The sequence below is a fragment of the Streptomyces sp. NPDC005784 genome (genome assembly GCF_042871525.1).
Lineage (GTDB): Bacteria > Actinomycetota > Actinomycetes > Streptomycetales > Streptomycetaceae > Streptomyces.
On the sequence record NZ_JBIAIQ010000008.1, the window covers coordinates 1 to 57088 of the forward strand.

Below are 57088 nucleotides of genomic sequence, written 5' to 3' on the forward strand. Positions count from 1 at the left end.
CCGGTCCGGCAGCAGCGGCTGGATGCGTGCCCACTGGGCGTCAGTCAACGACACACATCAACCAACGATCCGATGATCCGAAGGAAACGGCCTAGTCATGAAAGCTGATTCTCCCGGCGATGACGTCGCGAGCTGCTTCGGTCACACTCTGGCTGCGGGTGAACGCGTGGGCGCGCAGCCGGGCCAGGGCGTGCGGCGCGTCGAGATCGAGGAAGATCATGATCATGCCGGTTGCCTGGTGGACTTCGTCGTGGTCGGTTTCGGCCGCGTCGAGCCAGGCGGAATCCTCGCCCGCGGTCGAGGACGAGGCCTGCAGGGTGAGCAGCGCGATGGTGATGGCGTCCGCCGCCGGGAAGGCGAACGACTGGTCCCATTCGGACAGGCCACCCGGCGTCCGGCGGTAGAGGTCCAGTGTGCCGATCGCGACGGCGCTGCTGCCCAGCGGCAGAGAGAAGACAGCCCGGACACCGAGCTCGACCGCCTGCTGCGCGAAGACCGGCCAGCGCCGAGCGTCCTGTCCACCGGCGAGATCGGCCGCCAGTACCGGGGCCACGGCGTTCAGCGCGCTGCGGCACGGACCGTCTCCCAGGCTGTACTGGGCCTCGGCCAATCGCGCCGCGACCGTGTCACTCGACCACCAGGTGGCACGCGTGTCCGCGTCACCACTGAGTGAAATCGACGCCCCCGTGATGTCGAGAAGGTCCACGCAGGCCTGGCACAGCCGGGCCGGCGCATCACTCTTCCGCTCCCCCTCCACCGCGGAAAGCAACACTTCCGTCAGACGTGCCAGGGCCACGGCGTCCATCGCCATCCCGGCGCCCGCCCCGCCTTCGTCCGGCCGATCGGGGGGATCCGACTCCACCACTGTCACCTCCGAGAGCCGCTTCCTCCCATTCTCCCCCACGGACACCGCGCGCCCGGCGCCGTTCGCACACCGCGTCCATGAAACGCCCTCGGCACTCAGCAAGGGTCATGCTGTCCAGCCGCCATCGCCATACCGCGAGCACGGTGTTCGAGCTGACGGACGTGGAGGAGACGACGCATCTCCCTGAGCTTCCGCTCCCGGCCGCCGGCCGCGTCGGTCCTGGGTTGAGCGAAGACCAGCAGCCGGCCGCCCGGTCCGCTACGGCCCAGTACGACGAGCAGTGCGGTGTTGGCGCCGGCACGGGAACGCACCATGCCGAGGAACTGGTCGGCGTCGCCCCGCCGTTTGAAGATCCTTCCCAGATCCAGGACGATCACTTCGGTCTGCCGGGACAGGGCCGCGGCCAGCGCCACACTCAGCTGGGCGACATGGGTACGATCGGAATTCGTGCAGATCGTGAGCAGCACGGTGCTGCCGAGAACACGCAGGTCGAACGGCTTGTTCATGGGCTCCCCCAAGACTTTGGGGTGGCAGCCCGGGACACCGGAGGGTTGTCTCCTGATGCCAGGCGCACAGCGGGTGCCGTGCGAAGTCCGGAGTTCAAAGCGACGGGCACACTGTGTGCCGCGAGTCGGCCCGTATGGGTGGCGGGTCACCGACGTCTCAAGCAGAGGGACCAGGCTGGTCGATCCCTTCCAGCCTCCCACACCTCGACCCACCCGATGGCGGGTCTCCGTGCGAACGGTGCCTCGGGCCGCGCAGCGCAGACCGGCTGCGGCCGGGGCCCTGGCGGTCCTCGGCCGGCACAGGAGCCGGGCGGCCCCCGGTCAGAGTCGGGGCGCGGGAAAGGGTCCCTCGGTCGGGTCGTGGACGACGGCGCGGGCGACGTCGGTGAGCTTGGCCTGGCGGCTTCGGGCGTGGTGGCGCAGCAGGTCGAAGGCGTCGTCCACGGTGCAGTTGAGGCGTTCGGCGAGCAGGCCCTTGGCCTGCTCGATGATGACGCGGCTGTTGAGTGCGGCGCTCAACTCCCTTTCTCGGGACCGGAGTTCATCGAGCATGGCCCGGTGGGCCAGGCCGATCGCTGCGGCGTCCGCGAGCAGTTGGCCCGTGTCCACGTCCACCGGCGGCTGTGCGCCGCGCCCGTGGTACAGGTTGAGTGCGCCGAGGGTGCTGTCGCCATACCGCAGAGGCAGCACGGTGACAGCGGTGACACCCACGCCCACCGCTTGCGCGGCGAAGCGGGGCCAGCGCGTGCGGGTGTGCGGGTGCCCCACGGGCACATTGGCCAGCGGCTTGGCGATGCGGCAACTGTCCAGGGCGGGACCCTCGCCCAACTCGACCTGGATGGCGGTCAGTCGCTTCCCCATGCCGTCGCTGGCCGCACTGTGCACGACGGCCCCGTCGGCGGCTGTGAGGATGCATCCGGCCGATTCCACGCCGGGCAGCCGGGCGGCGGCGTCGGCGAGCCGCTGAAGGACGGTCTCGCTGTTCTCCTCGCGGACGGGAACATCGGCCAGGTGCAGCAGCATCGGGACTGTCGGGTGCCCGCGGAAGGAGGGGGTCATATCCGTCGCCATATGATCGAGTTGTATGTATGCGGCGCGGCTCGAATGGCCCGCAAGGCACCTGCTCTCTGCCCCTGCGGAGGCGAAGTACACCTTGAAATCGCCAGAGCACCGCATTTTTAATCCACTTGGCGGATTCGTCCACAATCTCCGCGCCGGACTCCCAGGCACGCGCCTCATGGGACAGCGCGGCGCCGGTACGGCCGACGACGACACCGCGGTCCTGCCGGACCGGCTCGTCGCACGCTGCCCGGACCTCGCCGGAGCGGACACGACCGGGGTGATGACAGGCCACCGCCCAGCACCTCGTCAGCCGCACCCTCGACCCCGGCACCGTACTCGCCGACCGCCCCCGACCTTCACACCGGTCGGGCGCCCTGCCAGCCGTCGTGGTGAAGGACCTGCTCCAGCGGCAGTCGCGGCCCCGGCCGGAATGTGCCGCGCAGCGGGTGGGCCGTCGGCAGCAGCGCGCCCTGACGGACGGTGGGCGGCAGACCCAGCAGGTCGGCCACCTCCCGCTCACGGTCCAGGTGGACCGCCGTCCAGGCGGTGACCAGACCGCGGCTGCGGGCGGCCAGCGCGTAGCTCCAGGCGGCGGGCAGCAACGACGCCCACAGACCTGCCTGGTTGCCCGCCGGCAGCCGTCCGTCGGCCACTTCGAGACAGGGGATGACCAGGACCGGCACCCGGTGCAGCCGGTCGGCCAGCGCACGGGCGTCGGTGAGCACGGAGCGGGATGCCTCGGGCAGCTCCGAGAGCCGTTCCAGTTCGGCGGAGTTGCGGTCGTAGAACGCGGTCCGGTACACCTCGGCGACGTCCGAGCGGATCCGCGGGTCGGTGAGCAGGATCCAGCGCCAGTTCTGCCGGTTGTTGCCGTTGGGTGCCTGTAGGGCGATGCGCAGACAGTCCTTGACCAGGTCCGGGTCCACCGCCCGGTCCAGGTCCAGGCCGTGCCGCACACATCGCGTGGTCGTCAGCAACTCCTCGCAGGACAAGGGAAGTTCGTCGCTCACTGCAGCAGCACCGCCCGGACGACGAGCGCGAGGTACGTGGCCACGACGAAACCCGTCGCGGCGGGCAGCGGCCACCCGCCGCGCCCGGCGGCCAGGAACCGACGGGTGGCCAGGGCGGGCAGGACGGCCGCCAGGCAGGGCAGCAGCCCGAGCGGGCCCCGCGGCGCGAACAGCAGGAGCTGGCAGCCGACCGCCCCCGCCGCGAAGCCCGCGGTGATCACGGCGGCGCGGCGCGGGCCGAGGCCGGCCGAGTACAGGCGGGCACCGGGTGATGCCTCCCAGGCCGTCTTGCGGGCGAACTCGAAGTGCAGGAAGACACAGGCGCACAGAGCGAGCAGCACGGCACAGCGCCAGTCCGCGGCGACGGTCCCCGCCGCGACGAGCGAGCCGTAGACGTAGCCGCCGAGGAGCAGCTGCACCGGGTAGGTCACCGCCAGGTTGAGCAACTGCCGGTCGCGTACCGCTGGTGACAGGCTCTCCAGTACGGCGAGGAAGAGCCCGTACGCGAAGGCAGCGAGGATCAGCAGTGCGTCGGTGACCGACCGGGCGGCGTTCAGGCCCGTCACCACCACGACGATCACCGCCATCGCGCCGCGCAGTTCGGTCGCGGTGATCGCGCCGGTGACGAGCGGCCGGTCCGGGTGGTGGACACGGTCGTGGGCGAGATCCTTCTGCTCGTCCAGCATCCGCAGGAACAGCAGCGCCAGTACGACGCTGACGACCCGCACCCAGGTGGCGCCGGACGGACGCCAGGCCGTATCGGTCACGGCCACCGCCGAACCCTCCAGCGCGAGGACCCACAGCAGTCCGTAGGTGACGTAGATCCGCGGCCGGAACATGCGCAGCACGAACCGGCCGAGTCTGACGGGCACTTGTGGGGCGGCGACGGTGGTCACTGCAGGACCCTCCGGTCGGGTGAGTGTCGCGTGCGGGTCGGCCGGCAGTCGGGTGGGTGCGGCCGGGCTCATGCGGCCGCGTGGGCCGTCGGTGCCGCGAGGGCACGCGCCGGTCCGGCGGTGTCCGGATCGGCGAGCCTGATCCGGGCCTCGGCGGTCAGGGCGCCGGGCTGGCGCAGGGTGCACTCGACGGCGGCGCCGGGCAGGACCGGAGCTGTCCGGCACTCCAGCGGCAGGTCCATCTCGGCGAAGCGGCGGAACCGGGCGGCCAGGGCGACCGGCAGCGCTCCGGACGCGCGGACGGTTCCGGCGGCCACGGCCGCGCGCAGGGCGAGTTGGCGGAAGGCCTCCAGTTCCAGCATGCCGGGCACGTGGTCCACCCAGTGGTCGTACAGGGTCGGGTGCGTGGTCTCGGCGAACACGTGCGCCGTGTGGGTGCCGTCGTTCCCGGTGCGCGGCGGGGAGATGACCGTGTTGGCCCGGGCACGCCGGCCGACGAGGGCGGGGTCGACGTGTGGTCCGCGCAGCGCGACGGGCACGGCGGGCAGGCCGAGCGCGCCGCGCTGTCCGGCGCGCAGGCCGGCCCAGTCCTCCGGCGGCATCCAGGAGTAGCCGATGCGGGCCAGCAGGGCCTCGCGTGCGCCCACGGACAGGGTGAAGTGCAGGCGCAGTCCCCGCACTCCGGCCCTGGTGCGGTACCGCTGCTCGACCCGCGTGGTGATGACCGCCTCGGTGGGGCGGTCGCCGCGGGCGAGGGCAGCCGGGTCCCGCACCTCGAACTCGACCGCTCGCAGCAGGAACTTGTGCCCCAGCGGGACGCCGAGGTGGCGGTGGGCCACCACGAAGATGCCCTGCCTGCACGCCTCGAGGAGCAGGAAGGGATCGTGGTGGGTGCGGGGGCCGAGGGTGTCGTCGTAGAACGCGTGCCGGCTGGGAAATCGCGCGGCCAGCAGCATCTCGTCCTGGCCGTGGCGCTCGGCGTCGGTCAGGAAGACCTCCGCGACCGCGGAGCGGTGCACCAGTTCCTTGGGAAGTGTCCGGGTGAACTGCATGGGCCGCTCCTCACTTCGCGGTGGCGCGGACGGTGTCCAGGTGGCGGCGCCAGGTGTCCGCGTCGGCGCCGTCCAGCACGGGTGCCCGGCCGGGCTGCCGCATGGGGAGCACCTTTGAGCCGACGATGACGGTGTCCCACGGGTCGAGGTCGATCCCTCGTTCCCACGCGGTCTGGAGCAGCCGGCGCGGATCGGCAGCCGGGTCGGCGCCCCCGTGCCGGGCCACGGTGTCGCGCAGCCGCGCGACGGCGGGGTCGAAGTCGAGGTCCCGGGGCTCGGTGGCGGCGTACAGGCGGTCGGTCAACTCCCGGGCGCACGCGGTGCGGTCCTCGTAGGCGAGGGCGGAGCGGAACAGGCGGTCGCGCGCGGTGTCGTCGAAGTGGACGGCCAACTCGCGCAGGACGTCCGCGGGTTCGTCAGCGGTGTGCGCGAGGTTCAGCAAGTAGCTGTAGCGGCCGAGGACATGGCGCAGCTGGCCGGGTCTGCGGGCGTCCGGGTCCGTGGGTCCCTTGAGCCGGGTGAGTTCGACCGAGGCGGGCACGTCCAGGTCGTCATCGGGGCGGACGAGGAGGACGAGGGCGTCGGCGTCCTCCAGGAAGAGCGCGGCCAGCCGCCTGCGGTGGGGGGTGGCGAGGTTCCACTGGAAGTACCACAGGGAGCGGATCATGGTGCGGGTCAGCCGGGTGACCGCCGCGCCGACGATCCTGAATCTCTGCGCGGTCAGCCAGTCCACGGCCGCGTCCAGCCTGCGGGCCACGACGGCGTCCGGCTTGAGCAGCAGCACGGCGTGCCGGTGGGCGAAGCCGATGATGTCGCCGGTGAGGGCCGCGAGTTGTTCGTGACTCTCCTGGAAGTAGGTGTCGGCGCCGTACAGCCGTTGCTTTTCGGGGTGGCAGGTCAGCAGGGGGGATACGGGTATGCCGTGCGGGGGCGCGGCAAGGTGGGCGGGGGTCATCGGTGGGTGCTCCCGTCGGGTCGGGCGGCGGCCGGCTCCTTGCGCGGGGGCGGGCCGAGGTAGCCGGTCGCGAGGCAGTGGTCGAGGAGGCGCCGCAGGTAGGCCCGTCCGCCGGACGGCGCCCGACGGTGGCCGAAGGCCTCGGTGTGGGTGGCGTCGAAGCGGACTCGGCGCCGGAAGTAGGGGGCGTACAGGGAGACGACGCGGTCGTAGTAGGGGCGTTCGCGGTCGGGCAGGGCCGTTGCGGAGAACGCGGACGGGGGGACGAACCGCGGCACGTGGAAGGACGGGTACTCGGCGAGGACGTCGGACATGTCCCGCAGGGTCAGCTCGTGGCCGACGGCGTGCAGGGTGCGGCCCTCGGCGTCCTGGAAACGGGTGGCGGCGGCGGTCACCAGGTCGGCGACGCGGTCGACGGGGACCAGGTCGAGGACGGCGTCATGGTGGCCGGGCACGGTGCGTACCAGGCCCCTGGTGAGGACCCGGAGGACGGGATAGATCGTCTTGAGGTCGCGGACACGGCCGGTGCGGGTGGCGCCGGTGACGATGCTCGGGCGCACCACGGTCACGGGCAGGCCGTCCGTCGCGGCCTTGCGGACCAGCGTCTCGGCGGCCAGTTTGCTCTTCTCGTAGTCGTTGCCGGGGCGTTGGCCGAGGTCGAGTTCGTCCTCGCGGGCGGTGCCGTCGCGTTCCCCGCACACGTAGGCGGTGCTGACGTGCACCAGCGGGGTGCGGCCTGCCGACGCGAGGGCCAGGACGTGCCGGGTGCCCTCGACGTTGAGGTGCTCGTACCGGTCCTGCGGCAGCCCGAAGTCGGTGACGGCGGCACAGTGCACGATCCGGTCGGCGCTGCCGGCGAGCCGCCGGTCGTCGTGGCTCAGCCCGAGGCCGGGGCGGGTGATGTCGCCGGTGATCCGGGTGAGGGTGCCAGGACCGGCGGTGAGCTTTCTGCCGTTGTTGCGGACAAGGTCGCCGTTGCGGTGCAGCAGTGCCAGCACGGTGTGGCCCGCGGCGGTGAGCCGGGCGGTCACCTCGGCGCCCACGAAGCCGCTGGCACCGGTCACCAGCACCGTCATCGGATCGGAGACCATCGGATCGGACATCGGTGCATCCTCCGTGCGGAACGTGGGGTGCGGCACTGTTCGGGAGCCCGGTGCCGTCACGGGGCTTGGTGGGGCTGGGTCCCGTTGCCGGACAGCAGGTCGCGGGCCTCTTCGATGGGCAGCTCCGCGCCGAGATGGGCGCCGATGCGCAGCCAGTCGTGGCCAAGTTGCAGGGTCGCCCGCCAGGTGTCCGCGGAGTCGAAGGAGAGCGGGAAGGAGTCGGCGCCCACGGCCCCGCGTACCAGGGCGATGAAGAAGCGCAGCTCCCCGAGGAGAGCGTCGCCGTCCTTCGCCCAGTCCACGCCGAGCTGCAGCAGTTCCCCTGCGCGTACCCCGATCGGCCGGGTGTTGGGCGGCAGCAGATCCATACGGCGTACGAGGTCGGCGTCGGCGGGCAGTGGGTTGACCCCGTGGGCGCTGGCCAGTCCGCGCAGCGCGGCGTGCACGGCGCGCCGCGCGGTGAGTTCGGCGACCCGCCACTGGCCGCGTTGCAGGGCCCCGGTCAGATCCTCGACGGCGTTCTCGACGACCACGTTGGACCACACCAGGGCCATGGCCGCGGCGGCGAACCGGTCGGCCGGCACGGGCATCAGGTCGACGGCGCGCGGTCCGCCGACGGCCGCGCCGCGCACCGACAGCAGCGGCTGCGCGGTGGAGGGCGGCGGGGTTACGGGTCCGGGCGGGGCGGCGAGCGGCAGCGAGGGCGTGACGGTGCCGCCGCCCTTCCAGGCGAGGCGGATCAGTCCGTAGCGCAGGAAGACGGCGAGCAGTGGGCCGGGGTCCGTGACGCCGGTGCCGGCGGCCCGGGCCAGGACGCGGGGCAGCGGCTTGCCCAGGACGAGGGAGCGCCAGACGGCTCCGGCGTCGGCGCCGAGGGCGAACACATCGCGCCGGCCGCGGACGACGTGGACCCGTTCGCCGGTCTGCCAGGTGGTCACCCCGGCCACACGTCGGACGGTGAGCCGCTCGGGCTGCCGGGGAACGTCGGTGAGTCCGAGTTCCTCGGCGAAGTCGAGGCAGGCGGTCAGGTGGGCTCGGGCGGCGTCGGTGTCTGCCTCGCCAAGCCGGGGAGGGGCCGCTTCGAGCTCCCAGTAACGGTCGCGTATGTCCGCCCGGCCGGCCCGGTCCAGTTGCATGGACAGCCACTTGGGTTCGAGATAGGTCTCGCCCAGGCTGGCCGCCCATGACTTGACGCTCTGCACGAGTGCGGCGCGGTTCCAGTCGACGGCCTCGTCGCCCTCGCCGAGGCACAGCAGCGCCATCGCGTGCCGCAGGGACTGACGGGCCCGGTGCGCCCACCAGTCGGCGGCGATTCGGCGGAACCGCTCCACGGGGATGGTCGCCTTCACCTCCTCGACCAGGGCGTGGCCGCGCAACGGGTGGCTGTGCAGCACCCGCTGGCAGCGGTTGAGGAGATCCTCGGAGAGCCGGCCTGGCCGCTTGGCACCCTCCTCCACCGCCCGTAGCTGGTCGGCGAGTTGGCGCACCGACCGGGTGCGGATCTCCACCCGTCGGCCGTCCACGAACAGCAGCGACGGCATGGTCGGCGGGTCGTCGTCGCAGCGGCCGATGAGCAGGAAGTCGATGTCGGAGGAGGGGTTGCCGAATCCCTCCGCGATGGATCCCTCCAGGGTCACGGCCCAGTCGCCGGGGGGCAGTTCGGCGAGGGACTTGTCGAGCAGGTCCTGCAGCCGTTCCTCGCTGAGGATCACTGATGGGTCTCCGTTCGGGGGCTGTCCGGGGCGGCGGTCGTGCTGTCGCGGGGCGGGTCGGCCAGGACGGTGACCGTCCCGGCGGCGCCGTCGACCCGCAGCCGGGTGCCGGTGCTGATCTCGGTGGTGGCGCCCTTCACCTGGACCACGGTCGGAATGCCCAACTCCCTCGCCACGACCGCGACATGAGTGAGCGGGCTGCCGCGTTCGATGACGAGGGCGGCGGCCGAGGACAGCGCGGTCACCCACCCCGGGTCGGTGCGGTAGGTGAGCAGGATGCCGCCGCCGATGTCGCGCGGGGTGTCGGTGACCACGGCGGGCCCTTCGGCGACGCCGGGGCAGCAGGGGACGCCGCTCAGCTCGCGGGCACCGCTGCGGGCGGCCGGGCCGCCCGTCCAGCCGGCCCGTTCCAGGTTGCCGGACCAGTACGGGGCGCCGCGGGTGGTGAAGCGGGAAGGGGCGTGCAGCGCGGTGTCGGCGGCGAGTTGCCTGCGGCGCAGCACGACCAGATCCCGCAGTTCGGTGTGGGCGATCATGCCCTCGTAGGCGCCCCGGACCTCCTCCAGGCGCAGCAGGAACACGTCGTCCCAGGTGTCGATCGCTCCGGCGCGTGCAAGGTCGCGGCCCAGTGCGCGCAGCATGCGCTTGGCCGCTCCGAAGGCGCGGGTACGGCAGAACCTGAGCCGTTCCCGGTCGGTGAGCGCCGTGCGGGCCTTGCTCCGCACTAGTTCGTACACCATGCGGCGCGGGCCGCGCAGATGCTGGTCGAGGTAGGCGTCGGCCTCGCCGCCGCGGTCCGGCCCGTGACTGTCGCCGGTCTCCGACAGCGCGTCGCGCAGCAGTGGGAAGAGTCCGGCCGGGTTCTCGTGCAGGTCGGGGACCTCCAACTTGAGTTCGTCGGGGCTGCGGTAGCCGTAGTCGGCGATGTACGCGTCGACGGCGGCCAGGAACCGGGTGTGGCCGCCGCCGCGCAGCGCCCTGCGGACGTCGGAGTCGGGGACGTGTTCCAGGAGGTGCAGGATCCTGGTGTCGGCGCGCGCTTGGGCGGCCAACTCGCGCAGTGCCCAGACCGGTTCGGCGGACTCGACGGCGCCGCCGGGGGCTGCCGCGGCCCAGGTGAACCATTCGGGCGCCGCGGGGAGCCATCTGCGGGTGAGCAGGGCGAGCAGTCCCACGGAGAGCAGGATCGTCGCGTCCAGGATCTGCATCGGGCCCCATTTCTCGATGAGTTCCCGCTGCAGTCGCCGGAAACGGCGGTAGGTCTCGTGTCCGGGCAGCGCGTCGTAGTCGACATTGTTGAATACCGTGTACGCGCGATAGAAATCCCGGTGAAACGTCTCCACGGATTTCCGGATGGTGAGGAATCTCGCGGCGAAGATCGTCGTACGTGTCAGGCGTGCGATCCGGCCGCGCAGTCCGGTCCGGGGCGTGAACGGATGGAGCGTGTCGGCGACTTCGTCGGAAATGCTCTCGGCGACGCCGAGGGATTTCTCCAGGACGCGCCGGTTGAGCGGGTACAGCGGGGCGAGGCGCACCATGCGGTACCAGTGGAAGAGGTTGTAGTAGACCCGGCCGTGGACATAGCCGAGCAGGTGCGGGGTCCACTCCTGCACCGCGCGCAGTTCCTCGCCGCGGACACCCAGGGCGCGGGCGTAACTGTCGTATACCTTCGCGTAGGTGTCGGCGGCGAAGCTGTAGGTGAGCGGGGACACGACGCCGCTGAAGCTCTCGATGATGTTGGAGTTGTCCCAGATCCGCAGGTCTCCCCCGGGCTCCGGCGCGGAGCCGCTCGCCGGGCCGAGGGTGGTGACCGGTCGGCTCTGCAGGATCCACAGCGTGTCGTCGGCGATGGCCCATTCGATGTCCTGGGGGGCGCCGTAGTGAGCGGTGACGCGGACCCCGGTCTCGTGCAGCCGGGCGAGGTCGGCGGCGGTCAGGACCGGAGTGGCGCGATCCTCGCCGACGACGGGTGACACCCGGCAGCCGGCTCCGGATCCGGCGTCGTAGCGCTCCCGTTTGTCGCCGATCACCGTGGTCAGCGGCTCGCCGGTGGTTGCGTCGAGGACGACGGTGTCGGCGTCGACCGCGCCCGAGACCAGCCCCTCCCCCAGCCCGTGGACGGCGCTGACGACATACCGGTCGGAGCGTCCGGTCGCCGGGTCGGCGGTGAACAGCACGCCGCTGCGCTCGGCGGCGACCATGCGCTGCACGATGACGGCGACGCCACCGGCGCCGGGCGGCAGCCGGTGCTGCGCACGGTAGCGCAGGGAGCGTTCGCAGAACGCGGAGGCCCAGCAGCGGCGGACGTGGGCGACGACCTCGCCGAGGCCGCGGACGTTGAGGAAGCTGTCGAACTGTCCGGCGAAGGAGTGACGTGCGCCGTCCTCCTGCGCGCCGGACGAGCGGACGGCCACCGCGCCGCCGCCGGCCAGTCCGTAGGCCAGTCCGATGGCGTCGGTGATGCGGTCCTCGATCGGTGCGGCCTCGATGAGACGCGCGATCTCCGCGGCGACTCGGCCGGGGTTCGACTCCCAGCCGTCGGTGAGCAGCCGTGCCAGGTGCTCGTCCAGTCCGCTGTCGCGGCAGAATTCCGCGAATACGTCCAGGCCGATGATCGACCAGCGCGGTACTTGAAATCCGGACGCGGTCAGGGTGTGCAGGTTCTTCCCTTTTCCACCGGCCCATTCGGTGGTAAGGGATTCGTCACTGGATGGCGTGAGGACGTGCAGGGACCGGTGTTCGGATCCCGTGGTGGGCGACAACGCGTTTCCCCTCCAAGGGTGTTACTCGACCTCGCCCGAATGTTGCACAGCAGAGCCGGTCAAAAAAACTCCGGCGGGCCGCAGTAGGCGCTTTTCGGTCGTCGTAGGCTTTTCAATTTCCGGGTCGCACACCGCTGTTCAGGGCGTCCCCTGGGGACTCGACGACTTACGGGACGATCCAGCCGAATCAGGTCGGTCCCGCTCCGGAGGCGGCCCGGGTCACGGCGGGCGGTACGCGGCGGCAGCACCCCATACGTCCGGGTCGGCACCGGCATTCCCGTACGACGAGAAGGCCGCGGCGGAGCAGCCCGCCACACCGCCCTTGATTGCCACAAAGCCACACGTTCGGACATAGGGAAGGGTCGACCAGAAAGGAAAGCAACAAATATTGACGCAATCAACCAACGCGCGTAACTTCCGACTCAGTCGTCAGGCAGCCTGAACTCGGCTGTTCCGAGGGCGAGTTGTAGCTCCACCCTCCACCTTGGGAGCACACATGCGCAGAAGAAGATCTGCCTCCTCGCGTCTCTTCCCGTCACCGGCGGCCGGGCCGGTGCACCGACTGGCTCGACTGCGTCGCGCCCTGCTGTCCGTCGCCGCCACCCTCGGCCTCCTGGTGACCGTCCTGGTCGCGATGCCCGGTGTCGCGCAGGCGGCGGGATCACAGCCGTGCGACATCTACGCGGGCGCGGGGACCCCCTGCGTAGCCGCCCACAGCACGACCCGCGCACTGTTCTCCGCGTACAACGGCCCGCTCTATCAGGTCACCCGCGCCTCCGACGGCGCGACCTCCGACATCGGGCTGCTGTCGGCCGGCGGCTACGCGAACGCCGCCCAGCAGGACAGCTTCTGCGCGAACACGACGTGCAACATCTCCAAGGTGTACGACCAGACGTCCCGCCACAACGACCTTTTCCCCGGCCCCGCGGGCACGGCCGGAATGGGTGCCGACCGGGGTGCGGACGCGAGTGAACTGGCCGTCACCGCCGGCGGCCACAAGGTGTACGGGATCTGGATCTCCCCCGGCGTCGGCTACCGCTCGCACGGCGCCGCCTCGGGCGTCGCCGTGAACGGCCAGCCTGAAGGCGCCTACATGGTCGCCAGCGGCACCCACGTCGGCTCCGCCTGCTGCTTCGACTACGGCAACGCGGAGTCCACCCCCGCCGACACCGGCAACGGCCACATGGACGCGGTGTCCATCGCCACCACCTGCTACTTCGCGCCCTGCAGTGGCTCCGGCCCCTGGATCGAAGCCGACCTGGAGAACGGCATGTTCCAGGGCGACAACGGCTCCAACACCGCGAACAAGGGCAACAACAGCACGTACGTCACGGCCGTCCTGAAGAACAACGGGCAGACCACCTACGCGCTGAAGGGCGGCAACGCGCAAGCGGGCGGCCTGTCGACCTGGTGGGACGGTGCCCTGCCCACACGGGGCGGCTACCGGCCGATGCAGCAGGAGGGTGGCATCATCCTGGGCACCGGTGGCGACAACAGCAACTGGAACATGGGGACGTTCTTCGAGGGCGTGATGGTGTCGGGCTATCCGACCGACGCGGCCGAGAACTCCGTACAGGCGAACATCGTCTCCGTCGGCTACTCGGGCCAGACCAACATCCCGAACGGCCCGCAAGGCACCATCACCGGCCCCGGAAACCAGTGCGTCGACGTCGCCGCGGACGACACCGGGGTGAACGGCACCGCCGTACAGCTGTGGAACTGCCAGTCCTACGCCGAGGACCAGTACTGGACGCACAACGCGAACGGATCCCTCGCCACCATCGGCCGGTGCCTGGACATCATCGGCAACGGCACCGCCAACGGCACCCAGGTCGAACTCTGGGACTGCAACGGGGTCGGAGGACAGAAGTGGGTGCAGCGCGCCGACGGCTCGCTGTTCAACCCGCAGTCGGGCCGCTGCCTGGACTCCCCCAACGGCGCCACCGCCAACGGCACGCGCCTGCGGATCTGGGACTGCAACGGCTCCGCCGCCCAGAGGTTCGCCGTCAACGCGGGCGCACCCGTCGCAGGACCGGGCGGCTCCTGTGCCGACGTGGCCGGGGACGACAACGGGTCCAACGCCACGGCCGTACAGCTGTGGGGCTGCCAGTCGTACGCGGTCGACCAGCACTGGTTCCACAGCTCGGACGGCCGGCTGCACACGCTGGGCCGCTGCCTCGACATCATCGGCAACGGCACGGCCAACGGCACCCAGGTCGAACTGTGGGACTGCGGCACGGCCGGAGGCCAGATCTGGCAGCAACAGGCCGACGGCTCCCTGCTCAACCCGCAGTCGGGCCGCTGCCTGGACTCCCCCGACGGCGCCACCGCCAACGGCACCCGCCTCCAGATCTGGGACTGCAACGGCGCGCCCGCCCAGAAGTTCGCACTGGGCTGACCCCACCGCGGTACTCCTCGGCCCGGCCGGACCGCTCGACGTCCGGCCGGGCCCGCCCCATGCCGCGAGGCATGGACGGCCCACCGGCGACCGCCCCGCACGGGGATCCGGCAGAGGCGGAACCAATACGGGCTTCTCCCAAAGCTGTTGGCACTGTCCCCATCTGTGGTAATCGACCTGCATGCCGAAGAAGGCTCAAGCAGCCGCCGACCACCACGACGGACCGACCCTGCGGGTACGGCTGTGCCGGGTGCTGCGTGATTCCCCGGCCGGCCGGGGATGGCGGCGGAGCAGAGAGATCGAACTGGGACAGAGGTCGCTGGGCTTCGCGGCGCTCGGATTCCTGACCCTGGTGCCGCTCCTGATCGTCGTCTCCGCCGCCGACCCGGCGCACGGACGGGGGTTCGCGCAGTGGCTGGGGGACGGACTCGGCGTATCGAGCGCCGCCCGGGACCAGGTCGCGCGGTTGTTCGCGGGGCCCGCCCAGGTACTGCAGACCACGACCGCGTTCGGACTTGCCGCCCTCGCCGTCTTCGGTCTGAGTTTCGGAGCGGCGGTACAGACCGGCTACGAGAAGGTCTGGGACCTGCCCCCGGCCCGCTGGTACGCGAGATGGCGCCAAGTGCTGTGGCTCGCCGTGCTCATCGGATCCCTCTACGTGTCCGCGACCACCACGCTGTGGCGCCACTCGGCCGTCGGCACGCTGACCGCGACCCTGACCGCGGTCCTGTTCTTCTGGTGGTCGCAGTGGATGCTGCTCGGCGGACGGATCGCCCCGAGGGCCCTGCTTCCCGGCGCGGCCCTGACCTCCCTGGGCCTGCTCGGTCTCCGGGTCTTCTCACGTCTGGTCTTCTCACCGCTGATCGCCTCCAGCGCCGTCACTTACGGTCCCTTCGGTACCGTCCTGGTCGTCCAGTCCTGGCTGGTCGGGGTGGGCGTCGTCGTCTTCGACGGAGCGCTGCTGGGGCGACTGGCGCATGAGGAACTGTCCACCCTGGCACAGGTGTTGAGGCAGCAGGCCCGACGCCGAGAGCGTTGACGCGGGGCGGCCGCGGTTGGCTACGGTGCGCTGGCCAATCCCCGCGGGTCGCACCAGTCCTCGTATACGAACGATTCGGGAGCACCGACCAGGGTTCGCGTCCGCGCCGCCCACGTGCTGACCCGGACTTCTCCGATCAAGATCGCTTCGCCGGTCAGCTCGATCAGACTCTCCTCGGGCATGATCCGGAAGCGGGTACGCACGGCATCGCCGGCCAGGAGGTACAGGCAGCCGAGAAAGAAGCGGCGCTGAGGGCACTGCCTGTCGGCGGCAAGAGTCAAGAAGAGCGAGCCGAAGGCTGGGCGCGTTGCGACGAGGTCCCAGTCCTGGGAGACCGGGTCCTGCGCGTCAGGCGCGTAAGCCCACGCGGTCATCTCTTCAAGCGTGGGGTTGTATACGTCGTCGAACGACGGTTCTGGGCTCACGTCGCCTACCCAAGCGCAGCGGACTGATCGTCACAAGTTACGCACGGATCGGCGGGACGGCGGAAGCCGGCTTTGTCCGCGAGTCGCTCGAGACGGCGGACGGCAGAATGGTGGGCGGTGTCGCCGGTGGAGTGGTCGGCAGCGGCAAGGGCACAATGCGGACGGGATCGAGGATCTGTTGCAGATGGGGACTTGGCTGGAGGGGCTGTTCGGAAGGGGGCGGCCCCGCACCGCGGATGAGACCCGGCTGGAGAGACGGGTTGAGTTCTCGCCCGAGGAGCGGGCGGTCCTGCTCGTCGGAATCCTCGACGACCCCGCCGCGCGCGAGGACGAAAAGTACGACGCGGCGATGTACCTGGAGGACTTCCCCGGCCCGCTCGTCGAGTCCGGCCTGATCCGGACCATCCGCGCCGAGGACTTCACCAGCGTGCTGGCCCAGCTCTGCGCGGCGTCACTCGCCTGCATCTGGGCCCGCCAGGACAGGATCGACCGCGACTTCTTCCAGGAGCTCCACAGGACGGCTTTGGACGAGGTCCTCGGCGTCCTCGGAGCCCGTGCCCCACACTTGATCCCGACAATGGACGGGGGAAACTGACGGTCCTTCCCGCAACAGCCTGCCGGTCCAGGCTTGCGCACTCGACTTGGGCAGCTCAGGTGCTCCCTGCGGCTCGCCGTCGCGGAGCGGAGTGGTCCGGCGGGTGTTCAGCCGATGAGTTCCGGGGTCAGCAGGCGGTACCGCGCCAGAAGCATGTTGAGTGCGGCGATGATCAGGACCGCGGCCGCGATGGTGAGCAGCGCATGGCCGGTACCCCATGGTGTGATGAGCGTGCCGAGGGCACCGCCCGCGAAGATGCCGACGACGGTCGCGACGAGCCGTACCCGGCTCGTACGGCGTTGCGGGGTCGCGGAAGTGGCGCCGGTGAGGCCGTGGATGAGGCGGACCAGCGACACCTGGACCAGCAGTGTCGGCATGCCGGGAACAGCCGCGCGCAGGGCGGTGTCCGCGCGCAGGCCCATGGCGAAGCCGACCAGGGCGATGACCAGGTTGTCCGGGTGGTCGGTGAGTGAGCCGGATCCGTTCCGCCACATTGCAGTGGCACCGGCGAGCGCGAGGAGTGCCCCTTCGACGGCCAGGGCGGCCGCGAACCAGTGCCGGTGTCGTGTGACGAGACCGCGGGTGGCGAGGGCCCCGGCCGCGGCCCCCAGGACGAAGGCGATCAGGGCGATGGCGGGGCGGGCCACCGGCACCTGTCCCTCACCGGCGACGGCGAAGGAAAGGAAGAGCAGATTGCCCGTGGCCAGCGCGGTGAAGACGTGCCCCATGGTCAAAAGGCTGACCGCGTCGACCGCGCCCGCCAGGACGGTGATGGTCGCCATGACAACCGTCTGCTGACGTTCGCGTCGTGCGGCGGACGCCGGTGGTCCGGCTTCTTCACTCATGAGGTCAGTCTCGGGAACCAGGACTCCACAGCCGTGGTGGCCGGGCCGACACGCGATGTGCGTGCCGCCAATGGACGGTGCGGCGAGGCTCGTCGTGGGATCCGCCGGCCTGCCCCACCGTTTTCCGGAGGGTGTTTCGGGTGCGGGTACGAGCCGTCGCCGCGTCCGTCCGTGGCGATGTGTCAGGCGGGCCTGGCGGCGGCCGCGTCAAGGGCTTCCCGGGCGGCGGGCACAGCCGCGGCCCGGTCCTGCGGCACGAGGCCGATGCGGGTACGCCGGTCCAGGAGGTCGGCCTCGTCGAGGGCGCCCTCGTGCAGCACGGCCCACAGCAGCGCGGCCCGCGTGACGGGATGTCCGGGCACCACGGGCTCGTTCAGCTCGGGGTCGCGGGCGCCGAGCGCGTGGACGGCGGGGGCCTCGGCTCCGTAGCGACGGATCAGATGGCCGGGGGCGGCCAGCGAGCCGAGCCGGTGCGGGGCGGCGGCTCCGACCAGCGGCAGGGAGGCGGTCGTCGAGGGACCGGCGCGGAGGCTCCGGGCCTCGACCGCCGCGTCGACCGCGTCCTGCGCCATGCGGCGATAGGTCGTGAGCTTGCCGCCGACCACGGTGATCACTCCTTCGCCGGAGGTGAGGACGGCGTGCTGGCGCGAGATGTCGGAGGTGCGGGCCGTCTCCCCCGACCGTGTCGGCGCGGTGTCCAACAGGGGGCGCAGCCCCGCGAAGGCGCCGACGACGTCACGTCGCCTCACCGGTGTGTCCAGGGCGGAACCCAGAACGTCCAGCAGGAAGCCGATGTCCGACTCGGGCACCTGAGGCACGTCCGGTATGTCACCGTCGACGGGTTCGTCGGTCAGGCCGACGTACACCCGGCCGTCGTCCTGCGGCAGGACGAGGACGAACCGATTGGTCTCGCCCGGGATCGGGATGTGCAGTCCGGTGGGCAGCGGTCCGAACAGGTCGGCGCGCAGCACCAGATGGGTTCCGCGCGAGGGACGGATACGGATGCCGTCGACCAGGTCGCCCGCCCACACACCGGACGCGTTGATGACCGCGCGGGCCCCGATCTCGCCCTGTTCTCCGGTGAGTTCGTCGCGGACGCGGGCGCCGGTCCCGCCGATCTCCAGGGCCCTGACCCGGGTGAGGATCTTCGCGCCGTGGGCGGCGGCGCTGCGGGCGAGCGCGGTGACGAGGCGGGCGTCGTCGGTCACCTTGCCGTCCCAGGACAGCAGGCCGCCGCGCAGGCCGCCGGGGCGGACCGTCGGTGCCAGGTGGCGGGCCTCCACCGCGGAAAGGCGGCGCGGCGCGGGCAGGGTGGCGCGGGAGGTGCGGGCCGCCAGCCGCAGCGTGTCCCCGGCCCGGAAGCCGGCCCAGGCCAGGGAGGCCTGACCGCGCGACACCAACGGGGTCAGGGGCAGGACGAAGGGCTGGGCCCGCACCAGGTGAGGGGCGGTGCGCTCCATGAGGACACCGCGTTCGACCGCGCTCTCGTGGGCGACGTCGAGCTGCCCGGAGGCCAGGTAGCGCAGTCCGCCGTGGATGAGCTTGGAGCTCCAGCGCGACGTGCCGAAGGCGAGGTCGTGGGCGTCGACGGCGACGACGCTGAGACCGCGCGCGGCGGCGTCGAGGGCGACCCCGGCGCCCGTGGCGCCGAGTCCGACGACCAGGACGTCCACCACGTCGCCGTCCACGGCCTCGGCCAGTTCACGGCGGCGGCGGGCGGCGGAGAGCGACGATCCGGGGGCCGGGGCCGCCGGGCCGGACGGACTGCTGGTGGGGCTGCTGGTGGGGCTCATGGCGTGAGGGTCCTCTCCAGAAGGATGCGCAGTTCGTCGAGAAAGGCGGTGCTGGTCAGTTCGGGGTCGTCCTCGTCGGTCATCGTCCGCAGCGACAGGGTGAAGGACTGGACCACGAGCAGCACGGCACGGGCCTGCCGTCTCGTGGGGGCGAGCCGCACCGACCCGTCGGCGTGGCCCTCCGTCAGGGTGTCGGCGAGGAGCCCCAGGAGAGCTTCCTGACTGGCTCCGCGGCGGTCCAGTACGTAGGGCAGCAGCAGTTCGGGATCGACGTCGATGATCTTGCGGAAGAGCGGGTGGGCCCGGAAGGCCTCGACCCCGGTCACCAGACCGTCCACGATCAGGGAGCGCGTGTCCTGGCCCGGCCGCCGCTCCGGCATGGCGCGGGTCGCCACGTCGACCCACTCACGGGTCATCAGATCGCCGACCAGCGACCGCACATCGGGCCAGCGCCGGTAGAGCGTCATGCGCGAGACGCCGGCGCGGCGGGCCACGTCCGTCAGGGTGGTGCGCCGGACGCCGACCGCCAGGACGCAGTCGCGTACGGCGTCGAGGACGGGATCACTGTCCGAGTGGTTGTGACGAATAGGCGTCATGTGTAACAGTGTAACGCCCTGTGCGGCCGTGCGGGAGACGGCGCGTCGCGAACCGACCGATGAGGACTACGTTCATGGACATGCTGTGGAGTGGCTGGGGCGACCCCGCCAAGGCGGCGCCGCTGCCCGACTCGGTGACCGGCCTGCTGCGGGATCTGCTCGGCGTCAAACCGCGGGACACCGACGTACGCGCACTGGAGGAGATCTCCCTCCCCGAGCCCCCGTCGGCTCCCGCCCTGAGTGCGCTGGCGGACGCCGTCGGCGGTGCGGACCACGTGCTCACCGACCCGGAGAGCCGGATCAGGCACACCCGCGGAAAGTCCACGCCCGATCTGCTGAAGATCCGCGCGGGCGACGCCGGGGACGCCCCCGCGGCCGTCGTCCTGCCCGCCACCCACGACGAGGTGCTCGCCGTACTGCGCGCCTGCGCCGAACACGGCCTCGCCGTCGTCCCGTTCGGCGGCGGTACCTCCGTCGTCGGCGGCCTCGCCCCCGAGCGGAGCGCGTTCGTCGCCCTCGACCTGCGCCGTATGAACGGCCTGCTCGACATCGACCCCGTCTCCCGCACCGCCACCCTCCAGCCGGGCCTGCGCGCCCCCGACGCGGAGGCGCTCCTGGCCGAGTACGGGTTCACCCTCGGGCACTTCCCCCAGTCCTACGAGTGGGCCACCATCGGCGGATTCGCCGCCGCCCGTTCCAGCGGACAGGCCTCCGCCGGATACGGCCGCTTCGACGAGATGGTCCTCGGTCTCACCCTCGCGACCCCGGAAGGCACCCTGGACGTGGGCCGCGCACCCCGCTCGGCGGCGGGCCCCGACCTGCGGCAGCTGATCCTCGGTTCCGAGGGCGCCTTCGGGGTCATCACCTCCGTCACCGTACGGATCAGGCCGCTGCCCCGGACCCGGGTCTACGAGGGGTGGCGGTTCGCCTCCTTCGAAGAGGGCGCCACCGCTCTGCGCAGGCTCGCCCAGGACGGACCGCGCCCCACGGTACTGCGGCTGTCCGACGAGACCGAGACCTTCATCGGTCTCGCCCAGCCCGACGCCATCGGTTCGGCCGGGGCACCGACGAACGCCGGATGCACGGCGATCGCCGGGTACGAGGGGACCGAGGAGGACACGGCGTACCGGCGCGAGCGGGCCGCCGCGGTCCTGCGCGCCGCCGGAGGGACCTACCTGGGGGCCGAGCCCGGCGAACGCTGGGCGCACGGCCGCTACTCGGCGCCCTACCTGCGCGACTCACTGCTCGACGCCGGGGCCTTCGCCGAGACCCTGGAGACCGCGACCTTCTGGTCACGTGTTCCCGAGCTCTACGCCGCCGTGCGCACCGCGCTGACCGAGACGCTCTCCGCCGCGGGAACCCCGCCCCTGGTGATGTGCCACATCTCGCACGTCTACGAGAACGGTGCCTCGCTCTACTTCACCGTGGTCTCCGCCCAGGGCGAGGACGCCGTGGCCCACTGGGCACCGGCCAAGGAGGCCGCCAACGAGGCCGTCCTGGGCGCGGGCGGAACCATCAGCCACCACCACGGCGTGGGAACGGATCACCGCGACTGGTATCTCCGGGAGGCGGGACCACTGGGCATCGAGGCCCTGCTGGCCGTCAAGGCGCGGCTGGACCCCGACGGCCTGCTCAATCCCGGGATCCTGCTGCCCATCGACTGACTCCCGTCGCGAACGCCTCCCGGCGGCCCTGGGCCGCCGGCGCGTCATCGGGCTCCGGCACCCACGCCGTTGCCTTGCTCAGGATCCGGCTTCGGCTTCGGCTTCGGCTTCGAAAACCGTGGCCGGGCTCAGGCTCCGCCCCTGCCCCACCCCGCCCCGCTCCGCCCCACCCGTCACCGCCCGGAGGCACACCGATGCGACAGTTCACCGCCGTCGTCAACCCCACCGCGGGCGGCTCCACCGGGGCGGCTGCGCTGCTCCCGGTCGCCCGCCTGCTGCGGGAGGCCGGAGCCGGACTGGAGACCGAGTACAGCCGCAGCCTGGCCCACGCGCAGGAGCTCGCACTCCGTGCCGGGGAGCAGGGCCGGGTCGTCCTCGCCGTCGGCGGTGACGGGATCGCCGGCGGAATCGGCGGCGCTCTCAGCGGGACGGACACCGTACTGGGCCTGATACCGGCGGGCCGCGGCAACGACTTCGCCCGCGCGCTCCAACTGCCCACCAACGCAACGGACTTGGCTCAGGTTCTGTTGCATCACGAGCCGCGCCGCGTCGACACCATCGAGGTGGAATCGGCGGTGCACTCCCGCACCGTGGTCCTGGGCAGCGTCTACGCGGGCGTCGACGCCCTCGCCAATCAGCACGCCAATCACGCGCGCGTGTTGCGCGGGGCCGCCTCGTACTACGCGGGCGGTCTGCGCGCGGTCACCGGCTGGCGTCCGGCGTCGTACCGCGTCACCGTCGACGGAGCCGAACACCTCCACCGCGGCTACACCGTAGTGGCCGCCAACTCCGCCTACTACGGCTCCGGACGCATCATCGCCCCGGCCGCCCGGGTGGACGACGGCCTGCTGGACGTCGTCATGATCCGGGAGGCCCCGCGCCGCCTGTTCTTCACCCTGATGAACGAGCTGAAGACCGGCGCCCACACCGAGCGGCCGGAAGTGGTGATCCTGCGGGGCCGGGAGATCCGTATCGAGGCCGACCGGCCTGTTCCCTACGGCGCCGACGGGGAGGTCGAGGCCGCCCTCCCCGTCACGGCCCGGGTGCGACCGGGCGATCTGGCCATGCTCTTCTGACCGCCCGGTTCATCGGCGCACGTCACCCCGCGGTGGATTCTCCGCTCGCGCTGCCCGCCAGCCACTGGTCCCAGCTCAGGTTGAAGGCGGCGTAGCCGTTGTCGGCCGAGGCCTTCGCCCGCGGGGAGCCCGTGACGGACACCGGGTCACCCTGCTTGACCTGGCCGTAGAACCACTTCGCGTCGGACATCGACAGGTGGACACAGCCGTGCGAGCCCCGGGCACTGCCACTGCCGGGGTTCGGGTCACCCGTCGAGTAGTGGACGTAGGTGCCTGACTGGGTGAGGTGGACATCCCAGGGAAGGGTCAGGTCGTAGTAGTTGGCGGCGCCCTTGGTGCAGCTGATGCCGACGCTGCACGAGGTCATGTGGACCTTCTCCTGCTTGTCGATCACCGCCATGACGCCGTTCCACGTGGGGTACTCGGCACTCCCCGCGTTGATCGACAGGGTGCGCACGGGCGCGCCGTTCTTCGTGACCTTCATGGTGTGTCCGGTGACGGACACATCCGCGCGGACATCGTCGCCGACGGTGAAGTCGTGCACGTAGGAACGCGTGCCGTAGCGGCCGTTGCCGTTGGCCACGCCCTTCATGTCGGCGGTGATCTTCACCTTCGTACCGGCCGCCCAGTACGACTTGGGCCGCCAGTCGACCCGCCGGTCCCCGAACCAGTGCCACGCGCCCGACATCGGCTGGGAGCTGGTCACCTTCATGTGCTTCTCGACATCGGCGCGGGCCTTCGCGCCCACCGGATTGGTGAATATCACCGAGATCGGCATCGCGACGCCGACCGTGGCACCGGTCTGCGGCGTGATCGTCTCCAGCAGCATCGGTGGCCCCGCGGGCTTCGATGGAGACGGCTTCGCGCTGGCCGTCGGTTTTGCCGACCCGCCCTTTCCGTCGTCGGAACTCGCCTTCGGTGTCCCCCCGCCACAGGCGCTGGTGCCCGCCAGCACCGCAACCATGACGAGTGCCATCGATATACCGCTACGTCGCTTCACATCTACCCCGGCTCACAATCGTGCCTGCCTCACTGCATTGTTGGACTCCGGACGCTCGTCCGCGGTTGCAGTCCATGTGTAAAGCGCGATTCAAAACCCGACACGAGAGGTCCCGCACGGCACAGATCGGCGATCACGCGAGACCCGAGCAGCCGTCCCGTACAACGTCGGCTCGGCAGCGCGGACCGGTAACAAGGCCGAAGGTCATCGCGGCATGACGCTCTGTCGGGACGCGCCGACGTATCGGCGCCGACCGGTGGCCGGACGCCGATATCCCTCAGTTCACGTCACGTCACGTCACGTCACGTCACGTCACGTCACGTCACGTCACGTCACGTCACGTCGATGAGGTGACGCCGACCCGGCCGAGGTGCCGGGCGAAGAACCGCACCGCGCTGTCGGCCTCGAACCTGGGCAGTTCCTTGTGCCTGCCGGCGTTGGCGTGCAACGTCTTCTCCTGCGAGGCGAAGGCGTCGAACAGTGCGAGTCCGGCCTCGCGCGGAATGTGCTCGTCGTCCCACTGCATGTCGAACTCGACCGGGACGGTGATCTGCTTCGCCTTCTCGGCCAGGACATCGGGCCAGTGCTGACCGAAGACGGCTGCCGTGATCCTGGGTTCGATCGCCACGAGCGGCACTCCGATCGCGGTGCCCATGTTGATGCCGAAGTAGCCGACCGGCCCTTCCGCGCCGATCTCCGGCAGTTCCTGGAGAGCGTCCAGGGTCGCCTGCCACTCCGGTACGGCACGCTCCGCGAGGTGGGCGTTGTAGCGGACGACGACCGGGCCTTCCGGCTCGCCCGCCGACCTCGCCCGGTACAGCTCGGCGATCTCCTGCTCGTCGTGCGCCGTGCGCGGCCGGTCTCCGTGACCGGGCGCGTCGATGACGGCGACGTGGAAGCCACAGCCGGACACGAGGCGCTGTGCCCGGCCTGCCATGGCCGGTGCCTTCTTGTGGGTACCGCCACCGTGCCCCATGAGTACCAGGGGTGCCCGATCGATGCCGGAAGCCGGAGACCACAGGACGCCGGGGATCTCGCCCACGATGAAGTCGCGCTCGATCATGCCGTTCGACGACGACTCGGCAGTGAACTGCAGTGAATGCATAGGTCTTGCCTTTCGGGAGTGCCTTGTTGTCGAGGCGCTCCCGGCGACACCTATGTCAAGGGCCGTACCGTGACCAACAGGGGGAGCACCCACATGCATACAGCGTTCATGGGTCTCACCTCCTCGCACGACGTCACGGCCTGCTGCAAGCTACCAGCCGGGGCGTCGTCCCGCCCAACCCTTTTTGGGTCCTACGAGCTCGTTCCAGGAACCGCATCGCCCTCCTCCGCCGCCCCGAACTCCCCCGTGGGCGTGCCGCTGTTGGAGCGGATGAGCGGGACCAGCAGCCCGGCACCGGCCACGGAAATCACGGCAACCAGCCGCAGCATCCCGTCCATCGCCGAACCGTCGGACGCCGCACCACTGGTGGACCCGCTGATCGTCTCCAGGACGGTCGCGGCCACCGTCACGGCCACCTCGCCCCACAGCACCGGCGAGGTGAGCACCAGCCCCGACGCCGCCGCCAACCGCCCGGCGGACATGTGCCCGGCCGGGGCGGACCGACTGTCGCGATGGTGGGCCGAGCACGCGCAAGTCCGCACCGTTGGTCCGCCGGTCCAACTCCCTTACCGTACAGACCACATGGCGCTTCCGAGTAGGATGATCGAACACTCGGCCTGCCGCGTTTTCGTGGTGCGATGGGAGCTTCCATGACGATCGACCGACAGTCGTTTCCGGCGCTCGACACCAGCAAGGCGCATCCCGCGCGGGTCTATGACTGGCTGCTGGGCGGGAAGGACAACTACCCGGTCGACGAGGCGGTGGGCGAGAAGCTGCCGCCGGAGGCGCGGGACGCGGCCCGGCAGAATCGCGAGTTCATGCACCGGGCGTCCGCCTGGCTCGCCGAGCAGGGCATCGACCAGTTCCTGGACATCGGCACCGGGATTCCGACCAAGCCCAACCTCCACCAGATCGTCCAGGACATCACGCCGACGGCGAAGGTCGTCTACACCGACAACGACCCGATCGTGCTGCGTCACGCCGAGGCGCTGCTGGTCAGCCGGCCCGAGGGAGTCACCGACTACATCCAGGCCGATGTGCGGCGGCCCGAGGAGATCGTCCAACACGCCCGGCACATCCTGGACTTCACCCGCCCGATCGCACTGTCGTTGATCGCGCTGATGCATTTCATCCCCGATGAGCAGGACGCCCACGACATCGTCCGCAACCTGATCGCCACGCTGCCCTCGGGCAGCTACCTGGTGCTGTCGCACGCCTCCTCCGACCTGTTCCCGGAACTTTCCGCACAGGTCACCGCCGAGTACGCCAAGGGCGGCATCCAGCTCGGTTTCCGTACCCGGGCGGGGGTGCAGAGCTTCTTCGACGGTCTCGAACTGGTCGAGCCCGGCCTGGTGACGGCGACGGAGTGGTTCAAGTCGGCCCGCAGGCCCAAGCCTGAGGACAGTGGTATCTACGCGGGAGTCGCGCGCGTCCTCTGAGCCGACCCGCCCGGCCGAAGAGCCGACGCGCCGAAGAGCCGACGCACCGAAGGTGCCGACCCGCCCAGAAGGCGGCGGGCTCGGTCGCCGGGCGATCCCTGGATCAGACAGTCACCGGCGGATCAGGTGACCGCGGGCCAGGAGCGCAGCAACACGGCGATCTTCGCGGCGGTGCAGGCGGGGTCGCGGAGCAGATCACGCAGCGCGACGGCGTCGTCCCGGGTCGGTTTCACGGGGATGCCCGAGGCCTCCAGATACATCACGCCCGTAGCCGCCGCGACGGCCATGTTGGAGCGCTCCAGCCACCGACACCGGCCAAGGACGTGCACCAACGCGGCGGCGCGCGCGTAAGCGCCTTCGTACGCCGGCTGCTCAAGCAGCTGCGCCTTGTGGCAGGCGACCGCGGCCACCGGCACCCCGTAGTCCTCGGGGGCCGGATCCCCAGCGCCTGCGATCTCGGCGACCTGCAGGATCCAGGGGACGTCGATGTGCAGATCCATTACGCTGCGTGCGCCTCCTTGGCGGCCCGCCGGACGTCTTCGGCCTCGACCTCGTCGAAGACGTCCTGATGCTCGTCGAGGAAGCGGCGGGCGGCGTCCAGACCTCGGGCGCGCAGGCCGTCGGCGTCCTCCAGGACCAGCTGGGACAGGTACTCGCCGACACTCTGCCCGCGGTCCTTGGCCCTGGCCTTCGCAAGCTCCAGGACGTCTTCGTCGATCCGTGCGCCTACTTGTGTCCTCGCCATATCGGCATGGTAACAGCCGTTACCACAGGCGGGGAGTGCTCGCTCCGCGTCCCTCCGCCCGCGGTCCGGCGCCCGACATCGCGTCCATGCGGGTGGCGTACGGGACAGCGGCGAGCCCCTGGAGGCATGACCGGCGTTGTGCAACGTACGTGCCCACGCTCATCCAGAGAGGACCTCCCATGCGTCGAACCATGTTGTTGTCTGTCTGCGCTCTCGTCGCCGCCGCGGCAACCGGATTCTTCACCACCAGCGCCATCCGCAACCGCTGATTCCACGACGCCCGCACGCGTCCCGCAACCGCACGGGTCCGCGGCGGTGACGGCCGACCGGCCGCTGTGGCCGCCGCGGACACCTCACGACACCCGCTGGTTCATGAGCGACGTCGCCACCGGTGCCGAACGCCCGAGAGACCGATTCGGAACGAGACCGGACGAAAGACCGGAGAGGCTCTTCTCAGGAGGGCGCGTCGGCCTCGTAGGTCCCGTACCGAGGCGGTCCCGTCGGTTCGTACACCTGGGCCGCGACTCCGCTCGGTGTCGTCTCGCTGCTCAGGAGGCGCAACCCTGCCGGGACGCCGTCCTCCGGGAACAGCCGCCGGCCACTGCCCACGACCACCGGCGCGACCATCAGCCGGACCTCGTCGACGAGTCCGGCGGCCAGCAGCGAGGCACCGAGGCGGGCACTGCCATGGATCTGCAGTTCCCGTCCGGGTTGCCGCTTCACCTGGGCGACCTGGGCCGGCACATCACCGGAGAGGATCGTGGTCGGCTCCCAGCCGGCCTCGGCCAGACTGTGCGAGGCCACGTACTTGGGCAAGCCGTTGAGTCTGGAGGCGACAGGGTCGTCCGGATCGTTCATCTGCGGCCAGTCACGCGCGAAATTCTGATAGGTACGGCGCCCGAACAAGAACGCGTCCGCATCGCCGATCCAGCGAATGACGATCCGCATGAACGCATCGTCCAAGTGCGGTACTAGCCAGCCTCCCCGCGTGAAACCGTCGCTGGTGTCCTCCTCCGGCGACCCGGGGCCCTGCGCCACGCCGTCGAGCGACAGGAACTCCTGCAGAATCAACTTCACCGTGCTCCGCCCTTCCTCGGCCCGGCACGCCTGCCCGGCTCCCGCACCACCCACGCGGTTCAGTGCGTTCACCGGCCTCCGTGTCGACCGACTTCCTGAACCGCCCGACCGTAAGCGCGATGAACCCGCACAAAAGGTACAGTGCGCCGACGCGTGCGAGGACGGGAAGCCGAACTCGGCTCACCCGAACAGGCCGCGAGACCGCTCTGCCGTACGCGCTACTGCAGCGCGTGGACCGCGGCGGTGAACACCGGGGGCAGCCGGGACGCCATGGGGACGATCAGGCGGGCGGTGCCGGGACGGCGGCTCGCCGTCAGCAGAGCCCCGGTCAGCAGCCGGTGACGGCGGGTCAGCAGCGCCCACGCCCGCTCGTACTCCTCCACGCGACCCGCCGCGAGGCAGTGGACGGCGGCTCCGGCCGTCGCGAGCCCGAGGGCGATGCCCTCTCCGGTGAGCGCGTCCACGTAGCCCGCCGCGTCACCGACGAGCAGGACGCGTCCGGCGACTCGGCGCCGTGCCCGTTGCAGCAGCGGCCCGGCGCCCCGCACCTCGGTCTCCGGGGCCCCGCGCAGCAGGGCGGTGAGCGCCGGGAAGTCGCCCAGGTGCTCGTCGTAGCCGCGACGCACGCGGCTGAGGACCGCGACACCCACCAGGTCGTCGGCGACCGGTGTCACGTAGGCCTCACCGTGCCCTGACCAGTGAACCTCCACGAAGTCCGTCCAGGGCTCGACACGGTAGTGCCGGCGCAGTCCGTAGCGACGGTGTGCGCCGCTCGGCAGCTCCAGACCCAGGCCGCGGCGGACGGTGGAGTGCAGGCCGTCGGCGGCGATCAGCCAACGTGCCGTGAATCCCCCGGCGGTGACGGTGTCCGTGGTCTGGAGCACCTCGCCCACTCTGCCGGGCACGATCCGCACGCCGAGGCGGAGAGCGCGTTGGTGCAGGGCACTGTGCAAGGCCGTACGACGGATTCCGAGCCCACTGCGGCCACGGAAGAGCGCTTCGGCGCGGGCGGCGCCGTGCACGTAGCGGATGCCGCGCAATTCCCTGCCGGTGATCTCGGCGCCCAGCGCCCGCAGCGCGGCGACGCCGCTGGGCATGACGCCTTCCCCGCAGGCCTTGTCCACGGGCGCGGTCCGTGGTTCGACGACCACGGCCTCCAGGCCGGCCAGCGCGCTGTGAATGGCGGCGGCCAGACCGGCCGGTCCGCCACCGGCCACCAGGACGTCGATCACGCCGGAGCGGAGGCGAGCGAGGCGGTCACGTCGGCCAGCAGGCGGTTCTCGCACCGGATGCGCACGGTCAGCACGGCCGCGTTGGCCAGGGTGAAGACCGCCGCGGTGACCCAGGCGGTGTGCACCAGCGGGAGCGCCACGCCCTCCGCGACGACGGCCACGTAGTTCGGGTGCCGCAGCACCCGGTAGGGGCCGCGGGCCACCAGGGGCAGGCCGGGCACGACGATCACCCGGGTGTTCCAGCGGGATCCCAGCGTGGCGATGCACCACCAGCGCAGCGCCTGGGCGCCCGCCAGCACGGCCACCATCGGCCAGCCGAGGGCCGGGAGGAAGGGCCGGTCGGCCAGCCAGACCTCGACCGGGCAGCCGACCAGCAGGGCGGTGTGCAGGGCGACCATCGCCGGGTAGTGGCCCTGGCCCGCCTCGATCGCGCCGCGGGCATGGCTCCACCGTTCGTTGCGGCGGGCGACGACGAGTTCGCCGACCCGTTCGGCGGCGACGGCGGCCACCAGCAGTCCGTACCAGTTCATGTGTCCGTGTCCCACCGTTCCATGTCGTGCGCCGGGCGGCCTACCAGCGCAGCAGCACCAACTCGCAGGCGAAACCCGGCCCCATCGCCAGAAGCACACCCGGCGTACCTGGAGGCGGGCGGCGGGTGGCCAGCGTGTCGCGCAGCACATGAAGCACGGACGACGAGGAGAGGTTGCCCACCTCGGCCAGATGACGCCAGGTCACGTCGAGAGCCCCGTCGGGCAGGTCGAGGGCTTCGGCGACTGCCTCCAGAACCTTGGGCCCTCCGGGGTGGCACACCCAGGCGCTCACGTCCTTCGGCTTCAGACCGTGGTCGCCCAGGAACCCCTCGACGTCATCCGCGAGATGACGGCGCACCACGTCGGGGATCTCCGGGGCCAGGACGACCTGGAAGCCCGAACTCTTGATCTCCCAGCCCATGATGCCGCTGCTCTCGGGGTACAGCCGGCTGCGCGTGTCCACGATCGTGGGGCCGACGGCTTCGCCCGTACGTCGCGATCCGCAGGCCACCACCGCGGCGGCGCCGTCGCCGAACAGACCGGTGGCGACCATGTTGGCCAGGGAAGGGTCGCCGCGCTGGAACGTGAGCGAGCACAGCTCGACCGACAGCAGCACCGCCACCTGGTCGGGCCGGCCCAGCAGATAGTCGTGCATGCGGGACAGGCCCGCGGCACCACCGGCACAGCCCAGGCCGAACATCGGCAGTCTCTTGACGTCCCGCCGCAGTCCGAGGCGCCCCGCCAGCCGGGCGTCGATGGAGGGCGCCGCGATGCCCGTGACGGAGGTGAAGATCAGCAGGTCCACGTCGGCCGCGGAGAGTCCGGCCAGGCGCAGCGCCTCTCGGACCGCCTTGGCCCCCATGTCCGTGGCGGCCGTGATGAAGACGTCGTTCGCGGCGCCGAATCCATCGAGTGTCTCGTACTGGTCGAGTGGCAGCGTCATGTGGCGGTTACGGACCTTGGCGCCGCGGTGCAGTCGGTCCAGCACACGCCGGTCGGCGCCCTCGGGCAGACAGGTGCGGGCCACCATGTCCGTGATCTCCGACTGGGCGTGGTGGTGCGGCGCGAGGGCACCGTGCACGGCGGCGATCCGCGTCATAGGGCTCCCGTCCGAAAACCGACTGGGTTGGGCTGCTCTCCAGGCCTTCCCCGGACCGGCACTTCGCCACCAGGGATCGCCCGTCCGGCGGTTCGCCCCGTGGCGCGCCCGAGCCGGGGGGACGGAGCCTCCTACCATCGCCGGGTGGGTACTCCCGAGCACTCGACGACCGGTGACACCGCGGTAAATGGGACCGGCCGGGTGGGTGGTCTGGGCCGAGCCTGCCACCCCGGGCCCGCCGTGGCCGTCACCACGCTGGCGGCGGCGCTGGCCGTGATCGCCGGCCGCGGACCCTGGGGTTGTGTCCTGGTCGGCGCCACCGTCATGACGGGGCAGTTGTCGGTCGGCTGGTGCAACGACGCGTTCGACGCACGGCGGGACACGGCGGCGGGCCGCCGCGGCAAGCCGGTCGTGGACGGCGCGATCAAAGTGACACAGGTCTGGGCTGCCGCGTACGCCGCGCTGGCCCTGTGCGTGCCGCTCTCCCTCCTCTGCGGCCTGGCGGCCGGCGCCGTTCACCTGGCCGCGGTCGGGGCGGGTTGGGCGTACAACGTGCGGCTGAAGGCCACCCGTTGGTCCTGGGCGCCCTACGCGCTGGCGTTCGCCGCGCTCCCGGCGTTCGTCGCGCTCGGGCTGCCGGGCCGTCCGTGGCCGGCCTGGTGGGTCGTCGGCGCCGGAGCGCTCCTGGGCATCGGGGCGCATCTGGGCGATGTCCTGCCGGACATCCGTGGGGATCTGGCGACAGGTGTACGAGGGTGGCCGCAGCGACTTGGGCCCGATCGTGCGCGGCTGCTGCTTCCGGTGCCCCTGGTGCTCGCGTCCGCGCTGCTGGCGCTGGGGCCCGCGGGACCGCCCGGCAGACGCGAGGTGGCAGCCCTGGCCGCGGTCTTCCTGGTGGCGGTGACGGGGACTGTGCTGGGACGCCGCTGGGAGCGGCTGGCGTTCGCGACGGCGATCGTCGTGGCAACGGTGGATGTGACCCTGCTGCTCAGCGGCATCGGGATCGGGACGGGACCGCCCTGAGCCACGACAGACCGCGTGACGCCGGTCACCCCTTGTGAGCCTCCCTTACGGCTCTCCTGGCGGCAACGACGATCGGCCTGGAACCGGCGAGCCCATGGGGGCCTGCCTCCGGAACGGGTGGCCGTCGGCGAAACCGACCTCGCCTGGACCGGCGCTTCAAAGAACGGCCGCCTGCGCGGACGCAGAAGACCCGCACCGTCCGGTGCGGGTCTTCCTCAGGAGGCCGTCCAGCAGGCCAAGTGATCTCGGGGTCCGACAGTGCCCGGCCTCAGCCGGTCATCTCGGCGTCCGGTTCCGGAACTGGCGTGCCATCAAGGGCCGTTCAGCGGCCGCGGTGACCGCCGCCGTGGTTGTCGCCGTGTCCGCGGTCGTCGCCGTGTCCGTGGTTGTCGCCGTGTCCGTGGTTGTCGCCGTGTCCGCGGTTGTCGCCGTGCCCGCGGTTGTCGCCGTGCCCGCGGTTGTCATCACGGCCGTGGTCGCGGTCGTGGTGCCGGCCCCAGGAGACGCTGTCGACGAAGCGGCCGCGGTCGTTCTTCAGGGTGGCGACGTCGGAGTGGTTGTCCCACACCTCGTTGCGGCGGTCCTGGTAGAGGTCACGGCTGGTGTCTCGGCCGAAGCCCGTGTGGATCCGGACGGTGGAACGGCCGGCCAGGCGGTAGTGCCGGAAGGTGTAGCGGTTGCCGTCCTCGTCCGACAGCGTCCAGCCGTTCAGGTTCACTCCACGGCGTGCCGAGTTGGTGATTTCCACCCACTCCGCGTTCAGCGAACGGCTGGAGCGGTCGTCAAAGCCCGGCGCGTCGCTCTGGACCCTGCTGATCGCGACATGCGTGCGCTCGAAGCGCGGCTCCGCGGCGGAGGCGGACACCGCGGTCGAGCCGATCATTGCGCCGGCCGCGAGGGCCGCGGCCACCATACGGCGGGCCGTGACAGACGTGGAAACGGACATGAATGCTCCTCAAGGTTCGAGAGCCGGCACACCCCGTACGAGCACCCCACTGCGGGGAACTGCACGGTGCGACCCTGTGCGAGTCCCGGCCCGGTGGCCGAGGACTCATAAGTTGCTGCACATCCCCGCCCAGGACGAGCAACACCCGACCGCTGTTACCAATTACGAACATGTCGGTTACAGACACCTGTATCAGTCCTTTAACTGCTGAAAGCCGAAGAGTGACGTCCTGTCATCTCCAACTCCCGTACTCCTACAGCATCCAGGCCATTTACGGGCATCCGGTACATCGTCGAACCTCGCGCGGCCGTCACTCGAAAGTGAGTAACACCCTTCCGCTCCGATCCGACGTCATGCCGAGGCCGGCGGAATCCGTCACCCCACCGATCCCGTCACCGCGACAGGGCCGGTCCGATGGGCGGCGCCTCGCCGCCACGTTCCTGACAGTCCGTCATCCGGTGGCGGTACGGCCCGGACGGCAGGGAGCATCGCGGGCCTACTCGGCCAGGGTGCCGCAGTCGTCGCCTCGATCCAGGAGGCCGCACGGGCCGGACGGGTGATCTGCGCCCGCCCGATCGGCGACGCCTACGGTCTTCGGCCCGCGACGCCGTACGCGTCGCGCGCGAATCGCCATGGAAGGGCTGGTGAGCGACGAGCCGGGGACCGCTTCCGCGGCGTCAGGAATCACCCACATCATCAACACGGCCGCAGGCCATGGAACCGATGTGGGGGTCCTAGGCATCGCCGGGAGCGGCATCGACCAGGCCGTCGCTGACGGCTGGGAGCCACGGACGACCGGGAGCCACTAACGGCTGGGAGCCAAGAGAACTCTCACGCTTCACCATGCCCCAGAGCGGGGGCGGTTGGGCGTGGACGAGTGATGACGGCCGCAGTCGGGTCGTCGGAGTCTCGGCGCCGATGGCGCCGCGAAAGGGGTGCGTGCTGCCCGTCACGCGGGCGAGTGGCACGCTGCCGCCGCGTCGGTACGTGGCCCGGCCACCCCCTCGGGGAAGCGGCGGAGCCTTCTGGTCCGCCGCAATGCACGGTGCCTCAACGTGGGTGTTCGTTGAGGCACCGTGCCGGCGTGACGCAAAGGTCAGGCGGGGGTGATGTTCTCCGCCTGGGGGCCCTTCTGACCCTGGGTGATGTCGAAGGTCACGGCCTGGCCTTCCTGGAGCTCACGGAAGCCACTGGCATTGATGTTGGAGTAGTGCGCGAAGACGTCGGGGCCGCCGCCGTCCTGCGCGATGAAACCGAAGCCCTTTTCGGCGTTGAACCACTTGACAGTTCCGCTGGCCATGCCAGTGCCTCTCACTCGATGACGGATCCGCACCGCGCGGACCCGGAGGTAGTCGTCCTGGTCCTCGGGCACTGCACAGCAAAACGCCCGCACCACGGCGCGGGCAGGTACTGCGAACCACGACATCTGCCAGCGACGTTACACGGCGAGAGCGCCTCTCACCAGAGAGCAAGGGCCGTCAGGTGGACCGGAACTGCCGCCACATGTGCGTCATGACGACTCCGCCGCCCCGCACGAACCCGGGGGCCGAGCCGCGTCGACGAGCGGGCCGGCCATGACTCACCATCACAAACCACCTGCCAAGGTGGCATCAATCGGGACCAAGAAGACGATCATGCGAAGCTCAGGCCTCGCCGATGGGCTGCGAGCCGCACCGCCCCGACGGTTCCGGCTGTTGGTGTGGAGTCCTCCTGGTGATGTCGACCGCAGTTCCGTAAATCCGGTTCGTCTTCGATGTTTCCGGGATGGCGAGGTGTGGCTGCCGCCCACGCCTGTGGTCCACGGCCTCGGCCGGCCCGGCGCACAGGCCGAACACGCCGAGGTACTGACGGGTGGCACCCCGCCTGGACCACCATGCGCGAAACGCGCGGGGCGTCTGACATCCGGCGGGACGGGTGGGCCGTAGACGCTCGGTGCGGACCCCTGTCGCCGGTCGCTTACTGACCGTACGCTGACAAGTCATAGAACTTCAGGCGTGATTGACGGGGGGAACCGTCATGTCCTGGGATCCTCAAGGTGCTCGTGACGACGTCGTCGTACCACCGATGCCGACCGCGCCGCCGCCCGCTCCCGCCGATCCCTGGCGGGCCCTCGCGGTGGCGTTGCTGAACCTCAGCGGGCTCGGGCTCGGTTACGCCGTCGTGCGCCGCTGGGGGCTGATGGCAGCATGCTGGGTCGCGACGGCGATCCTGCTTCTGATGGCCCTGCCCGCGGACCCGGACGGGGTCCCCGGCGCGACGGTCGTGCTCTACCTGATCTTCCTGGCGCTCGCGGCGGCGCACGGCGCGTCCGTGGGCCTGCGGACCCGGTTGGCGTTGCTGCCGAGCGCCCTGATCGCGGCCGCGCTCGGCGTCGTACTGCTGGCCGTGCCCGCCGGAGGGGTCGTCCTGTACGACGGGGCGCGCGACGAAGCCACGGAGCAGATGCTCCTGGACCGGCTCGACCGGGCGGACAAGCTGGTCAGGCAATCCGGGAAGTCGACGTTCGAAACGGCGGAGGCCGACTACCGCCGTGCCCTGGCCGTCTACGGCGCGCTCAGCGACGATCACCCGGGTTCACGCGCGGCCCAGCGCGTCCCCGACCGGCTCAAGACCTACTACGCCACCGTCGGCGCCCCCTACGCGCAGAAGAACTACTGCTCCGCCGTATCGCCCTTGAAGTACCTCCGTACGGTCCCTCGCACGATGGGCAAGAAGGTACTCGGAGACCTGTCCACCTGGCCGGACGACCGGCTGGCCACGTCCCTCTACGAGTGCGCGGCTGGGTCGCTCAGCGACGGAGGCGGCGACTGGACCACGCAGTTCGGCGAGCTCCTGTCGGCCTTCCCCAAGTCCGCACAGGCCGGGAAGGTGGAGCCCGCGGTGAAGACCGCGGTCGACAAGGCGGTCAAGTCCGTGGGCGGCGACGACCCCTGTGCCGCCGTCCAGCAGCTCAACGGTCTGGACACCCAGGTCCGGGGACTGCCCGGGGAGCAGGCCGGCTTGGCCGACGCCCTGGGGAAGGACGCCGACCGGGCCTCGCAGAGCGCGCGTTCGGGCGCGTACGCCTGCGGTGTGCATCAGTACACGGACGGGAACTTCGCTGACGCCGTCAGCACCATGAACGACTTCGCCAGGAACAACCCGCACCACAAGAACCGGGCGCGCGCCCAGAAGATAGCCATCGCCGCGGAGGTCGCGCAGACGGTGCCCGCGGCCGGCAAGCGTCTGCCGACCACGGCATCGGGCGGCAGCATCGCCGTCACGGTCAAGAACGACAGTCCTGACGACATCACGGTCCTGTACACGGGACCGGTGACGGGAAGCTTCAACCTCAAGGCCTGTGGGAGCTGTGCCACGTACGGTTTCGGCAGCACGCTGGGGATCGGCTTCAAGCCGTGCAGCGACAGCGGCAAGCACTACCCGCAGCGGACCATCCGGTTGCCCGTCGGCACCACCTACTTCGTGCACAAGTCCCGGAGCGGAACAGGAAAGTCCCCCGCCTCGGACACAGCCAAGCTGTCGCCGGGCTACGTCTACACCGAGTGCGCGTACACGACGAGCCTCGGCTACTGAGGCGACGGCCGGGCAGCCGGTGTCCGCCGCAGCCGGGTGCGTGCGACGGAGCCTTTCTGACGCACCCTCACTAAACGTCAGAGGTCGAGCAGTTCCTCGTAGAAGCCCCCGAACTCCCCCTGCCGTTCGATGAGATGGATTTCCAGGATCCAGTGCAGGAGGTGCCCCTCGTCGTCGGTGCGGCGCAGCGGTTTGTCGTTGGCGGGCACGATGTGGGAGTCGACGTCTTCCCAGTCGTTGTACTCGGGCGGGAACTCGCCGACCAAGTGGCCGGCGTGCCAACCGCCCAACTCCCAGCCCGCCTCGGCCGCCAGCCGTTCGACCTCGGCGTAGAGCTGCTTGCCGGTGATGTCCGGGTCCGCTTCGAAGGCGCGGCGTCCTGCCGCGAAAACGGTCGCCAGGTCGTCGCGCAGGCGGTGCTTGACGGGGTCATCGCCGAGTACGAAGGTCCGCCCGAAGTCGGCCTCGAACTCCTCGAAGATCGGCCCGAAGTCGGCGAAGACGACGTCGTCCGCGCCGATGACCCGGTCCGGCGGGTTCTCGCGGTAGGGCAGGAGCGTGTTCGGTCCGGACCGCACGATCCGCTTGTGCCAGTAGTGGGTGGTCCCGAACATCTCGTTCGCCAGGTCACGGATCCTGTCGCTCACCGCGCGCTCGCCCTGGCCCGCGGCGACCAGCTGCCTCGTCTCGATCTCGGCGAACAGCGACGCCGCCTTGGCCTGAGCGTCCAGCAGCCGCGCCGCGCGTGTCGATTCATCCGTCATGTCGCTCACCGTAGGAGTTCCGATCCGGACCCGGCAAGGTTCTGATCACCGCGCACCCCGAGTCTCGGTATCCACGCAGGCCACACCTCACAGACGCCGGGACGTGGCTGTGTGGAGCGCGTAACGCCCGGTGATCGAGCTGTGTGACAAGCGCGTAATGGTCACTTCGTAGCGTCGGTGGAGGAAGGTGCCGATCACACGGAGGGCCGCTCGTGACCACGACCACCCAGCAGGTACGGACGGTCTGCTCGTACTGCGGTGTCGGCTGCGGGATGGTCCTCGACATCGGGATGGGTCCCGATGGGCGGCCTACGGTCCTGAAGGCGTCCGGTGACAAGACGCACCCCGCCAACTTCGGGCGCCTGTGCACCAAGGGCGCCACCACGGCCGACATGCTCGCCGCCCCCGGGCGGCTGACCTCAGCCCTCGTGCGCGCCGAACGGGGGGAAGAGGCCGAGCCGGCCCCGGTGGAGACCGCGATCGCCGAGACCGCGCGCCGGCTTCGAGCGGTGATCGACGAGCACGGCCCGGACGCCTTCGCGTTCTACGTCTCCGGGCAGATGAGTCTGGAGGCCCAGTACCTGGCGAACAAGCTGGCCAAGGGCTTCATACGGACGAACCAGATCGAGTCGAACTCCCGGCTGTGCATGGCCAGCGCGGGCACCGGCTACAAGCTGTCGCTGGGCGCGGACGGCCCGCCCGGCTCGTACCAGGACTTCGAGCACGCCGACGTCTTCTTCGTCATCGGCTCCAACATGGCCGACTGTCATCCCATCCTGTTCCTCAGGATGATGGACCGGGTCAAGTCGGGCGGCGCCAAGCTGATCGTGGTCGACCCGCGGCGCAGCGCGACCGCCGACAAGGCGGACCTGTTCCTGCCGGTCCGGCCCGGAACCGACCTGGCGCTGCTCAACGGCCTGCTGCACCTGCTGTACGAGAACGGGCACACCGACCCCGGGTTCATCGCCGCGCACAGCGAGGGCTGGGAGGCGATGCCGGAGTTCCTGGCCGACTACCCGCCCGCCGCGGTCGCCGACATCACCGGCCTCCCGGAGGACGACATCCGGGAAGCGGCACGGCTCATCGGCGAGGCCGGGGAGTGGATGAGCTGCTGGACCATGGGTCTCAACCAGTCCACGCACGGCACCTGGAACACCAACGCGCTGGTCAACCTGCATCTGGCGACGGGCGCGATCTGCCGGCCGGGCAGCGGTCCGTTCTCGCTGACCGGTCAGCCGAACGCGATGGGCGGCCGGGAGATGGGGTACATGGGTCCGGGACTGCCCGGCCAGCGGTCGGTACTGGTCGACGCGGAGCGCGCCTTCATCGAGGAGTTGTGGGAGCTGGCCCCCGGCACGGTCCGTAAGGACGGGGTCGGCCAGGGCACGATCGAGATGTTCCGGAAGATGGCCGACGGGGACATCAAGGCGTGCTGGATCATCTGCACCAACCCGGTCGCCTCCGTGGCCAACCGCAAGACCGTCATCGAGGGCCTGGAACGGGCCGAGTTCGTCGTCACCCAGGACGTGTTCGCCGAGACGGAGACCAACGCGTACGCGGATGTAGTCCTGCCGGGAGCGCTGTGGACCGAGACCGAGGGTGTCCTCGTCAACAGCGAGCGCAATGTCACGCTCGCACGGCCCGCGGTGGACCCGCCCGGTGAGGCGATGGCGGACTGGCGGATCATCGCCGCGGTCGCCCGCGCGATGGGATACGACCAGGGGTTCTCGTACGACAGCGCGGAAGAGGTCTTCGAGGAGATCAAGCGCGCCCACAACCCGAAGACCGGCTACGACCTGCGGGGCGTCACCTATGACCGGCTGCGGTCCACCCCGGTGCAGTGGCCCGCAGCGCACGAGGACGGTCCCGACCGCAATCCCATCCGCTACCTCGACGCGGACGGCGGCGGTCCGGTCTTTCCCACGGTGAGCGGCCGCGCGGTGTTCTACGGCCGCCCGCACATTCCCGCCGCAGAGATGCCTGACGACGACTACCCGTACGTCCTGAACACCGGCCGGTTGCAGCACCAGTGGCACACGCTCACCAAGACGGGCAGGGTCGCCAAGCTCAACAAACTCAACCCCGGGCCCTTCGTCGAGCTGCACCCGGACGACGCAGCCGGGCTCGGGATCGCCGACGGCGATTCGGTGGAGGTCGCCTCGCGGCGCGGCCGGGCGGTGCTGCCCGCCGTGGTGACCGACCGGGTTCGGCCCGGCTGCTGTTTCGCGCCCTTCCACTGGAACGATCTGTTCGGCGAATACCTGAGCGTCAACGCCGTCACGAGCGACGCCGTCGATCCGCTGTCCTTCCAGCCGGAGTTCAAGGTCTGCGCGGTGTCCCTGACGAAGGTGGCGACGCCGGTGACGGTGGCGGCGCCGGCCGTGGGCGGTGCCGCCGAGGACGCCGGAGTCGGGGTGGCCGCGGCCTCCGGGGGACCGACCACGGCGGCCGGCCTCCCCGCGGGACCCGCGGGCGTCTTCGGGTTCGAGCCCGCTCCACCGCCGGTCCTGGCCGAGCACGAGCGCCGCTACCTGATCGGTTTCCTCGCCGGCATCGAATCGGGCGCTCCCGGCGTGCCGGTGCTGCCGCCGGGTGCGCCCTTCAGCCCCGAGCACGCGCTGTGGGTGAACGGTGTGCTGGCCGGCATGTACTCCCGGGCCGCTCCGGGAACGCCGCCATCGGCCGGGGCACCTGCCGCCCCGGTCCGCGAGGTCGTCGTTCTGTGGGCCTCGCAGACCGGCAACGCGGAGGAGTTCGCCACGGCCGCCGCCGAGCGGCTCACCGTCACCGGGCACAAGGCCACCCTGGTCGGCATGGACGACGCCCACCCGGGGAAATTGCCCACCGGCGCCGACATCCTCCTGATCACCAGCACTTTCGGCGACGGCGACGCCCCCGACAACGGCTCCGGGTTCTGGGACGCCCTGGCCGCCCCCGACACACCGCGCCTGGACGGCGTCCGCTACGCGGTCCTCGCGTTCGGCGACTCCTCGTACGACGACTTCTGCGGCCACGGCCGCCGGCTCGACCTGCGCCTCGACGAACTGGGCGCCGTACGGCTCGCCCCGCGCACGGACTGCGAGCCCGACTACGAGCCCTCGGCCATGGCGTGGCTCGACGAGGTCCTCACTTCACTGACCGACGGCCCGGCAACGGCCTCGGTGCCCACGCCCACCGCATCGGCCGCCGCCCCGGGGCGATCGTCCGCTCCCCCGACGCCACCGCCCACTCCCCCGACGAAGAAGGCAGCCCCCGTCACCACCCGCCTCACCGGCAACCAATTGCTCAGTCTGCCCGGAGCGGGCAAGGAGGTCCGGCGCTTCACCTTCGACGCCCACGACAGCGCGACCCCGCTCGTCTACCGGGCCGGCGACGCTCTCGGCGTACGTCCGGTCAACTCACCGGACCTCGTCGCGGAATGGCTGGCCACCACCGGCCTCGCACCGGACAGCCCCGTGAACCTGAACGGAACCGGAGAAATCGCCTTTCAGGACGCCCTGCACCGGCGTCTGGACATCACCCGGATCACCCCCGACCTGCTGCGCTTCGTCGCCGAACGCACCCGTGACCGAGTTTTGAAGAAGCTCCTGCGCCCCGACAACAAGGACGAGCTGGCCAAGTGGTCCTGGGGCCGTCAGGCCGTCGACGTCATCGCGGAACACCCCGTCCGGGCCGACGCCCAGGAGTGGGCCGAGGTGCTGAAGCCGCTCCAGCCCCGGCTGTACTCCATTTCGTCCAGCCCGCTGACCGACCCCCACCTCGTCTCGCTGACGGTCTCCGTCGTCCGCTACGAGAACCCGGACGGCCGACCGCGCCAGGGGGTCTGCTCGCCCTTTCTCGCCGACGCGGCCCCCGGCACACCTGTACCGGTCTTCGTCCAGCCCGCCTCGAGGTTCCGTCCACCGGCCGACCCCGCCACGCCCATGGTCATGGTGGGCCCCGGTACCGGAGTCGCCCCCTTCATCGGCTTCCTGCACGAGCGCCGCGCCCTCGGTCACCGCGCGCCCAACTGGCTGTTCTTCGGCGAACAGCACCGGGCCACCGACTTCTACTACGAGGACGAGCTGACCGCCTTCCGCACCGACGGAACGCTCACCCGGCTCGACACCGCCTTCTCCCGCGACCAGCGCGCCAAGGTCTACGTCCAGGACCGGATGCGCGAGCACGGCCCGCAGCTGTGGTCCTGGCTCCAGGAGGGCGCGCACTTCTACGTGTGCGGCGACGCCTCCCGCATGGCCAAGGACGTCGACCGGGCCCTCCGGGACATCGCCACCACCCACGGTGGCCACAGCGCCGACGGAGCGGCCGCGTACGTCAAGCAGCTCGCGGCCGAGAAGCGGTACGTCCGCGACGTGTACTGATCAGCCGCGTGTCAGCGGCTCATCGAGGCAGGTGCGCGGGCTTCCGGAGCGGCCCAAGGGTGTCGATCAGGCGCCTGAGATCTGGATCACCGGCACCAAGAGGCCAAGGTCACAGGCTTCGCCTCTGCTGTCGCTCCGGAACTCTGACCTAGCATCCGAGCATGACTGTCCTGCCCAATGACGGGCTCGCGCTGGCCGCCGAGTTCCCTTCCGCGACCCATGACCAGTGGCAGCTCCTGGTAGAAGGCGTGCTGCGTAAATCGGGTAAGGAGGTCTCGAGCGCGACAGCCGAAGCCGCGCTGTCCACCTCGCTCGAGGACGGGCTCGCCACCCGGCCCCTGTACACCGCGCAAGACACGGCCGCCGACCCCGGTTTCCCCGGATTCGCCCCCTTCGTCCGAGGAAGCCGGCCCGAGGGCAACACCGCCGGCGGCTGGGACGTACGGCAGCGACACACAGCGGCCGACAACGCCCTGGTGCTCGGTGACCTGGAGAACGGCGTCACCTCGCTGTGGCTCGCCGTCGGCGAGGCCGGCATTCCGGTCTCCTCGCTCGAAGGCGTCCTCGACGGCGTCTTCCTCGACCTGGCACCCGTCGTCCTCGACGCGGGACGTGATGTCGAAGCGGCGGCCCGTGAGTTGCTGCGGCTGTACGAGGAACGGGGCGTCGCTCCGAGTGCCATGCGCGGCAACCTCGGCGCGGACCCGCTCGGCCATGAAGCCCGTACGGGCGCGGCGATGGACTTCGCCCCGGTCGTCCCGCTCGCCCTGCGGTGTGCCGAGGAGTACCCCGGGCTGCGGGCGCTGACCGTGGACGCGCTGCCGTACCACGAGGCCGGCGGCTCGGCCGCGCAGGAACTGGGCGCCTCGCTGGCGACCGGTGTCGCTTATCTGCGGGAGCTGACCGAAGCGGGGCTGTCCGTCGAACAGGCCTGTGCCCAGCTCGAGTTCCGGTACGCCGCGACCGCCGACCAGTTCCTGACGATCGCCAAGCTGCGGGCGGCGCGCAGGCTGTGGGCGCGGGTCGCCGAGGTGTGCGGGGCGCCGGGCGCGGGTGCGCAGGTGCAGCACGCCGTGACCTCGCCGGTGATGATGTCGCGCCGCGACCCGTGGGTGAACATGCTGCGCACGACCATCGCGACGCTCGCGGCCGGGGTCGGCGGCGCCGACTCCGTCACCGTCCTGCCCTTCGACCACGAGCTCGGCCTGCCGGACGCCTTCGCGCGGCGCATCGCCCGCAACACGTCGACGATCCTCATCGAGGAGTCGCACCTGTCCCGGGTGATCGACCCCGCGGGCGGCTCCTGGTACGTGGAGAAGCTCACCGACGAACTCGCCCACGCGGGCTGGGAGTTCTTCCAGGGGATCGAGCAGAGCGGTGGCCAGGCCGCCGCACTTCGCTCGGGGCGTCTTGGCCAGGATCTGGCGAAGACCTGGGAGGCGCGCTCGGCGAAGCTCGCCAAGCGGCGCGAACCGATCACCGGCGTCAGCGAGTTCCCGAACCTGGCCGAGCGCCCGGTGGAGCGCCTGCCCGCTCCCGAGGCACCGTCCGGCGGTCTGCCGCGGGTACGGCGCGACGAGGCGTACGAGGCGCTGCGGGCCCGCTCCGACGCGCACCTCGCCGCAACCGGATCCCGTCCGCGGATCTACCTGGCCACGATCGGCCCCGCCGCCGCGCACACCGCACGGTCGACGTTCGTCGCGAACCTGTTCCAGGCCGGCGGCATCGAGCCGGTCACGGACGGCACGTTCGAGGACAGCGGCGCCACCGAGGCCTGCCTCTGCTCCAGCGACGCCCTGTACGAGGAGCAGGCCGCCAGCACGGCCGAAGCCCTCGCGGCGGCCGGCGCCCGGCATGTGTTCCTGGCGGGCCGCCCCGGGCAGTACGCCGGTGTGGACGCCTATGTCTTCGCGGGCTGCGACGCCGTCGCCGTCCTCTCCGCCACCCTCGACCGCATGGGAGTGTCCTGATGGGAATCCCCGACTTCTCCGGAATCGAACTGGGGACGCCCACCACCGAAGGCAGCGCCGACGAGTGGAGTGCCGCCGCAGAGAAGGCCACAGGCGGGAGCGAGGCGTTCTGGGAGACCCCGGAGGGCATCGCGGTCAAGCCGCTGTACACCGGCCGTGACACGGAAGGCCTGGACTTCCTGGACACGTACCCGGGCATGGCACCGTATCTGCGCGGTCCGTACCCGACGATGTACGTCAACCAGCCCTGGACGATCCGCCAGTACGCGGGCTTCTCCACGGCCGAGGAGTCCAACGCCTTCTACCGCCGCAACCTGGCGGCGGGCCAGAAGGGCCTGTCGATCGCCTTCGACCTGCCCACGCACCGCGGTTACGACAGCGACCACCCGCGCGTGACGGGCGACGTCGGCATGGCGGGTGTGGCCATCGACTCCATCTACGACATGCGGCAGCTCTTCGACGGCATCCCGCTGGACAAGATGACCGTGTCGATGACGATGAACGGCGCCGTGCTGCCCGTCCTCGCGCTGTACATCGTGGCGGCCGAGGAACAGGGCGTGCCGCCCGAGAAGCTGGCCGGAACCATTCAGAACGACATTCTGAAGGAGTTCATGGTCCGCAACACCTACATCTATCCGCCGAAGCCGTCGATGCGGATCATCTCCGACATCTTCGCGTACACCTCGCAGCGGATGCCGCGCTACAACTCCATCTCCATCTCCGGGTACCACATCCAGGAGGCGGGCGCGACGGCCGACCTGGAGCTGGCGTACACGCTCGCGGACGGCGTGGAGTACATCCGGGCGGGCCGCGAGGCGGGCCTGGACGTGGACGCGTTCGCGCCGCGGCTCTCGTTCTTCTGGGCGATCGGCATGAACTTCTTCATGGAGGTCGCCAAGCTGCGGGCGGCGCGCCTGCTGTGGGCGAAGCTGGTGAAGCAGTTCGACCCGCAGAACGCCAAGTCGCTGTCCCTGCGCACCCATTCGCAGACCTCCGGCTGGTCGCTGACCGCGCAGGACGTGTTCAACAACGTGACGCGTACGTGTGTGGAGGCCATGGCCGCCACCCAGGGCCACACCCAGTCGCTGCACACCAACGCCCTGGACGAGGCACTGGCGCTGCCGACCGACTTCTCCGCGCGGATCGCCCGCAACACGCAGCTGCTGCTCCAGCAGGAGTCCGGTACGAACCGGGTCATCGACCCGTGGGGCGGCAGCGCGTACATCGAGAAGCTGACGTACGACCTCGCCCGCCGGGCCTGGCAGCACATCGAGGAGGTCGAGGCCGCGGGCGGTATGGCGCAGGCCATCGACGCCGGCATCCCCAAGCTCCGGATCGAGGAGGCGGCGGCCCGCACCCAGGCCCGCATCGACTCCGGCCGCCAGCCGGTCATCGGCGTCAACAAGTACCGCGTGGAGACCGACGAGAAGATCGACGTCCTCAAGGTCGACAACTCCTCCGTACGCACGCAGCAGATCGAGAAGCTGCGGCGGCTGCGCGCGGAGCGCGACGAGCGGGCGTGCCAGGACGCGCTGGACGACCTGACGCGCGCGGCGGCCGGTGAGGGCAACCTGCTGGAGCTGGCGGTGCGCGCGGCCCGCGCGATGGCCACCGTCGGGGAGATCTCCGACGCCCTGGAGAAGGTGTACGGACGGCACGCGGGCCAGATCCGTACGATCTCCGGGGTGTACCGCAACGAAGCAGGGGAGTCCCCGTCCGTGGACCGCACCCGCACGCTGGTGGACGCGTTCGAGGAGGCCGAGGGCCGTCGCCCGCGCATCCTGGTCGCCAAGATGGGCCAGGACGGTCACGACCGCGGCCAGAAGGTGATCGCGACCGCGTTCGCCGACCTCGGCTTCGACGTCGACGTCGGCCCGCTGTTCCAGACGCCGGGCGAGGTCGCCCGCCAGGCGGTGGAGGCGGACGTGCACATCGTGGGCGTCTCGTCGCTGGCTGCCGGGCACCTCACCCTCGTACCGGCGCTGCGCGAGGAACTGGCGGCGGAGGGCCGCGAGGACATCATGATCGTGGTCGGCGGGGTGATCCCGCCGCAGGACGTGCCGACCCTGCTGGATATGGGCGCGGCGGCCGTGTTCCCGCCGGGGACGGTGATCCCGGACGCGGCGTACGACCTCGTCCAGCGGCTCTCTGCCGACCTCGGGCACGCCCTGTGATCGAACTCGACACCTATGTCAAGGGTGTACTCGGCGGGAAGCGGGCGCTCGTCGCCCGCGCCATCACGCTCGTCGAGTCCACCCGGCCCCAGCACCGGGCGCTGGCGCAGGAGTTGCTGACCGAGCTGCTCCCGCACAGCGGGAAGGCACGGCGGATCGGCATCAGCGGGGTGCCGGGCGTGGGCAAGTCGACGTTCATCGACGCGTTCGGCACCATGCTGACCTCGCTGGGGTACCGGGTCGCGGTGCTCGCCGTCGACCCGTCCTCCAGCCGTACCGGCGGCTCGATCCTCGGCGACAAGACCCGTATGGAGCGCCTCGCCGTGGACCCGGCGGCCTTCATCCGCCCCTCCCCCACCGCGGGCACGCTCGGCGGGGTGGCCAAGGCGACCCGCGAGTCGATCGTGGTGATGGAAGCCGCCGGCTACGACGTGGTGCTGGTGGAGACGGTCGGGGTGGGCCAGTCGGAGACCGCGGTCGCGAACATGGTGGACTCCTTCCTCCTGTTGACGCTGGCGCGCACCGGGGACCAGTTGCAGGGCATCAAGAAGGGTGTCCTGGAGCTGGCCGACGTGATCGCCGTCAACAAGGCGGACGGCCCGCACGCACGCGACGCCCAGTCCGCCGCGCGTGAACTGGCGGGCGCCCTGCGGCTGATGCACGGCAGGGACGCGGCCTGGACGCCTCCGGTGCTGAGTTGCAGCGCCCGCGAGTCGGCAGGTCTGGACACCGTCTGGGATCGCCTGGAACAGCACCGCACCCTTCTCGACTCGACCGGCCGTCTCGCCGCCAAGCGCCGTGACCAGCAGGTCGACTGGACGTGGACGATGGTCCGCGACGAACTCCTCGGCCGCCTGCACAACGATCAGGCCGTACGGGCCATCGCCCCCGACCTCGAACGGCAGGTACGGGAGGGCGGGTTGACGGCCACGCTCGCGGCGGAGCGCATTCTGAAGGTGTTCGGCGGCGAAGGCCGCTGAGCCGGCGGCTCGGGCGGAGGCAGGGCGAAGGCAGTTGAACCGCACGGGCGGTGACGGGGCGAAGGCAGTTGAACCGCACAGGCGGTGGCGGGGCGACGGCAGTTGAACCGCACGGGCGGTGACGGGGCGAAGGCAGTTGAACCGCACGGGCGGTGACGGGGCTCAGCCCGGTCACCGCCCGTGTTCGCGTTCACGGGTGATCGCTCCACCGTCACCCACAACCCTGTTGACGGCTCATCACTCCCCTTCCGTTCAGGCCGAGTTCGCGAGGCCGTTCAACCGGCCACCGGATGCGGGACGAAGGTGCTGGTGTCCCCATCCGCCGAGGCGGTCGGAGAGCCGCTCGATGTCCGCGCGCCTCCTCCTCGGCGACCCGGCGGATCGAGTCGAGCCACGCCGCACGTCATGAACACGGCGCGCCCGGCCGCCGTACTTCGTGGAACCGGAAGCCATCCGGTGCGCCCACGCTCCTTGACCCTCCGCCGTTTCCCACGCGGGGTCCTCAAGCCGGATGGGCGGTTACTGCCGAGCGAGGTGCAGACGGTGCCGAGACCCAGAGCGAGATCACCGCGGGCGCAGTACGTCAATACTCATGCCGCGCGCGTTCAGGATGCGTTCAGGTTGGCCTTGCCAAGGTTCAACAGTGATCAAATCCCCCACACACCGCAGGAGCACGCTTTTGATGACGAAATCCGTGATGAAGAAGCTGCCGGAGGTTACTCTGGCGTTCTGGATCATGAAGATCGCCGCGACGACCCTGGGTGAGACGGCGGGCGACCTGTTCGCCCAGACCCTCAAACTCGGCTACTTCGTGACCACGATCGCCCTGTTCCTGCTCTTCGTCGTGACGCTGGTCGTCCAGCTCAGGTCACGTCGGTACAACCCGTTCTTCTACTGGACCGTGATCCTGTCGACCAGCATGGCCGGCACCACGACGTCCGACTTCATGAACCGCGACGCCAGCGCCAAGTACCTCTCGGGCGGCGCCAAGTCTCTCGGCTGGGGGCCACAGGGCCTCGGTCTCGGCTATCCCGAAGGCGCCGCCATCCTGATCTCGATCCTCCTTGCGATCTTCCTCGCCTGGAGACTGAGCGGGATGACGTTCCAGATCCGAGACATCGTCACCTTCCGCGGCGAGGCGCTGTTCTGGTCGGCGATCCTCGTCTCCAACACGCTCGGTACGTCGATGGGGGACTTCCTCTCCGACAGCTCCGGCCTCGGCTACCTGGGCGGGGCGCTGCTCGTCACGGGACTTCTGGCGGTACTCGTCGCGCTGATGAAGGTTCCGGCGGCGTCGAACGTCCTGCTGTTCTGGATCGCCTTCGTCCTCACCCGCCCGCTGGGCGCCACGGCCGGTGACTTCCTCACCAAGCCGCTCGCCAAGGGCGGACTCGACCTCGGAACCGCCGGCTCGTCGGCCGTGCTGCTCGTCGTCCTGTTCGGCCTCATGGCCTACGCCCACATCCAGGAACGCCGCAGAGCCGAGCCCGGCCCGGAGGCGGAAGCGGTCCGGCAGGAAGCCGGCCGTCCGTGAGTCCGGCCGTGGGCATGTCTCCACAGCCCTAGGGACACCTGCCGATCCTGCAGGGTGATCCACCGGCACTCTGGCCGCCGATCTGCTCTCGGCCGGCGATCAGTTGCCCGCATTCCCGGACGGTCAGCGCGACAGCGCGACCGATTCGCGACGACCGAGCGTGATGTGGCGTGGCTGGGTATGTCTGCCCACTCGGGTCTCCACTCCTCGCCTCGGCGGTTCGGTCCCGTCGGTCGGTTCCGTGGCCGCCGGAAGGCACACGCCCCTGGCCCTGTGATGTCGGTGTCCGTGAAACGCGAGAGAGCCCCCCGGATGGTTCCGAGGGGCCCTCTTGTGTCCCGAAGGATTCAGTTCGCGGCCGGAACCGATCGCCCGGACGGGACCGTCGCGGGCCGGGGGTTGAGCATGCGCTCGGCCAACTCGCCGAAGACCAGGCCGAATCCGCCCCACAGGGTGGCCTGGATGGCCAGGGCGGAGAGCCTGAACCGCCACAGCAGGGTGGCCGGGAAGTCCCCGGGCACCTCGTTGATCACGGGCAGGAACTCGTAGGCCAGGCCGATCGCGACGGCGAAGGCGGCCACCGCGGCGACGGTGGCGTACCAGGTGCCCAGGCTGGGCGCGAGGCGCTTGCCGAGGATGGTGGCGCCGATCGCCAGGAGCACGCTGAGGACCATCATCAGGAAGTACAGCGTGGTCCGCTTGCCGATGGTGTCGGGGTCGCCGACCGACGGGGGATTGGCCGGGTACTTCAGGAACGGCACGACGTACACGGCGAGGAGCGCGGTCCCGGACAGCAGGAGCGCGGTCGCGCGCGGGCCGAAGCGGCCCACACGGCCGAGTGCGAAGCAGTAGGCGAGCGCGGCGATGCCGCCGAAGGAGATGCCGTAGATCAGGACACCGGTGGCGAGGCCGGCGGTGGACTGGAGGCTGCGGGAGACGAGTTCGACCTCGTGCCCGTGCGCGGGAGCGTGATGCTCCTCGAAGCCGATCGCGCTGTCGACGGTCGGTTCACCGAGCAAGTAGGCGACGACCAGGGCGAGTACACCGGCCGCGAGACCTGCGAGCATGCCTCGCACGAGCAGGTTTCTTACCGTTGCGGAGTTCATGGGCGTGTGTCGTCCCTCGCGTCAGTGGCAGGGGAAACCGAGCAGGTGGCGGGCGTCGTGCACCCACTCGTGGACGTCCTCGCCGGAGACGACGGAGGTGGCGCCCTGTTCGGCGCCGACGAAGTACAGCAGGACCAGCATCAGGATGCCGAAGAAGACCGCCCAGGGAGCTATCGCCTTCAGCGGCAGCGTGGCGGGAAGTGCGGGGGTGGTGGCTGTCGGCTGAGCGACGGTCTGCGCCATGGCAGGACCTCCTCGGGAGTTCGCGTCCCATCTCGGTGGTGCACAGGATGACGCCTACGGGTCTGACTCACGCGGCGCCCAGCGTGGCTGGGGCGTCTCGCTCACAGTGGCGCGACCGTGCCGGATTTCCACCGGCTTCCGTCTTGACGTCATCAATATCGGACCGACCGTACCGCGTGGTGACTACCTGGCCAAGACCGCGCCACGTGGGGTGATCTTCCTCTCGTCCCAGGTGGCGGGTCCTCTGTGAACGGCGGGTCACCGGTGCCGTTTCGGACGATGCCCGAAGAAGTGCCGGGTGGCTCCCCCGCGTTCGGCCGTGGGCGACGTACGAGGTTCGACGTTCGCGTCGTACAACTCGGCTGTCCGCGGGCGGAGTTCGGTGCGCACTCGGCCCGCGGGACGGGTTCCGCGGGCCGAGTGCCCGGGTCGGGTGAAGGCGCCGCGCCCGCTCGCCGGCCTCAGTCCCTCTGGATCGCCGTGCCCGGGTCGGCGAGCCCGAGTTCACGCTCGCCGAGGGAGACGAAGAAGCGCTCGACGTCGGCGTCGGTGACTTCGGCGAGGGTGGCCGGGGACCAGTGCGGGTCGCGGTCCTTGTCGACGATCTGGGCTCGGATGCCCTCGACCAGGTCGGGGGCGGAGAGGGCGGCGCAGGAGACGCGGTACTCCTGGTCCAGAACGCGCTCCAGCGAACCGAGCCGCCGGGCGCGACGCAGGGCGGCCAGCGTGACCTTCAACGCGGTGGGCGAGTTGCCGAGGAGGATCTCCGCCGTCTCCTTCGCCGCCGGATCGCCGACCGCGAGCAGTCGCTGGATGATCTCCTCGACCGTGTCGGCCGCATAGCAGGCGTCGATCCACTCCCGCCGCTCCGCGAGCTCGGCCGCAGGCGACGGCTGCACATGACGGGCCAGAGCCTCTTGTACCGGGAGAGCCGCGAGGTCGGAAACGAACTGCCGGAGCGACGAGGACGGCAGGTAGTGGTCGGCGAGGCCGCACAACAGAGCGTCGCCTGCGCCGATCGAGGCACCCGTCAGGGCGAGATGGGTGCCCAGTTCACCCGGGGCGCGGGCGAGCAGATGGGTGCCGCCGACGTCGGGGACGAAGCCGATTCCGGTCTCGGGCATGGCGATGCGTGAGCGCTCGGTGACGACCCGGACGCTGCCGTGCGCGGAGAGGCCGACGCCGCCGCCCATGACGATGCCGTCCATGACCGCGACGTACGGCTTGGGGTAGCGGGCGATGCGGGCGTTGAGGTGGTACTCGTCGCGCCAGAACGCGGCGGACGCGGTTCCGTCCCCGTCGCGCGCGTCGTCGTGGACGACGCGGATGTCGCCACCCGCGCACAGTCCGCGTTCTCCGGCGCCGGTGATGACCACCGTCTCGACGGCCGGGTCGTGTTCCCAGACTGCGAGGGCTTGGTCGATCAGGCGCACCATCGCGTGGTTCAGGGCGTTCAGGGCCTTCGGCCGGTTGAGGGTGAGGTGGGCGGCCCGTCCGCCGGTGTTCAGCAGGACGGCTTCCTCGGCGCCGGGTGCCTCGGTGCCGTTCATCCGAGAGCCTCCGTCAGGCCCAGGGCCACGATGACGCGCATGATCTCGTTGGTTCCTTCCGGGGGCCGGCGAATTTCGCAGGTCACGACGATCTTTTCGCTACGGTACCCACCGAGCGTCGTGGCCCCCGCGCGGGTGCGGAGTGCGCCCCCGAGCGGGTGCGGAGTGCGGTACGCCACCGGGTACCCCGGGTCGGTGGCGAGCCGCTTCGCCGTGACGCGCGGCCGAACGGCCTGGCCCGTCAGGCTTCCTCCCCCGGTCCTTCCTCCCCCGGCCGCAGCACGTACAGCTGAGGCAGGTTGACCACGATCGCCTCCTGGGTGCTGCGGGCGATGACGACGACGGCCTCGTCGGAGGGGTCCGGGTTCTCCTCGCGGTGCGGCACGAACGGCGGCACGAAGATGTAGTCACCGGGTGAGGTGCGCAGACGTACTTCCTCGGGCTGTGCACCCGAGTCGTCGAGGAAGACGAACTCGGGGTGTCCGCTCACCACATAGATGGCGGTCTCGGACGCTCCGTGGTGGTGGTCCGACGAGGCGGTGGAGGGGGCGACGTGGGTCTGGCCCATCCACAGCTTCTCGGACCCGACGGTGGTGCCGCTGACGGCGGCGAATCTGCGCATGCCTCCGCTCTGCGCCGTGTCGCCGTCGAGAGCGTCGGCGCGGATGTGGTGCAGGCGGGTGCGCAGGGGGCGTTCGGACTGCCCTTCGGCATCCGGGAGATGGGGGTGGAAACCTTCGCCGGGGGTGGTCAACGGCTCGCTCATGGTTGGGGACGCTAGAGCGGCCCGGAAAAGGATGTCAAGAGGTGTCCATTGCCCTTCACCTGCGGCAATGTTCCCGCAATGTATGCGGGGAAGCTGTGGAAGCCCTGTCGGCGGACAGCGTGTCGGGCATCATGAGCGCATGCATATCTCCGCGAAGGCGGACTACGCCACCCGGGCCCTGCTGGAGCTCGCCCGCGAACCCGCCCGCCCGCTCACTTGCGAAGCCATAGCCTCCTCGCAGCACGTCCCGTTCCGGTTTCTGAAGTCGGTGGTGGGCGAGTTGCGCCGGGCCGGCCTGGTGCGCAGCCAGCGGGGCTGCGAGGGCGGGTACTGGCTGGGCCGGCCCGCCGACCAGATCACGCTGCTGGACGTCGTACGCGCCGTGGACGGCGAGTTGATCACCCTGCGGGGCGAGCCGCTGGCCGGGCTCGACTACCCGGGTCCCGCCTCCGGGCTGCCGGGGGTGTGGCGTCGTATCGAGGCGGATGCCGCGGCGGTTCTGGGCGGGACGACCCTTGCCACGCTGCTGCCCGCCGAGGCGGCCGAACAGTTGCACCGGAAGGGAGCCGCGTGACCCGCCCGCCGGACCGGCCCGCGGTGGAGGTGGAGGTGGAGGTGGTGGAGTACACCGATCCGCTGTGTCCCTGGGCCTGGGGATCGGAGCCGGTGTTCCGCCGGCTCCGCGCCGCGCTGGGGGGCCGGGTCCACTGGCGCCGCACGTACTGCGTCCTCTTCGACCACGACGACGACCCGCCGCCCGATCCGGCGGCGGAGACCGCCTGGTACACGCGCTACGTCGAGGACATCAGCGCCCACACACGGGCGCCGCGGGCACGACGGCTGAGCCGGGTCGCGGCGAGTTCATGGCCGTCCTCGCTGGTCGCCAAGGCCGCCGAGCGGCAGGGCGACGAGGTGGCCGAACGGGTGCTGCGGCGGCTGCGGGAGAGTGTCTTCGTGCTCGGGGAGCCGGCTGACACCGTGGCGCTGGCCGAGTCCGCGGTACGGGGTGTACCCGGCCTCGACCGTGAACTGCTGGCCGCCGTACTGGAAGCGGTGCGCGCCGACCGTGCCGAGGCGCGCCGACCGGTCCCCGAGGTGCTCTCGGTGCGCGGCGGGTCGCCTCATCCCGGCGCCGCCAAGGAGACCGCCGACGGCGCGTACCGCTACGCGCTGCCGACCCTGCTGGTCCGCGCTCCCGCGGGGTGTCGTGTCGTACCCGGCTGGCGGCCGTACGAGGAGTACGCGTCGGCGATCGAGGAGTTGAGCCCCGGGCTGCCGACGGAACCCGTGAGGCCGGCCGCCTCGGATGCCCTCGCGCGGTACCGCAGCCTGACCGACCCGGAGCGCGAGCTGCTGACCGACGGTCCGTGGCCTCCCCCGGACGCCGTGCGCGTCGAGACCGGCAACGGCCCCTTGTGGCTGCATCCGGAGGAGGCCGCCGTGCACCCGGCCGGTGGCCGAGGCGCTCCTGCCGTGCCCTGACGGGTTTCTGAGCAGTGGTCAGGGCGTGGGCGGTGGCCGCTGTGCCCGTGTCCTGCCGAGACCGGCTCCTGAGCAGTTGCGGGGCGTTGCCGGTGGCGGTGCTCCCGCCCTTCCCCGGCGGCCCGCTGACCAGCCGTCAGGTCCGTCCCGCCCAATGAGACACCAATTGGTGTCCATTGACAGCCGCCGAGAACCGGCCCCAGGATGTGCACCATGCTCACGACGCACCCCGGCGTGGTGTGCCGCTACGTGGACCTGCGGCGCACCTGCAGCGCTCTCTGTCGCTGACCGCCCGCCAACCGCGGCCCCCAGGCGCCTGACGCCCGCCCCTCCGGCACCGGCCATGCACCGTTCCGCCGCCCGGCCCCCGTCATCGCGCGCCGCCCTCTCAGCGTTTCGTCGCCTCCGCCCCCTTCACCTCCCGGCTCTCCCCGCGATCCGCCGCCTCCTGCCCTGAGCGCGGCATGCCCACGTGCGCATCGAAGCCCACGCGGGCATGCCCGTCCCCGGCCTGCGCGGCGTCCGTCGGCGGGGCGTTCCGCCCTTGCTCTCCTTCCGCCGCCCCGGCGCGGGCGGGAGCCTTCGCAGAAAGAAAACCGATGCCCGGACGCCTCACGCTCCGCACCCACACCGCTACCTTCCGTTCCGACCGGCTGCGCGCCGCCGCCCTGGGGACCGCCCTTGCCACCGTGCTCGTCCCCGCGCTCGGTGCCTGCGGCGGCGAGGCCTCGTCGGCCACCGGCGGTGCCGCACTCAAGTGGACCTCCTCCTACTTCCCCGCCCACTGGGACCCGGTCGTCAGCGGCAGCTCGGCCCAGTTCCGTGAACTCGCCCTGGTGTACGCCTCGTTGACGCGCACGGACGAGAACGGAAAAGCCGTCCCCGACCTGGCCAAGAGCTGGGAGTACAACGCCAAGGGTGATGTGATCACCTTCCATCTGCGCCCCCACCTGAAGTTCAGCGACGGTGCGCCCGTCGACGCCGCCGCCGTGAAGGCAGCGATCGAACGGGCCCAGAAGCAGAAGAACTCGGCTCTCTTCGGCGACCTGACCTCGATCAAGTCGGTGGACGCCCAGGGCCTGGACGCGGTGATCCACCTCAGCCAGGTCGACTACCAGATCCCCCAACTGCTCGGCGAGCGCGTCCTGCAGATCGCCAGCCCCAAGGCGGCCGCCTCCCCCGAGAAGCTGGACCAGAGCCCGGTCGGCGCCGGCCCGTTCACCGTCACGCAGCTCGTCCCGGGCACCAAGGCCGTCCTCAAGAAGAACCCGGACTACTGGGACGCCAAGAACATCCACATCGACGACGTCGAACTGACCTCCGCCCCCGACGCCTCCACCGTGGTCTCCGGCCTCCAGACCGGCGTCTACAACTTCGCGGACATAGCGCCCAGTCAGGCCGACGCCGCCAAGAAGGCCGGACTCGACGTCTTCGTGCAGCCCGGCTTCAACGCCGCCAACCTCAGCCTCAACACCAACAAGGCGCCGTTCGACAACGACAAGGTCGTCGACGCAGTCCGCTACGCGATCAACCGTCAGGAGTTCGTCGACAAGCTGACCTTCGGCTACGGCTCCGTGACCAACCAGCCCTTCCCCAAGGGGTACGTAGCCTTCGACCCGCAGTCGGCGAACGCATACGCCTACGACCCGGCCAAGGCGAAGAAGCTGCTGGGCGAGGCCGGTTACAAGGCGGGCGGCCTCAAGCTCAACCTGGTCATCCCGGCCGAGGACCCCCAAGCCGAGATCGTCCAGGCTCAGTTGGCGAAGGTCGGCATCACCGTCACCATCAAGATCGACAAGAACTGGGCCACGCCGTTCTTCGCCAAGGACCTGACGTTCTCGCTGTACGGCACCACCGGGCGCGACTCCGCGGCGCAGACCCTCACCGCGCACTTCGGCCCGAACGGCCCGCTCAACCTCAGCTCACCCTATGAGCCGTCCGGTTTCGAGGCCGCCATCGCCAAGGTCCGCGAGACCCCGCTGGACTCGCCCGACTACGCGAAGGTCCTCCAGGCGGCGACCCGGGCCGGTCTGGAGAGCAAGGCCCTGGTCTTCACGTACTCCTCGCCCAACCTCATCGCCAAGAGCAAGTCCATCTCCGCCCTGCCGAAGAACCCGGCCCACATCGACTGGACCGGCGTGACCATCGCCGGCTCCAGCTGACACTCCGCCCACGACAGAGAGGGGGCAACCCATGACAACGACGGAGGCACCGGCCCCACCCGACGTCCGTCTCACGGCCGTCGCGGTCAGGACACGGCACACCCTGGGCCGCGTCCTGGCCGCCCTCGCCCGGTCGGTCGCGATCTTCGTGCCCGTCTTCCTGGTCGCGACGTTCGTGACGTTCGCACTGCGGTCACTGAGCGGGCTCAGCCCGGCGCGCATCCAGCTGGGCGAGGAAGCGACTCCCGAAGCGGTCGCCCGCGTCGAGGCCCACTGGGGCCTCGACCGGCCCTTCCTCGTCCAGTACGGGGACTGGTTCGGCGGCGTCCTGCACGGACAACTCGGCGCGAGCTGGACCAACGGCGCCGACATCTCCACCCTGATCGGCCTCGGCCTCGGTGTCAGCCTGTCGGTGGCGACCTTCGCGCTGCTCATCGGCGTGGTCGCGGGCTTCGCCCTCGGTACGGTCGCGGCACTGCGCCGCACCACCTGGGTCGACCGCGCGATCACGGGCTTCGTCACGGTGATCTCGGTGATGCCGGCCTTCGTCGTCGGCATCGTGCTGGTCGCGGTCTTCGCCGTGGGACTGCACCTGTTCCCCTCCGCCGGATACGTTCCGGCGGAGCAGGGGTTCGGGCCGTGGCTCGCCCACATCACCCTCCCCGCGGTCGCGTTGAGCTTCGACGTCGTCGCCGATGTCGCCCGGCAGCTGCGCGGCAGCCTCGTCGGGGCCTACCGCGAGAACTATGTGACGGGCGCGGTGGTGCGCGGGCTGAGCCCGCGCAGGATCTTCTTCGGCCATGTGCTGCGCAACGGCCTCGGGCCCGCGCTCGCCACCCTCGGCCTGAAGTTCCCCGCGCTGGTCGGTGCCTCCGTCGTCACGGAATGGATCTTCGGCCTCCAGGGCTTCGGACGGTTCGCCAACGACTCCGCGCAGGCCGGAGACGTACCGGCCGTGCAGGGCGTCCTCGTGGTGTCGATCGTGCTGGTCGTCGCCTTCAACCTGCTCGTCAACCTGGTGCTGGCGCGCGTCACGCCGGCCTCGCAGCGGGGGGTGTGACCATGGTGCGCCGCGTCCTCACCCTCACCTCCGGCCGGATCGCCCTGGCCGTCCTCACCGCGATCGCCGTGCTCGCCCTGTTCGGGCCGCTGCTCGCTCCGCAGAACCCCCTCGCCACCAGCGACCACCCGCTCGCCGCCGCCTCCGGCGCCCACTGGCTGGGGACCGACTATCTCGGCCGTGATGTGCTGAACCGGCTCCTCGACGGCTCCCGCGTCAGCGTCCTCGGCTCGCTGGAGGTCGCGTTCACGGCCCTGGCCATCGGCGCCGTCCCCGGCATCCTGTCGGTCCACCTCGGCCGGGTCTTCGAATGGGTCACCCTCCGGCTCGCCGACACCCTGGTCGCCCTGCCGTTCCTGCTGTTCGCCGTCGCCGTCATCGCGCTGCTGGGCAACGGTCTCACCCAGGCGATGCTGGTCACGGGCGCGTTGGTGTCCCCGCTGTTCTACCGCGTGGCCCGCGCGGCCACCCTCGCCGTGGCCCGCTCGCCGTACGTGGAGGCCGCGATCGTCTCGGGCGCCTCGATCGGCTGGATCGTACGCCGTCACGTCTGGGCCAAGGTGCTCCCGCCGATCGCGGTCGCGCTCGCCCAGACCGTCGGCGTCGGCTTCGTGATCGTGTCGAGCCTGACCTTCCTCGGGATCGGCGTCCAGCCTCCCGCGCCCACCTGGGGCGGTCTGCTCGCCTCCGATCTGGGCTATCTCAGCCACCAGCCCTGGGCACCGCTCACCCCCGCCCTGCTGATCATGGTCACCGTCTGGGCCTGCAACCTCCTCGCCGACGCGATCCGCGACGTCTCCGGCGAGGCGGGCC

48 protein-coding genes and 1 riboswitch (1 of these 49 cut by a window edge) are annotated in these 57088 nt (G+C 70.8%); of the genes, 18 read left to right on the forward strand and 30 right to left on the reverse strand.

Annotated features, from left to right (window positions below):
* Positions 1–91 precede the first annotated feature (91 nt).
* The 10 genes from ACFYR3_RS15595 to ACFYR3_RS15640 all read right to left on the reverse strand — a co-directional run bounded on the left by ACFYR3_RS15595 (position 92) and on the right by ACFYR3_RS15640 (position 11923).
* Positions 92–862, reverse strand: coding sequence for a GAF and ANTAR domain-containing protein (locus tag ACFYR3_RS15595; RefSeq protein WP_389283337.1), 771 nt, complete (start codon positions 860–862; stop codon positions 92–94).
* Positions 863–960: 98 nt separating this feature from the next.
* On the reverse strand, positions 961–1371 hold the full coding sequence (locus tag ACFYR3_RS15600) for a hypothetical protein (RefSeq protein ID WP_389283339.1): 411 nt from the start codon (positions 1369–1371) through the stop codon (positions 961–963).
* 321 nt (positions 1372–1692) lie between these two features.
* Complete coding sequence (locus ACFYR3_RS15605; protein ID WP_389283341.1) at positions 1693–2430, reverse strand: ANTAR domain-containing protein; 738 nt, start codon at positions 2428–2430, stop codon at positions 1693–1695.
* A gap of 359 nt (positions 2431–2789) precedes the next feature.
* On the reverse strand, positions 2790–3443 hold the full coding sequence (locus ACFYR3_RS15610) for a nitroreductase family protein (protein ID WP_355841666.1): 654 nt from the start codon (positions 3441–3443) through the stop codon (positions 2790–2792).
* Positions 3440–4339 (reverse strand): hypothetical protein, encoded by a 900-nt coding sequence (locus ACFYR3_RS15615; protein WP_389283343.1) that lies wholly within the window; start codon positions 4337–4339, stop codon positions 3440–3442. The genes ACFYR3_RS15610 and ACFYR3_RS15615 overlap by 4 nt, the downstream gene beginning before the upstream one ends.
* Before the next feature lie 68 nt (positions 4340–4407).
* On the reverse strand, positions 4408–5391 hold the full coding sequence (locus ACFYR3_RS15620; RefSeq protein ID WP_355841672.1) for a ScbA/BarX family gamma-butyrolactone biosynthesis protein: 984 nt from the start codon (positions 5389–5391) through the stop codon (positions 4408–4410).
* A gap of 10 nt (positions 5392–5401) precedes the next feature.
* Positions 5402–6346: a nucleoside-diphosphate kinase gene (locus ACFYR3_RS15625; RefSeq protein ID WP_389283345.1), complete on the reverse strand. Its 945-nt coding sequence runs from the start codon at positions 6344–6346 to the stop codon at positions 5402–5404.
* Positions 6343–7449 (reverse strand): SDR family oxidoreductase, encoded by a 1107-nt coding sequence (locus ACFYR3_RS15630; protein ID WP_389283347.1) that lies wholly within the window; start codon positions 7447–7449, stop codon positions 6343–6345. The genes ACFYR3_RS15625 and ACFYR3_RS15630 overlap by 4 nt, the downstream gene beginning before the upstream one ends.
* Before the next feature lie 56 nt (positions 7450–7505).
* Positions 7506–9161 carry a hypothetical protein gene (locus ACFYR3_RS15635; protein WP_389283349.1) on the reverse strand — a complete coding sequence of 552 codons (1656 nt, stop codon included), beginning with the start codon at positions 9159–9161 and terminating at the stop codon, positions 7506–7508.
* Positions 9158–11923, reverse strand: coding sequence for a phosphoenolpyruvate synthase (locus ACFYR3_RS15640; protein ID WP_389283351.1), 2766 nt, complete (start codon positions 11921–11923; stop codon positions 9158–9160). Before ACFYR3_RS15640 ends, ACFYR3_RS15635 begins: the two co-directional genes overlap by 4 nt.
* Positions 11924–12419: 496 nt before the next feature.
* Here ACFYR3_RS15640 and ACFYR3_RS15645 point away from each other — a divergent pair, with 496 nt between their 5' ends.
* Both ACFYR3_RS15645 and ACFYR3_RS15650 read left to right on the forward strand, forming a co-directional pair.
* Positions 12420–14321: an arabinofuranosidase catalytic domain-containing protein gene (locus ACFYR3_RS15645; protein ID WP_355841687.1), complete on the forward strand. Its 1902-nt coding sequence runs from the start codon at positions 12420–12422 to the stop codon at positions 14319–14321.
* A gap of 181 nt (positions 14322–14502) precedes the next feature.
* Entirely contained in the window at positions 14503–15360 is an 858-nt protein-coding gene (locus ACFYR3_RS15650; RefSeq protein ID WP_389283353.1) for a ribonuclease BN, read from the forward strand.
* A 20-nt stretch (positions 15361–15380) separates the two neighbouring features.
* On the opposite strand, the gene ACFYR3_RS15655 is transcribed toward ACFYR3_RS15650, so the two are convergent.
* Positions 15381–15785, reverse strand: coding sequence for a hypothetical protein (locus ACFYR3_RS15655; RefSeq protein ID WP_356781415.1), 405 nt, complete (start codon positions 15783–15785; stop codon positions 15381–15383).
* A 184-nt stretch (positions 15786–15969) separates the two neighbouring features.
* Between ACFYR3_RS15655 and ACFYR3_RS15660 the strand changes: the two genes are divergently transcribed.
* Positions 15970–16380, forward strand: a complete 411-nt coding sequence (locus ACFYR3_RS15660) for a hypothetical protein (protein ID WP_389283355.1) — start codon at positions 15970–15972, stop codon at positions 16378–16380.
* Positions 16381–16487: 107 nt separating this feature from the next.
* Here ACFYR3_RS15660 and ACFYR3_RS15665 read toward each other — a convergent pair whose 3' ends face one another.
* From ACFYR3_RS15665 to ACFYR3_RS15675, 3 genes are all read right to left on the reverse strand, one after another.
* Entirely contained in the window at positions 16488–17225 is a 738-nt protein-coding gene (locus ACFYR3_RS15665; protein WP_389283357.1) for a YoaK family protein, read from the reverse strand.
* Positions 17226–17407: 182 nt separating this feature from the next.
* Positions 17408–19018, reverse strand: a complete 1611-nt coding sequence (locus ACFYR3_RS15670) for a glycerol-3-phosphate dehydrogenase/oxidase (RefSeq protein WP_389283359.1) — start codon at positions 19016–19018, stop codon at positions 17408–17410.
* Positions 19015–19614: a TetR/AcrR family transcriptional regulator gene (locus ACFYR3_RS15675; protein ID WP_355841705.1), complete on the reverse strand. Its 600-nt coding sequence runs from the start codon at positions 19612–19614 to the stop codon at positions 19015–19017. The genes ACFYR3_RS15670 and ACFYR3_RS15675 overlap by 4 nt, the downstream gene beginning before the upstream one ends.
* 74 nt (positions 19615–19688) lie before the next feature.
* Here ACFYR3_RS15675 and ACFYR3_RS15680 point away from each other — a divergent pair, with 74 nt between their 5' ends.
* Together ACFYR3_RS15680 and ACFYR3_RS15685 are read left to right on the forward strand one after the other, a co-directional pair.
* Positions 19689–21278, forward strand: coding sequence for an FAD-binding oxidoreductase (locus ACFYR3_RS15680; protein ID WP_355841708.1), 1590 nt, complete (start codon positions 19689–19691; stop codon positions 21276–21278).
* A 194-nt stretch (positions 21279–21472) separates the two neighbouring features.
* Positions 21473–22354 (forward strand): diacylglycerol kinase family protein, encoded by an 882-nt coding sequence (locus ACFYR3_RS15685; RefSeq protein ID WP_355841711.1) that lies wholly within the window; start codon positions 21473–21475, stop codon positions 22352–22354.
* Positions 22355–22376: 22 nt separating this feature from the next.
* Here the strand turns inward: ACFYR3_RS15685 and ACFYR3_RS15690 are convergent, their stop codons facing one another.
* From ACFYR3_RS15690 to ACFYR3_RS15700, 3 genes are all read right to left on the reverse strand, one after another.
* Positions 22377–23330: a L,D-transpeptidase gene (locus tag ACFYR3_RS15690; protein ID WP_355841714.1), complete on the reverse strand. Its 954-nt coding sequence runs from the start codon at positions 23328–23330 to the stop codon at positions 22377–22379.
* 361 nt (positions 23331–23691) lie between these two features.
* Positions 23692–24459, reverse strand: coding sequence for an alpha/beta hydrolase (locus ACFYR3_RS15695; protein WP_389283362.1), 768 nt, complete (start codon positions 24457–24459; stop codon positions 23692–23694).
* A 191-nt stretch (positions 24460–24650) separates the two neighbouring features.
* Positions 24651–24941 carry a hypothetical protein gene (locus tag ACFYR3_RS15700; RefSeq protein WP_355841720.1) on the reverse strand — a complete coding sequence of 97 codons (291 nt, stop codon included), beginning with the start codon at positions 24939–24941 and terminating at the stop codon, positions 24651–24653.
* A 168-nt stretch (positions 24942–25109) separates the two neighbouring features.
* Between ACFYR3_RS15700 and ACFYR3_RS15705 the strand changes: the two genes are divergently transcribed.
* Positions 25110–25898 carry an SAM-dependent methyltransferase gene (locus ACFYR3_RS15705; protein ID WP_389283364.1) on the forward strand — a complete coding sequence of 263 codons (789 nt, stop codon included), beginning with the start codon at positions 25110–25112 and terminating at the stop codon, positions 25896–25898.
* A gap of 122 nt (positions 25899–26020) precedes the next feature.
* Here the strand turns inward: ACFYR3_RS15705 and ACFYR3_RS15710 are convergent, their stop codons facing one another.
* From ACFYR3_RS15710 to ACFYR3_RS15735, 6 genes are all read right to left on the reverse strand, one after another.
* On the reverse strand, positions 26021–26398 hold the full coding sequence (locus ACFYR3_RS15710) for a fic family toxin-antitoxin system, toxin component (protein ID WP_355841725.1): 378 nt from the start codon (positions 26396–26398) through the stop codon (positions 26021–26023).
* Positions 26398–26643, reverse strand: coding sequence for a hypothetical protein (locus ACFYR3_RS15715; protein ID WP_355841728.1), 246 nt, complete (start codon positions 26641–26643; stop codon positions 26398–26400). The genes ACFYR3_RS15710 and ACFYR3_RS15715 overlap by 1 nt, the downstream gene beginning before the upstream one ends.
* A 453-nt stretch (positions 26644–27096) precedes the next feature.
* The gene (locus tag ACFYR3_RS15720; RefSeq protein WP_356781405.1) at positions 27097–27720 is read right to left on the reverse strand and encodes a dihydrofolate reductase family protein; all 624 of its coding nucleotides are present in this window, start codon (positions 27718–27720) and stop codon (positions 27097–27099) included.
* A 218-nt stretch (positions 27721–27938) separates the two neighbouring features.
* On the reverse strand, positions 27939–28952 hold the full coding sequence (locus ACFYR3_RS15725) for an FAD-dependent monooxygenase (protein ID WP_355841734.1): 1014 nt from the start codon (positions 28950–28952) through the stop codon (positions 27939–27941).
* The gene (locus ACFYR3_RS15730; protein WP_355841737.1) at positions 28949–29482 is read right to left on the reverse strand and encodes an isoprenylcysteine carboxyl methyltransferase family protein; all 534 of its coding nucleotides are present in this window, start codon (positions 29480–29482) and stop codon (positions 28949–28951) included. The genes ACFYR3_RS15725 and ACFYR3_RS15730 overlap by 4 nt, the downstream gene beginning before the upstream one ends.
* Positions 29483–29522: 40 nt before the next feature.
* Positions 29523–30581 carry a 3-oxoacyl-[acyl-carrier-protein] synthase III C-terminal domain-containing protein gene (locus ACFYR3_RS15735; RefSeq protein ID WP_355841740.1) on the reverse strand — a complete coding sequence of 353 codons (1059 nt, stop codon included), beginning with the start codon at positions 30579–30581 and terminating at the stop codon, positions 29523–29525.
* Positions 30582–30725: 144 nt separating this feature from the next.
* Here ACFYR3_RS15735 and ACFYR3_RS15740 point away from each other — a divergent pair, with 144 nt between their 5' ends.
* Positions 30726–31604, forward strand: a complete 879-nt coding sequence (locus tag ACFYR3_RS15740; RefSeq protein WP_355841743.1) for a UbiA family prenyltransferase — start codon at positions 30726–30728, stop codon at positions 31602–31604.
* A 322-nt stretch (positions 31605–31926) separates the two neighbouring features.
* On the opposite strand, the gene ACFYR3_RS15745 is transcribed toward ACFYR3_RS15740, so the two are convergent.
* Both ACFYR3_RS15745 and ACFYR3_RS15750 read right to left on the reverse strand, forming a co-directional pair.
* A complete protein-coding gene (locus ACFYR3_RS15745; protein WP_389283368.1) occupies positions 31927–32550 on the reverse strand; it encodes a lamin tail domain-containing protein in 624 nt (207 codons plus the stop codon).
* Between the two features lie 1096 nt (positions 32551–33646).
* Positions 33647–33850, reverse strand: a complete 204-nt coding sequence (locus ACFYR3_RS15750; protein WP_037751662.1) for a cold-shock protein — start codon at positions 33848–33850, stop codon at positions 33647–33649.
* Positions 33851–34566: 716 nt separating this feature from the next.
* Between ACFYR3_RS15750 and ACFYR3_RS15755 the strand changes: the two genes are divergently transcribed.
* Positions 34567–36123 (forward strand): hypothetical protein, encoded by a 1557-nt coding sequence (locus ACFYR3_RS15755; protein ID WP_355841749.1) that lies wholly within the window; start codon positions 34567–34569, stop codon positions 36121–36123.
* Positions 36124–36200: 77 nt separating this feature from the next.
* Here ACFYR3_RS15755 and ACFYR3_RS15760 read toward each other — a convergent pair whose 3' ends face one another.
* Positions 36201–36887 (reverse strand): M24 family metallopeptidase, encoded by a 687-nt coding sequence (locus ACFYR3_RS15760; RefSeq protein ID WP_389283370.1) that lies wholly within the window; start codon positions 36885–36887, stop codon positions 36201–36203.
* A 272-nt stretch (positions 36888–37159) separates the two neighbouring features.
* On the opposite strand from ACFYR3_RS15760, the gene ACFYR3_RS15765 reads away from it, so the two are divergent.
* The 5 genes from ACFYR3_RS15765 (at position 37160) to ACFYR3_RS15785 (ending at position 47906) form a co-directional block, all read left to right on the forward strand.
* Positions 37160–41248, forward strand: coding sequence for a molybdopterin-dependent oxidoreductase (locus ACFYR3_RS15765; RefSeq protein WP_389283587.1), 4089 nt, complete (start codon positions 37160–37162; stop codon positions 41246–41248).
* Between the two features lie 161 nt (positions 41249–41409).
* Complete coding sequence (locus ACFYR3_RS15770) at positions 41410–43218, forward strand: methylmalonyl-CoA mutase family protein (RefSeq protein WP_389283372.1); 1809 nt, start codon at positions 41410–41412, stop codon at positions 43216–43218.
* Positions 43218–45392, forward strand: coding sequence for a methylmalonyl-CoA mutase (scpA, locus tag ACFYR3_RS15775; protein WP_389283374.1), 2175 nt, complete (start codon positions 43218–43220; stop codon positions 45390–45392). The genes ACFYR3_RS15770 and scpA overlap by 1 nt, the downstream gene beginning before the upstream one ends.
* On the forward strand, positions 45389–46372 hold the full coding sequence (gene meaB / locus ACFYR3_RS15780; protein WP_389283376.1) for a methylmalonyl Co-A mutase-associated GTPase MeaB: 984 nt from the start codon (positions 45389–45391) through the stop codon (positions 46370–46372). The genes scpA and meaB overlap by 4 nt, the downstream gene beginning before the upstream one ends.
* A 682-nt stretch (positions 46373–47054) precedes the next feature.
* A complete protein-coding gene (locus tag ACFYR3_RS15785) occupies positions 47055–47906 on the forward strand; it encodes a hypothetical protein (RefSeq protein WP_389283378.1) in 852 nt (283 codons plus the stop codon).
* Between the two features lie 347 nt (positions 47907–48253).
* Here the strand turns inward: ACFYR3_RS15785 and ACFYR3_RS15790 are convergent, their stop codons facing one another.
* The 4 genes from ACFYR3_RS15790 to ACFYR3_RS15805 all read right to left on the reverse strand — a co-directional run bounded on the left by ACFYR3_RS15790 (position 48254) and on the right by ACFYR3_RS15805 (position 51571).
* Positions 48254–49012: a CbtA family protein gene (locus tag ACFYR3_RS15790; RefSeq protein WP_389283380.1), complete on the reverse strand. Its 759-nt coding sequence runs from the start codon at positions 49010–49012 to the stop codon at positions 48254–48256.
* Between the two features lie 21 nt (positions 49013–49033).
* On the reverse strand, positions 49034–49255 hold the full coding sequence (locus ACFYR3_RS15795) for a CbtB-domain containing protein (protein ID WP_355841773.1): 222 nt from the start codon (positions 49253–49255) through the stop codon (positions 49034–49036).
* Positions 49256–49295: 40 nt separating this feature from the next.
* A riboswitch (cobalamin riboswitch) is annotated at positions 49296–49442 on the reverse strand.
* 274 nt (positions 49443–49716) lie between these two features.
* Positions 49717–50805, reverse strand: a complete 1089-nt coding sequence (locus ACFYR3_RS15800; RefSeq protein ID WP_355841776.1) for an enoyl-CoA hydratase/isomerase family protein — start codon at positions 50803–50805, stop codon at positions 49717–49719.
* Between the two features lie 241 nt (positions 50806–51046).
* Positions 51047–51571 carry a cupin domain-containing protein gene (locus ACFYR3_RS15805; protein ID WP_355841779.1) on the reverse strand — a complete coding sequence of 175 codons (525 nt, stop codon included), beginning with the start codon at positions 51569–51571 and terminating at the stop codon, positions 51047–51049.
* 139 nt (positions 51572–51710) lie between these two features.
* On the opposite strand from ACFYR3_RS15805, the gene ACFYR3_RS15810 reads away from it, so the two are divergent.
* From ACFYR3_RS15810 to ACFYR3_RS15830, 5 genes are all read left to right on the forward strand, one after another.
* Positions 51711–52145 (forward strand): Rrf2 family transcriptional regulator, encoded by a 435-nt coding sequence (locus tag ACFYR3_RS15810; protein WP_355841782.1) that lies wholly within the window; start codon positions 51711–51713, stop codon positions 52143–52145.
* A complete protein-coding gene (locus tag ACFYR3_RS15815) occupies positions 52142–53053 on the forward strand; it encodes a DsbA family protein (protein WP_389283383.1) in 912 nt (303 codons plus the stop codon). Before ACFYR3_RS15810 ends, ACFYR3_RS15815 begins: the two co-directional genes overlap by 4 nt.
* A gap of 599 nt (positions 53054–53652) precedes the next feature.
* Positions 53653–55215 (forward strand): ABC transporter substrate-binding protein, encoded by a 1563-nt coding sequence (locus tag ACFYR3_RS15820; protein WP_389283385.1) that lies wholly within the window; start codon positions 53653–53655, stop codon positions 55213–55215.
* A gap of 31 nt (positions 55216–55246) precedes the next feature.
* Complete coding sequence (locus ACFYR3_RS15825) at positions 55247–56275, forward strand: ABC transporter permease (RefSeq protein WP_389283387.1); 1029 nt, start codon at positions 55247–55249, stop codon at positions 56273–56275.
* 2 nt (positions 56276–56277) lie between these two features.
* Positions 56278–57088: the 5' portion of an ABC transporter permease gene (locus ACFYR3_RS15830; protein ID WP_389283389.1), read on the forward strand. 92 nt of this gene lie beyond the right edge of the window; only the first 811 of its 903 coding nucleotides appear in the window; it begins with the start codon at positions 56278–56280; its stop codon lies off the right edge, out of view.

Excerpts from the sequence above, each read along its gene's own strand:
- ACFYR3_RS15675 (WP_355841705.1), bottom strand. The coding sequence starts at position 19,614 with ATGACGCCTATTCGTCACAACCACTCGGACAGTGATCCCGTCCTCGAC.
- ACFYR3_RS15790 (WP_389283380.1), bottom strand. The coding sequence starts at position 49,012 with ATGAACTCCGCAACGGTAAGAAACCTGCTCGTGCGAGGCATGCTCGCA.
- scpA (WP_389283374.1), top strand. The coding sequence starts at position 43,218 with ATGGGAATCCCCGACTTCTCCGGAATCGAACTGGGGACGCCCACCACC.
- ACFYR3_RS15605 (WP_389283341.1), bottom strand. The coding sequence starts at position 2,430 with ATGACCCCCTCCTTCCGCGGGCACCCGACAGTCCCGATGCTGCTGCAC.
- ACFYR3_RS15650 (WP_389283353.1), top strand. The coding sequence starts at position 14,503 with ATGCCGAAGAAGGCTCAAGCAGCCGCCGACCACCACGACGGACCGACC.
- ACFYR3_RS15685 (WP_355841711.1), top strand. The coding sequence starts at position 21,473 with ATGCGACAGTTCACCGCCGTCGTCAACCCCACCGCGGGCGGCTCCACC.
- ACFYR3_RS15785 (WP_389283378.1), top strand. The coding sequence starts at position 47,055 with ATGACGAAATCCGTGATGAAGAAGCTGCCGGAGGTTACTCTGGCGTTC.
- ACFYR3_RS15645 (WP_355841687.1), top strand. The coding sequence starts at position 12,420 with ATGCGCAGAAGAAGATCTGCCTCCTCGCGTCTCTTCCCGTCACCGGCG.
- ACFYR3_RS15820 (WP_389283385.1), top strand. The coding sequence starts at position 53,653 with ATGCCCGGACGCCTCACGCTCCGCACCCACACCGCTACCTTCCGTTCC.
- ACFYR3_RS15745 (WP_389283368.1), bottom strand. The coding sequence starts at position 32,550 with ATGTCCGTTTCCACGTCTGTCACGGCCCGCCGTATGGTGGCCGCGGCC.
- ACFYR3_RS15760 (WP_389283370.1), bottom strand. The coding sequence starts at position 36,887 with ATGACGGATGAATCGACACGCGCGGCGCGGCTGCTGGACGCTCAGGCC.
- ACFYR3_RS15700 (WP_355841720.1), bottom strand. The coding sequence starts at position 24,941 with ATGTCCGCCGGGCGGTTGGCGGCGGCGTCGGGGCTGGTGCTCACCTCG.
- ACFYR3_RS15665 (WP_389283357.1), bottom strand. The coding sequence starts at position 17,225 with ATGAGTGAAGAAGCCGGACCACCGGCGTCCGCCGCACGACGCGAACGT.
- ACFYR3_RS15825 (WP_389283387.1), top strand. The coding sequence starts at position 55,247 with ATGACAACGACGGAGGCACCGGCCCCACCCGACGTCCGTCTCACGGCC.
- ACFYR3_RS15715 (WP_355841728.1), bottom strand. The coding sequence starts at position 26,643 with ATGGCGAGGACACAAGTAGGCGCACGGATCGACGAAGACGTCCTGGAG.
- ACFYR3_RS15690 (WP_355841714.1), bottom strand. The coding sequence starts at position 23,330 with ATGGCACTCGTCATGGTTGCGGTGCTGGCGGGCACCAGCGCCTGTGGC.
- ACFYR3_RS15625 (WP_389283345.1), bottom strand. The coding sequence starts at position 6,346 with ATGACCCCCGCCCACCTTGCCGCGCCCCCGCACGGCATACCCGTATCC.
- ACFYR3_RS15695 (WP_389283362.1), bottom strand. The coding sequence starts at position 24,459 with ATGCATTCACTGCAGTTCACTGCCGAGTCGTCGTCGAACGGCATGATC.
- ACFYR3_RS15805 (WP_355841779.1), bottom strand. The coding sequence starts at position 51,571 with ATGAGCGAGCCGTTGACCACCCCCGGCGAAGGTTTCCACCCCCATCTC.
- ACFYR3_RS15600 (WP_389283339.1), bottom strand. The coding sequence starts at position 1,371 with ATGAACAAGCCGTTCGACCTGCGTGTTCTCGGCAGCACCGTGCTGCTC.
- ACFYR3_RS15795 (WP_355841773.1), bottom strand. The coding sequence starts at position 49,255 with ATGGCGCAGACCGTCGCTCAGCCGACAGCCACCACCCCCGCACTTCCC.
- ACFYR3_RS15620 (WP_355841672.1), bottom strand. The coding sequence starts at position 5,391 with ATGCAGTTCACCCGGACACTTCCCAAGGAACTGGTGCACCGCTCCGCG.
- ACFYR3_RS15680 (WP_355841708.1), top strand. The coding sequence starts at position 19,689 with ATGGACATGCTGTGGAGTGGCTGGGGCGACCCCGCCAAGGCGGCGCCG.
- ACFYR3_RS15800 (WP_355841776.1), bottom strand. The coding sequence starts at position 50,805 with ATGAACGGCACCGAGGCACCCGGCGCCGAGGAAGCCGTCCTGCTGAAC.
- ACFYR3_RS15750 (WP_037751662.1), bottom strand. The coding sequence starts at position 33,850 with ATGGCCAGCGGAACTGTCAAGTGGTTCAACGCCGAAAAGGGCTTCGGT.
- ACFYR3_RS15810 (WP_355841782.1), top strand. The coding sequence starts at position 51,711 with ATGCATATCTCCGCGAAGGCGGACTACGCCACCCGGGCCCTGCTGGAG.
- ACFYR3_RS15765 (WP_389283587.1), top strand. The coding sequence starts at position 37,160 with ATGGTCCTCGACATCGGGATGGGTCCCGATGGGCGGCCTACGGTCCTG.
- ACFYR3_RS15660 (WP_389283355.1), top strand. The coding sequence starts at position 15,970 with ATGGGGACTTGGCTGGAGGGGCTGTTCGGAAGGGGGCGGCCCCGCACC.
- ACFYR3_RS15730 (WP_355841737.1), bottom strand. The coding sequence starts at position 29,482 with ATGAACTGGTACGGACTGCTGGTGGCCGCCGTCGCCGCCGAACGGGTC.
- ACFYR3_RS15770 (WP_389283372.1), top strand. The coding sequence starts at position 41,410 with ATGACTGTCCTGCCCAATGACGGGCTCGCGCTGGCCGCCGAGTTCCCT.
- ACFYR3_RS15710 (WP_355841725.1), bottom strand. The coding sequence starts at position 26,398 with ATGGATCTGCACATCGACGTCCCCTGGATCCTGCAGGTCGCCGAGATC.
- ACFYR3_RS15735 (WP_355841740.1), bottom strand. The coding sequence starts at position 30,581 with ATGACGCGGATCGCCGCCGTGCACGGTGCCCTCGCGCCGCACCACCAC.
- ACFYR3_RS15670 (WP_389283359.1), bottom strand. The coding sequence starts at position 19,018 with ATGAGCCCCACCAGCAGCCCCACCAGCAGTCCGTCCGGCCCGGCGGCC.
- ACFYR3_RS15755 (WP_355841749.1), top strand. The coding sequence starts at position 34,567 with ATGTCCTGGGATCCTCAAGGTGCTCGTGACGACGTCGTCGTACCACCG.
- ACFYR3_RS15705 (WP_389283364.1), top strand. The coding sequence starts at position 25,110 with ATGACGATCGACCGACAGTCGTTTCCGGCGCTCGACACCAGCAAGGCG.
- ACFYR3_RS15630 (WP_389283347.1), bottom strand. The coding sequence starts at position 7,449 with ATGTCCGATCCGATGGTCTCCGATCCGATGACGGTGCTGGTGACCGGT.